Raw genomic sequence first — 56,813 nt, forward strand, 5'->3', positions numbered from 1 at the left:
GTGGAGGTTCTGCGCAGTGGGCAACCCGGCATGGATGCCGGGTTAGCCGCCCCCGGCCATGGATGGCCGATGGCGGCGGGCCCACGGAGCAGGACCGGAGCGAGGGCATGCCGAGCCTAGGCGAGGCACCGAATGTAAGGGGCAAAGCGCTTTGGTTACTTTCGCGCTTTTCGAAAGTGACCCGCCGTAAGGGCGGAACCAATAGCGGCCGTTACCGCAGCAACGGATATGTACACCAAACACCAAAACCGCAATCACCCCACCTGATACCCAACCATTCAGAACAACCCCCCATCCCCCCCGGTTAACAAATCATAACGTGCCGTCGAATGTCAGCCCTTCAAAAACACCGATAGGATAAGCCAGCTTCCGAAGGGGCTTTGGATTGCGGGTTTCAGGACTATGCTCTGAAACAGCCGGTCCAGACACGCACCCTTGCGGCGCCCAGAAAGGTTGAACGACCTAACAATAATAATGGGGGAAGGTCTATGAGTGAGCCTGCCATGGGTGTGGGTATCTGCCGCCCGCCGGCATTACGCAAATTCGCGTTGCTGGCTACAGCGCTCTCGCTGTTGGGCTCTGCCATTCTGTCGACACCCTGGCCGCGCTCAACGGGCTGCTTGCCCAGTCGATTCGGGCGATCAAGGCCTGGGCATCGCTGGCGGTTGGTGTTGCGTTCATCTGGGAGTCCTGCGCCTGAGTCGATTTAGCAGGCGTCTATTCTTGCACAGGTAACCCTTTTTCAATCCAGGAGTTCGGGCCTGTTTCGGTACTGTTCCAGCGCTTCGGGATTGGCCAGTGCATCAGTGTTCTTCACCTTCTGCCCATGCACCACATTGCGCACTGCCAACTCGACGACTTTGCCGCTGATGGTCCGGGGGATGTCCGTCACTGCGACAATTTTCGCCGGCACATGACGCGGCGTGGTGTTGGCGCGAATCGTCTCGCGGATCTGCTGTTGCAGTGTCTCGTCCAGTTCGAGCCCGTCGCGCAAGCGTACGAACAGCACCACCCGCACGTCATCTTGCCACTGCTGACCGATGGCCACGCTGTCGAGTACCTGGGGGATTTTTTCCACCTGACGATAGATTTCCGCCGTGCCGATGCGTACGCCGCCGGGATTGAGCACGGCATCGGAGCGACCGTGGATCATCATCCCGCCATGGGGCAGTTGTTCGGCGTAATCACCTTGGGCCCAGACGCCGGGGAATAGGCTGAAATAGGATTCGCGCAGTTTTTCGCCATCGGGATCGTTCCACAGGCCAATGGGCATCGCCGGGAAATGTCGGGTGCAGACCAGCTCGCCTTTTTTACCGATCACTGGGTGGCCGGCGTCGTTCCACACTTCGACGGCCATGCCCAGGCTCTTGCCCATGATTTCGCCACGCCTGACCTGCGACATCGGGTTGCCGTTGACGAAGCACGAGACGATGTCGGTACCGCCGGACATCGAGGCCAGGCACACGTCAGCCTTGAAGTCGCGATAGACGTAGTCGTAACTCTGCGGCGACAGTGCCGAGCCGGTGCAGAGCAACGTCTTGAGGCTGCCCAGGTCATGACTTTCACGCGGCTTGATACCACTGCTTTCCAGGGTCGCGAGGTATTTGGGGCTGGTGCCGAAGACGCTGATGCGTTCGTCGTCGATCAGGTCGATCAGGCGTTGCGGCTCGGGCTGGAACGGTGAGCCGTCGTACAGCACCACGGAGCTGCCTGTCGCCAGCGCGGACACCAGCCAGTTCCACATCATCCAGCCGCAGGTGGTGTAGTAGAACAGCCGTTCACCGGGGCCGAGATCGCCATGCAGGCCGTGTTCCTTGACATGTTGCAGCAACACGCCGCCGGTGCTGTGGATGATGCATTTGGGCACGCCGGTGGTGCCGCTGGAATAGAGGATGTACAGCGGATGGGCGAAGGGCACAGGGACGAAATCCGGCTCGCCTCCGGGCGTGTAGAAGTCGTCCCACAGCGTCACGTTGGCCTGGGTGCGGAATTCTTCTATGTGCGCCTGTGGCCGGGCGTAAGGCACGATGATCAACTGCTGCAATGACGGCAGGCGTTCGAGGATTTCGTTGACCTTGGCGGTCTGGTCGATCTCTTTGCCGGCATAGCGGTAGCCGGCACAGGTCACCAGCACTTTCGGTTCGATCTGGCCGAAACGGTCAACCACCCCTTGGGTGCCGAAGTCCGGTGAGGAGCAGGACCAGATTGCGCCAAGGCTGGTGGTGGCGAGCATGGCCACCAGGGTTTGCCAGGTGTTGGGCATGCAGGCGGCGACCCGGTCACCCACACCGACGCCAGCAGCGATCAAGCCATTCTGAAAACCGGCGACCTGTTCGGCCAGTTCGGCCCAGGTCAAATGTTCACGCTGACCGTTTTCGCCGACGGCTATCACGGCGATCGCATCATCGCGACGCTGTAGCAGATGTTCGGCAAAGTTCAGCGTTGCGCCGGGGAACCACTGGGCGCTGGGCATCTGCGGGCCTTCGAGCAGCACGGCGTCGGGTTGCTCGTGGAAGCGGATGTCGAAGAAATCGACAATGGCCTGCCAGAATTCCGGGCGTTGATCGATGGACCACTGGTGCAGGGCCGGGTAGTCGTCGATCTTGAGGTGGTGTCGCTGATTGATGAAGCGCCGAAAGGCCTCCATGCGGGTCTTGCCAAGGCGTTTGGCGTCGGGTTGCCAGAGGATGTCGGACATGGTTTGCCTCTTTTTGTTGGCGAGTGCTGCGCACTCGATCGCGAGCTGGCTCGCTCCCACAGACACCACAGAGCCTGTGGGAGCGAGCCTGCTCGCGATGAACGATAACGCGGTCTAGCAGATGATCACTGCGCCAACCACCCACCATCAACATTCCACGCCGCGCCCCGCACCTGGCTGCCAGCATCGCTGCACAAAAACAGCACCAGTTCACCCAGTTGCGGCGGTGTCACGAACTCCAGCGATGGCTGCTTCTCAGCGAGCAGATCATGTTGCGCCTGCTGCGGGTCAACCCCACGGGCGGCACGATCATCAATCTGCTTCTGCACCAGCGGCGTCAATACCCAGCCTGGGCAAATCGCGTTGCAGGTGACCTGGGTGGTCGCGGTTTCCAGCGCGACCACTTTGGTCAAGCCGATCACCCCGTGCTTGGCGGCGACATAGGCTGACTTGCCCACCGAACCGACCAGTCCATGCACCGAGGCAATGTTGATCACCCGGCCCCAACCCTTGGCGCGCATTCCCGGCAGGCTCAAACGGGTGCTGTGGAACACCGACGACAGGTTGATCGCAATTATCGAATCCCAGCGCTCCACCGGGAACTCGTCCACCGGCGCCACATGCTGGATGCCGGCGTTGTTGACCAGAATATCGACGCCGCCAAATTCATGCTCGGCGTAGTCAATCATGTCGGCAATCTGCGCAGGGTCGCTGACATCGGCCGGATGGTGGCCGACCTTGCCGCCAAATTGTTCTACTTCGGCAATCACCTTGGACGCATCGCCGAAGCCGTTGAGGACTAGGTTGGCCCCGGCCCTGGCCAGGCTGAGGGCGATCCCCAGACCGATGCCGCTGGTGGAACCGGTGACCAGTGCGGTCTTGCCCGAAAGAGTCGTCATGAATACCTCACACAATGCCAGTGGCGTAGAAGGTGCCGATCACCACGAAAACCGCCAGGGTCTTGATCAGCGTAATACAGAAAATGTCTTTGTAAGCCTCGCGGTGGGTCAGGCCGGTGACCGCCAGCAGGGTAATCACCGCGCCGTTGTGCGGCAGGGTGTCCATGCCACCGCTGGCCATCGCGGCGACCCGGTGCAGCACTTCCAGCGGAATGTTCGCCGCATGGGCGGCGCTGATGAACTGCTCGGACATCGCCGCCAGCGCGATGCTCATGCCGCCCGAGGCGGAGCCGGTGATGCCGGCCAGCAGGGTCACGGTAATCGCTTCGTTGACCAGTGGGTTGGGAATGCTCTTGAGCCAGTCGGCCAGTACCAGGAAACCTGGCAGGGACGCGATCACCGCGCCGAAACCGTATTCCGAGGCCGTGTTCATTGCCGCCAGCAAGGCACCGCTGACCGCACTTTTACTGCCTTCGGCAAGCTTGCGGCTGATCGCCTTGTAGCCGAACACCAGCACCATGAGGATGCCGACCAGCAAGGCTGCCTGTACGGCCCAGATCGCCGTAAGCTTGGCGATTTCCGTGGTCACCGGCGCAGCCATGCCCGGCAGCGCCAGACTGTGGGTCTTGCCGTACACCTGCGGAATCCACTGGGTGAACAAAAGGTTCATGATGCCCACCGCCAGCAGTGGCGACAGCGCCAGCCACGGGTTGGGCAGCTTGAGGTCGGCGGCGGTTTCCGGCTCATTGCGCAGGTCCGAACCATAGCCTTCACCGGAGCGCTGGGCCTTGCTGCGCTGGCGCTGGAGAAACAGCATGCCGGCGCAGAACACGAAGATCGTGCCGATCACACCCAGCCACGGCGCCGCCCAGGCGGTGGTGTTGAAGAAGGTGCTGGGGATGATGTTCTGGATTTGTGGCGTGCCGGGCAGGGCGTCCATGGTGAACGAGAAGGCGCCCAGGGCAATGGTCGCCGGGATCAGCCGCTTGGGGATGTTGCTCTGGCGGAACATTTCAGCGGCAAACGGATAGACCGCGAACACCACCACAAACAACGATACGCCGCCGTAGGTCAGCAGGGCGCAGACCAGCACGATCACCAGCATTGCCTGGCGGGTGCCGAGCAGGCGAATCGCCGCCGCGACGATGGAGCGCGAGAAACCGGACAGTTCGATCAGCTTGCCGAACACCGCGCCGAGCAGGAACACCGGGAAATACAGTTTGATGAAGCCGACCATTTTTTCCATGAACACCCCGGTGAAAGCAGGGGCGACGGCAGACGGGTCAGTCAGCAGGACAGCGCCGAGGGCGGCAATCGGGGCAAAAAGGATAACGCTGTAGCCACGGTAGGCAGCCAGCATCAGCAGCGCGAGAGCTGCCAAGGCAATGATCACACTCATGGTGTGTCTCCTGGGTTGTTATTTTTGTTGGGTGAAACCTGGTAGGAGGGGCGTATAGCGAGTTTTGTGCCATTTTATTAAGTTGTTGAAATATAAGGATATATTTGGCTTTTGTGGGCTGGATTCGAATGCTTTGTCTCTAATCGGAGACTTCTCGCGATAGTGCTGGCCTCATCGCGAGCAGGCTCGCACACAGTAGACCGTGTTCTCCCGAACTACTCCGTCTCCCTGTGGGAGCGAGCCTGCTCGCGATGGCCTGTCTAACAATGGAGATGCATGTCTCTTTATGGAGACTAGGCAATCCCCAGCGCCACCATCTTCTTGTACAACGTCGACCGCCCAAGACCCAATCGTGCTGCTGCTTCAATCACCTTGCCCTCGCATTGCGCGAGGGTCGTTTCGATCAGCTGCCGGTCAAATCGCTCCCGCGCCGCACTGAACGTCTCATGGGCAATCGGTTCAATGGCCAGGGGCGCCACGCGTTCCACCGGCGTGAACGTACCAATAGCCGCGCGGATATCCGCTGTAGTCAGGTGCAAGTCATCACTGAGCAACGCGGCCCGCTCCAGCACATTGCGCAGCTCCCGGATGTTCCCCGGCCAGGCGTGTTGGCCCAACAGTTCCAGGGCTTCATGGTGCAGTTCATGCTGGCTGCGCAGTTCCTCAAGAATCGCTTCACTGAGCGCCGGCACGTCATCCAGGCGGTCGCGCAGGGGCGGAACCTGGATCGGCAGCACATTGAGCCGGTAATACAAGTCGGCGCGAAATTCGCCACGCTTGATGGCTGCTTCCAGGTCCGTAGAGGTCGCGGCGATCACCCGCACATCACTCTGGATCACTTCGTTGGAGCCCACCGGCTCGAATTCCTTTTCCTGCAACACCCGTAGCAGTTTGCTTTGCAGGGGCAGCGGCATGTCGCCGATTTCGTCGAGGAACAGCGTGCCGCCCTGGGCGATCTGCAATTTTCCAGCGCGGCCCTTGCGGTCGGCTCCGGTAAACGCGCCGGGGGCGGTGCCGAAGAATTCGGCCTCTAGCAGCGATTCGGGAATCGCCGCGCTGTTGATGCTGACAAACGCCTTGTGCGCGCGGGGCGAGGCATTGTGGATCGCCTGGGCCAGCAATTCCTTGCCGGTGCCGGTTTCGCCGAGCAGCAATACCGGCGATTCGGTGCTCGCACTGCGCCGGGCACGGCGTTTGACTTCCAGGCTGGCGGCGCTGGTGCCGATGAAGTGGGCGAAGTTGTATTTGGTCTGCCGCGCGCGCAGCAGCGAGCGGGTGGAGGCCAGTTCTTCCTGCATGCTCATGTAGCGCTTGAGCATCGGCGACAGGCTGCGCAATTCGTCGAACAGGGCGAAACCGATGGCGCCGATCACCATGCCGGCATCGTCGTGAATCGGCAGGCGCATGACCACCAGCGGCTCTTTGGGGGTGTCTTGCATATCCAGCAAAATCGGCCGGCCGGTGCGCACCACCTCACGCAGCAGGCTGCCGGGGATCACGCTTTCGCAGGGCTTGCCGATCGCGCCTTGCGCCGATTGGAGGCCAAAGCGCCGGGCATAGCGTTCATTCATCCAGACGATGTTGGCATCGCGGTCGACAATCACCGTGCCTTCACTCGATTGCTCGATGATTTCGAACAACGAACGGATCGCCAGCAAGCGAACGCGCTGGTAGTCCTTGAGGCTTTCGGTGGTGTTCATGGGGGCTGATCCTGATTATGTTTTGCCTGTGCCGGCCTCTTCGCGAGCAGGCTCGCTCCCACAGGGGATTTGTGTACGACACAGATCAACTGTGGGAGCGAGCCTGCTCGCGAAGGCCGCGATGCGGTCTGACGGCCAGATTATGCCTGCCCCAACATCGCCGCCGCCAACAGCTCCTTGGTGTACGGATGCTGCGGTGAGTCAAACACCTCATGGCTGGCGCCGCGTTCCACCACTTTGCCGTCCTTGATCACGATCATGTCGTGGGCCAGGGCGCGCACCACTGCCAGGTCATGGCTGATGAACAGATAGGTCAGTCCGTATTTTTCCTGAAGCTGGCGGAGCAGGGCGACCACTTGTTTCTGCACCGTGCGGTCCAGCGCCGAGGTCGGTTCGTCGAGCAGGATCAACGCCGGCTTCAGCACCAGCGCACGGGCGATGGCGATGCGCTGACGCTGGCCACCGGAGAACTCATGGGGATAGCGATGGCGACTTCGGGGGTCAAGGCCGACTTCGCTCAGTGCCCGGATCACTTCGGCGTTGCATTCTTCAGTGCTCAACTGGCTGTGCACTTCCAGGCCTTCGCTGATGATCTGCGCGACCGACATTCGCGGGCTGAGGCTGCCGAAGGGGTCCTGGAACACCACCTGCATCTTCTTGCGCCACGGTCGTAGCTGTTTTTGCGTCAGGCCGTCCAGCGCCTGGCCTTGAAAGCGAATACCGCCTTCGGAGTCGAGCAAGCGCAGGATTGCCTGACCAAGGGTAGACTTGCCGGAACCGGATTCGCCGACGATGCCCAGGGTCTTGCCGCGTTGAATGTTCAGGCTGATGCCATCGACGGCCCGCAGCCAGGTCTTGCGCTGAAACAGGCCGCCACCGACGGGAAACCGCACCTGCAGGTTGTCCACCTCCAGTACGTTTTCGCGCTCGTCCCGGGGCAAGGCTTCGCCCTCGGGTTCGGCGTGCAGCAATACGCAGCTGTAAGGGTGCTTCGGTTCGGTGAACAGGACTTCGCAAGGCGCCTGCTCGACAATTTCCCCGGCCTTCATCACGCACACGCGCTGGGCGATACTGCGCACCAGATTGAGGTCATGGCTGATCAGCAGCAGCGACATGCCCAGCCGCTGTTGCAGGGACTTGAGCAGCAGCAGGATCTTGCGCTGCACCGTCACATCCAGCGCGGTGGTCGGTTCGTCGGCAATCAGCAGTTCCGGTTCGCACGCCAGGGCCATGGCGATCATTACCCGCTGGCGCTGCCCGCCGGACAATTGATGGGGATAGGCCTTGAGGCGTTCCTCGGGTTTCTGGATGCCTACCAGGTGCAGCAATTCGAGAATTCGCACTTGCGCCGCTTTGCCCGCCAGGCCTTTGTGCACCAGCAAGGTTTCACCGATCTGTTTTTCGATGCTGTGCAGCGGGTTGAGGGAGGTCATCGGCTCCTGGAAGATCATCGCGATGCGATTGCCGCGCAGTTGTCGCAACTTGCCGGCATCGGCGCCCACCAGTTCCTGGCCGCGATAGCGGATGCTGCCCGTCGTCTCGGTATCGGTATGCGGCAGCAGTTGCAGGATCGAGTGGGCCGTCACCGACTTGCCCGAGCCCGATTCGCCCACCAACGCCAGGCATTCGCCAGGGCGGATGTCCAGGCACAGATTGCGCACCACGGTCTGGCCGCTGAAGGCCACGCTGAGGTCACGGATTTCGATCAGGTTGGTCATCTCTACATTCCGAATCAAGAGCGCGGATCAAAAGCGTCGCGCAGCGCTTCGCCAATGAACACCAGTAAAGAAAGAATCAGCGCCAGGGTAAAGAACGCCGTCAGCCCCAACCACGGCGCTTGCAGGTTCTGCTTGCCCTGGCCGATCAGTTCGCCCAGGGAAGCGCTGCCCGCAGGCATGCCGAAGCCGAGGAAGTCCAGCGCCGTCAGGGTGGAAATCGCCCCGGTGAGAATGAACGGCAAGTAGCTCAAGGTCGCGTTCATGGCGTTGGGCAGAATGTGCCGCACGATGACCTTGCGGTCGGTCAGGCCCAGCGCGCGCGCGGCCTTGACGTATTCCAGGTTGCGCCCGCGCAGGAACTCGGCCCGCACCACGTCCACCAGAGCCAGCCATGAAAACAGCGCCATGATCCCCAGCAGCCACCAGAAATTCGGCTCGACGAAGCCCGACAGGATGATCAGCAGGTACAGCACCGGCAACCCGGACCACACCTCCAGCAGACGCTGGCCGAGCAAATCCACCCAGCCGCCGTAATAGCCTTGCAGGGCTCCGGCCGCGATGCCGATCAGGGCGCTGACAAAGGTCAGCATCAAGGCAAACAGGATCGATACCCGGGCACCGAAGATCACTCGGGCCAGGACGTCCCGTGCCTGGTCGTCGGTGCCCAGCCAGTTGACGCTGGTGGGCGGGCTGGGGGCGGGTGTGTTCAGGTCGTAGTTGGGTGTGTCGTCACTGAACGGAATCGGCGGAAACAGCAACCAGCCGCCATCCTTCTTGATCAGTTGCTGCACGTAGTCGCTGCGGTAGTCGGCCTGGAACGGCAGTTGCCCGCCGAACGCCTGTTCGGTGTGGCGTTTGAAGACCGGGAAGTACCACTGGCCCTGATAGCTGACCATCAGCGGTTTGTCGTTGGCGATCAGTTCTCCGCCAAGGGTCATTGCGAACAGGCCGACAAACAGCCAGAGCGACCACCAGCCCCGACGGTTTTTCTTGAAACGCTCGAAGCGGCGACGGGCCAGCGGTGAAAGCTTGAGCATCAGGCGTTCCTCGCGGCGAAGTCGATACGCGGGTCGACCAGGGTGTAGCAGAGGTCGCCGACCAGTTTTATCAGAAGGCCAAACAGGGTGAAGATGAACAGCGAGCCGAACACCACCGGATAGTCCCGGGATACCGCCGCTTCGTAGCTCATGCGGCCCAGGCCGTCGAGGGAGAAGATCACCTCGATCAGCAGCGAGCCGGCAAAAAATACGCTGATGAATGCCTGGGGAATGCCCGACACCACCAGCAGCATGGCGTTGCGGAACACGTGCCCATACAGCACCCGTCGTTCACTCAAGCCCTTGGCCCGGGCAGTGACCACGTACTGGCGGGTGATTTCATTGAGGAACGAGTTCTTGGTCAGGATGGTCAGCGTGGCGAAGCCACCGATCACCAGGGAGGTCACCGGCAACACCAGATGCCAGAAGTAGTCGGCAACCTTGCCAAGGGTCGACAGCGATTCGAAGTTGTCCGAGACCAACCCGCGAACCGGAAACCAGTTCAGCGAAGTGCCACCGGCAAAGACCACGATCAGGAACATCGCAAACAGGAACGCCGGCATGGCATAGCCGATGATGATCGCGGTACTGCTCCAGATGTCGAAATGGCTGCCATGGTGCACGGCCTTGCGGATGCCCAGGGGAATCGACACCAGGTAGGTGATCAGCGTCGCCCAGAGCCCGAGGGAAATGGTCACGGGCATTTTTTCGAGGATCAGGTCGGTGACGGTGGCGCCGCGGAAGAAACTCTTGCCGAAGTCCAGGCGCGCGTAGCTGGTGAGCATCAGCCAGAGGCGTTCGTGTGCCGGTTTGTCGAAGCCGTATTGTTTTTCAATGTCCTTGATCAGCTGCGGATCAAGCCCGCGACTGGCCCGGGACTTGCCGCTCATGGCTTCGCCGGAACCACCGCCAACCGCGGCGCCGCCAATGCCTTGCAGGTGCGCGATGGCCTGTTCGACCGGCCCGCCTGGCGCCACCTGGACGATGACAAAGTTGACCAGGAGAATGATCACCAGCGTCGGAATGATCAGCAGCAGGCGCCGCAATATGTAAGCCCACATCAGTGCGGCCCTCCGGGTTTGCCACGGCTGATACGCTCGGCCGTCATCTGTTGGTTGGTCAATGGCGTGGTGCTCATCTCCCACCAGCTCTCGATGGCTTCGTCATTGCTCGCTTGTACGTTCGGGATGCCAAAGCGGTTCCACCACACCGTCGAGGTGCCCGGCGGGTAATAGTTGGGAATCCAGTAGTAATTCCATTGCAGCACCCGGTCCAGGGCATGGGCGTAGTGCAGCATGTCAGCTTGGGTATTGGCGCGGATCAGCCCGGTGATCAGGGTGTCCACGGCCGGGTTCTTCAACACCATGTAGTTGTTGGAGCCAGGATCGGTGGCCGCCGCTGAACCAAAATAGTTAAGCAGTTCGTTTCCCGGAGAAGTGGTAACCGGGTAGCCGGTGACGATCATGTCGTAGTCGCGGCTCATCAGGCGATTGACGTATTGGGACGAGTCGATGCGGCGGATGTTCAGGTCGATGCCAATCTGTTTCAAGGTGCGTTTATAGGGCAGCAGCAGGCGGTCCATGCCGTTCTGACTGACCAGGAAGGTGAAACTCAGCGGCTCGCCGTCGGCATTGACCAGTTGGTCGCCATCGGGTTTCCAGCCGGCCTGTTCGAGCAAGTCCAGGGCTTGCAGCTGCTTGTCGCGAATCACGCCGCTGCCATCGGTCTTCGGCGCTTCGAACACCTGGGTGAAGACTTCGTCGGGAACCTGCCCGCGCAGCGGTTCGAGAATCGCCAGCTCACCGGCATCCGGCAGTTGCCGGGCCGCGAGATCGGTATTGGAAAAAAAGCTCTGCTGGCGGATGTACATGTCACGCATCATCTGCCGGTTGCTCCACTCGAAGTCCCACAACATCACCAGCGCCTGGCGCACGCGACGGTCCTGGAACATGGGCTTTTGCAGATTGAACACAAAACCCTGGGCCGGCTGCGGTGCCTCTGTGGCGAGGTGAGCCTTTTGCAGGCGACCGTCGCTCAGGGCCGGGCTGTCGTAGCCGATGGAATAGCCGGTGGCGGAAAATTCGCGGTTGTAGTCAAAGGCGCCGCCGCGCAGGACCTGGCGCGCCACGTCGGTATCGCCGAAGTACTCGATGCTGAAATGATCGAAGTTGTACAGGCCACGGCTGACCGGCAGATCCTTGCCCCACCAATCGGGATTGCGCTCGAAGGTGATGCTGCGTCCGGAATCGATCTTGCTGACTTTATAGGGACCGCTGCCCAGCGGCGCTTCATAGCCGCCGCCACCGGCGAAATCGCGGCTCTTCCACCAGTGTTCGGGAAACACCGGCAAGGTCGCGATATCCAGGGGCAGGGTGCGATTTTCGTTGTTCTTGAAATCAAAGCGTACGGTCAGTGGCGATTCCACTTCGACGCTTTTGACGTCGGCGAACTGGGTACGGTAACGCAGGCTGCCCTGGGTCATCAGCAGGTCGAAGGTGTAACGCACGTCTTCGGCGGTAATCGGTTTGCCATCGGCAAAACGCGCCTTGGGGTTGAGGTAAAAGCGCAGGGACAGGCCGTCCTCGGAGCGCTCCATCTTCTCTGCCACCAGACCGTACACGGTGTAAGGCTCGTCCAGCGAGCGTTGGGCCAGTGGTGAATAGAGCAAACCGTCGATCTGTGTGACGCCGATGCCTTTGTCGATGTAAGGCAAAACATGGTCGAACTGACCGATTTCGATCGCCGAGCGCCGCATCGTGCCGCCTTTGGGGGCCTGCGGGTTGGTGTAGGCGAAATGACTGAAGCCGGCAGGGTATTTCGCCGGTTCGCCGTACACGGTCATTGCCGGTTGCGGTGCCGCATTCACACCCGCGGCACCCATCAGCAGGGCCACGGCAGTGAACAACAAGGTAGGGAAAGCCAGTCGCATTGTCAGCCTTGGAGCCGGGTGGTCGTTAACGACAATTTGTACGCTAGCGGCGCGTCCCTCGCCAGCCGTATTACGCATCGCAAACACAACGGCCCACCAAAAGGCGGGCCGTTGCGTGAATAGCTCAAGCGTCGATCAGTCCTGACGGCTGGTCACTTCCAGCAGGTGGAAACCGAACTGGGTCTTGACCGGGCCCTGGACCACGTTGAGCGGTGCGCTGAAGACCACGGTGTCAAATTCCTTGACCATCTGGCCCGGACCAAACGAACCCAGGTCACCGCCCTGGCGGCTGGAAGGGCAGGTGGAGTTTGCCTTGGCAACTTCGGCGAAATCGGCGCCAGCCTCGATTTGGGCCTTGAGTTCGTTGCACTTGGCTTCGGAGGCAACAAGGATGTGACGGGCAGTGGCTTTAGCCATGGGAAAATACTCCTTTCAATACTCGATAAAGTGCTGAGCCTACCGGATTCAGTGAGCTATTTCTCCTCAAAGTTCCGTTCCACGCGGGATCCACGGCAGGTAGTACCTCAAAGGCCGGCGTCTCTCAAACGCTCGGCATGCTGAACATACAGCTCAATCGGATCGACGCCTGTGCGCAACTGACCGGTCGGTTGGCCAATGGTATCCAGATGATCCAGCGCATAGTCGGAACGGATAACCGTGCCCAGATGGGAGCTGAAGCGACCGACCAACCCGTCGTTCTGCTCGCTTTCCGTGACGAAATAACCGGAAAGGGCTCGGCAGAAGGCGTTGAGCGGATCGAACGCATTGAGCCTGGCCTCGAGAACATTCAACGGCAGCACGCCGCTCCACGAGTAGTAACGAACACCGTTGACCCGTTCACGCCCCTTGCCACCCCAGGTGGTGGGCAGCCCTTGCGGGTATTTGTCGTTGAATGCGCCTACGCCTTCGGTGGTCAGTGCATTGAGCGCCACAATGGCGTTCTTCGGTTGGTACTGATTGTCGCTTAATGTCGCGAGGAAGTCGGCGAACAGGGTCACCACCGTCTCGGCCACCTGTTCCGGCAGGCAGCCTGGTATCAATGCCTTGCGCAGGAAATCGGCGAGTTCCGAGCCATGGTTCGGCCCGCTGACGGAGGTCACCGACGCCACACTGTGCGGCGCAATCGCTGCGGCATAACGTGCGGTCAGTGCGCCCTGGCTATGGCCTATGAGGTTGACTTTGCGTGCACCGGTTCCTTCCAGTACCCGCTCGATCTGCGAGAGCAATTGGCCACCGCGTGCTTCGTTGTCGTGGGTGGCCGACAGGTGGGGAACGAACACCCTTGCTCCGGCGTTCCTCAGCGCCTGCCTGATGTCGTGAAAGAGCTCGAACTTGCCGATTCTATCGAAGCCGAAAAGGCCATGGACCAGCAGTATTGGGTAACAAGTGCTTGCATTCCTTTGCATGTTCATACCTTTGCACAGTAATTCGTTGGGACTGCATGGCACTTCACTCTAAAACACTCGAGGTTGGCGCGGTGTATGAAAAGTCCGCCGATGCTTGCGGATAACGGAATAGAACAGGTGCGAATACTCAAGAGTGGCTGAGGCCTTAATCGGAACAGATTGAGGACTTTTCACGGCAATCAGCTTGCTGCTGAACAAAGACCTACTTCGTGTGTATCGATTTTCCGCGCGAGCCGGAGTAAGTGGCCGACATCACGGCTGTTTGCCGTGAGATTAAATAGGCGTCATCCAAAGCCGGCCACCCGTTCGGTGTTTATTCCAAGGACTGGAGCGAATGAATGACTGTTTATGAACCCGATACCTTGAATCTCGCGCAGCAACCATTACCACCTCCCATACTTGAGCAGGCGCAAAACAGCGTTCTGAGTCCCTCTGACAAAAAAGCCGTCATCAGGGTCCAGCCTTATCCAGACATGACCTGCGGCGACAAATTGCTGTTGAATTGGGCGGGTCTGGATGCCGATGGCCTCGCCTGCAATCATCAGGTGGCGCGTTTTGTCAGTGAGGATCGGGTCGGCGAGGAGATAATCTTTGCCGTGGGTAGCGCACACATCGCGGCGCTTGACGGTGGTTCACTCGAAATCAGTTACTCACTCACGAGCACCCGCTTTGCCGAGCCCGTGCATTCCCATCGATTGCAGCTGAGTGTCGGTGATGTGCAATCCGACCTGTTGCCTGCGACGGTGAACGATGCGGTGGGTAGAACGCTTGATCCGGATCGGGTGAAAGAAGGGGCGATCGTTACGATCAAACCCTATGCGCGAATGGCGGCGGGCGACTGGGTGTTGCTGACCTGGGCGGGCGTTTCGGTCGAAGGAAGTTTCAGTGATGCACTCAAGGTCGAGTCCTTTTCTGTGGGGGGCGAACTGTCGTTTTGGGTCAGCCCGGAGTGCATTGCGCCCAATCTGGGTTCCTCCATTTCCGTCGATTATTGCGTCAAGCAAGCAGGACATGGTCCTCGTTACTCTGAACTAACGACACTGATGATTGGCAGCATGGAGCGGGGACCATTGCCAGCACCCACTGTGTTGGAAGCCGACGAAGGTTGGGTGGATCTGCATGATGCGCAGGATGGCGTGACCGTCGTCATCGAAAACGCCAGGGCTGAAAAAGGGGATCTGGTTTGCCTGGAATGCGACGGGGAGAAATTCAATCACCATGACGACCGCGAAGTAACCGGAGACACCGCCGGCGAGCCATTGGTATTCATCGTTCCCTATCGCTTCTGGAGGGAACATCGAGATTCTGCGATCCGTGTTTCCTATTCAGTCGAGCGCCGTGACGGCACACTCCAGCAATCCGGGGTGACGCCGGTTCAGGTGCAGTCCCTGATGGGGCATTGATTGCCATTTGCCCTCCAGTCTCCGCATGAAGGCCGGAGGGCGGACGGATGCTGCTGATTATTGGGCGTTGTTTGACGCGCGCAACCGATCTGCCGCTTCAAGCAGCAGCTGTTCTGTCCCGGCCCAGCCGAGGCAACCATCGGTCACTGACACACCGTATTGCAATGACGAGCTCAACGGCTGGCAGCCTTCGAACAAATGGCTCTCGATCATCATGCCGATCAGCGAACGATCACCTTGCAGGCGTTGTTCAAGTACATCCTTGAACACGGCTGGCTGGCGCAACGGGTCTTTGCCGCTATTGGCGTGACTGCAATCGACCATGATTCGAGCCGGAATTTTGAGCCTGGTCAGGTCGCTGTTTACCTGGGCGACGCTGGCGCTGTCGTAGTTCGGCCCGCGATGGCCGCCGCGCAATACCAGGTGGGTGTCCGCATTGCCCGGGGTTTGAATGATCGCCGGATGTCCTTGGCTATCGACACCGAAATGGCGATGGGGATGGGCGGCGGAACGCATGGCGTCGCTGGCGACACCGACACCGCCGTCAGTTCCGTTCTTGAAACCGACCGGCATCCCCAGGCCGCTGGCCATTTCCCGATGGATCTGCGACTCCGTGGTCCGGGCGCCAATCGCTACCCAGCTCAACAGATCGTCGAAGTAGCCGGCTGCCATTGGTTGCAACAGTTCAGTGGCAACAGGAAGACCCAGACGGAGCATTTCGCACATCAGCTCGCGGGACAGTGTCAGGCCGGCGGCCATATCATCGCTGCCATCCAGGTGCGGGTCGTAGGCCAGGCCTTTCCAGCCAACCGTGGTACGGGGTTTTTCGACGTAGGCGCGCATCACCAGCAGCATTTCGTCGCTGACTTCGGCGGCGAGGCGGGCAAGGTTGCCAGCGTATTCGAGGGCTGATTTCGGATCGTGTATCGAGCATGGGCCGACGATGATCAGCAGACGGGAATCTTCACCGTTGAGGATCGCGCGAACCGCCTGGCGGTGGGCGGTGACTTGCCGGGACAGGGCGTTGCTGAGGGGCAATTGCTGTTTGAGTTGCAATGAGCTGGGCAGACGCAGGGTCAGCGCTTCATTGGCAGGGCTCAAAGTGGACAGCGGCAGTGCAGAGACGGACGAGTTCATATTCAAGGCTTCCTGGGCTGGTGGCGGGTTCGTGCCCGCGCGCTCGGCCCTACTGGGGTGTTCGACAATTGGCCAAATTGGCTGCGTGTGTGTGCTTGCCACCTGTGGGTGACCGATCGGAGGCGGCAGGCTGTCCCGAGCGGAGGGTGGTAAATCGCCAGGCGGTAAAACTGTCGTAACGGTAATAAGTGGCGTAGTTCATGTTCTGAATCCTCTGAATGTCTGGTGTGTCGCTAAAAGTGTTGGGGCTGAAAAAACAAAACCCCCGGTCGGGAGGCCGACCGGGGGTTGAGAATTCTCTGGTGGCGACCCGTTTAAAGTGGGCGCCGTGTGGGTATCAGGCGCGCCAGTGGCTAAACCAATACCCAAAATAAAAGCTGACCGGAGCACAACCGTCGTTCACCCGGGCAGCCGCAACCGAGCGCAGGGCACTGGCGGTACGAAGCTGTAAGAGGGTGTTGAACATGGTCTGTCTCCGATGGATGGGTCGAGCTTACTAGAGGCCGGTACGCAGATTCAATCAGAAAATGCTATCGGCCAACGACCACGCGTTCTATCGCTTGAGCGCCCTGAAGGTTGTGACACACTCTGCCCCTCAACAAAAAACACATCGTCACAAGGACGCATCATGACGGCACTGACTATCGCCGCCGCTCAATCGATCTCCATCGCCGGAGATCTCGCCGGCAATATCGCCAGACATCAACGTTTCATGCAGGTGGCTGCGGAGCAGGGCGTGCAATTGCTGGTGTTCCCTGAATTGTCGCTGACCGGCTATGAACGGGGGCTTGCGGCGCAATTGGCTATTGCGCCGGACGCGGCCGTACTGCAGCCGCTGCGTGATTTTGCCAAGGAAGTCGGGGTGACGGCCGTCGTCGGCATGCCGATTCGGCTGACGGACACATCGCCCGTGCTGATTGGCGCGCTGACTTTGGGTGCCGATGGTTCTCTCGCGGTCTACAGCAAACAGCATCTGCATCCGGGGGAGGAAGAGGCGTTTGCGCTGGGAGCGGGGGGCGAGCCGCTGACAATCGGCGCCGACACGATTGCGTTGGCCGTGTGCGCGGATTTCAACCATGCCGATCATGCGGCTATGGCCGCACTGACAGGCGCAGGCATATATGCCGCTGGTGTGCTGATCACAGCAAAAGGCTACGACCCGGATACCGCGTTATTGCAGGGTTTTGCCGCTGGCCATTCAATGGTGGTGTTGATGGCCAACCATGGCGGTGCAACGGGTGGCTGGGAGTCGGCAGGACGTAGCGCGGTGTGGGCGCCGGACGGTTCGCTGATTGCGGCCGCCTCCGGTACTGGCAACATGATGGTGGTTGCCAGGCGTAATCCCGCGGGCTGGACCGGGGATGTGTTGGCGGTGGAGCTGGAATGATGGAGCGCCAATGGCGTCCGGCAACACCTGATGACCTGGGATTCGCCCGCGAACTGACCTGTAAGGGCATGTTGCGTTACTACATTCAGCATGACCTGTTGTGGCAGGACGAAGCCTTTGACGTGGCCTGGGCCGGGCGAGACAACCGCTTGATTGCATGGGGCGACAAAGTCCTGGGTTATGTCAGCCTGAGCCGTGATGCCAGAGCCTTGTATATCCGCGAATTGCATATCGTCGAAGCGTTTCGTGGGCAGGGCACTGGGTCCTGGGCGATCGATCAGGCACTGGCTCTGGCGCGCCAGGAGCGGCGCCCGGCGTTGCGCCTGACGGTTTTCGAAAACAACCCGGCGCGAGCGTTGTACGAGCGCAAGGGATTGAGGGTGGTGGGCAAGGACGAATGTTTCTTGAGGATGCAACTGGATATCCCTGACCGGCATTGCTGCAACACGCTTGCGACAAGCCTTTCAAGATGAATTGAAACTTTTAATCTGACGCTTTCCGCTAGGTCTGCCAGATGCTTTTTGCTAAGGTGTCTGATAACCAATAAGACCATATCGCGAGGTGTCTGCTTGATTAGGGTGCTAGTAGTCGATGACCATGATCTCGTTCGTACAGGCATTACACGAATGCTGGCTGACATCGATGGCCTGCAAGTAGTCGGCCAGGCCGAGTCGGGTGAGGAATCCCTGCTCAAGGCGCGTGAGCTGAAACCCGATGTGGTGTTGATGGACGTCAAGATGCCGGGTATCGGCGGTCTTGAAGCCACTCGCAAGTTATTGCGCAGTCATCCGGATATCAAAGTCGTCGCGGTGACCGTGTGTGAAGAGGACCCGTTTCCTACGCGGCTGTTGCAAGCCGGTGCGGCAGGGTRCCTGACCAAGGGGGCAGGTTTGCCGGAAATGGTCCAGGCCATCCGTCTGGTGTTCGCCGGGCAACGCTACATCAGCCCGCAAATTGCCCAGCAGTTGGCAATCAAGTCCTTCCAGCCCACCAACGATTCGCCTTTCGATGCTTTGTCGGAGCGGGAAATCCAGATCGCGCTGATGATCGTCGGCTGCCAGAAAGTACAGATCATTTCCGACAAGTTGTGCCTGTCCCCGAAAACCGTGAATACCTACCGTTACCGCATCTTCGAGAAGCTTTCGATCAGCAGTGATGTCGAGTTGACGCTGTTGGCGGTTCGTCATGGCATGGTCGACGCCAGCCTCTGAAAATGACCGACACCTTTGATCCGAGCGCCTTTCTGTCGACCGTTAGCGGGCGCCCCGGCGTGTACCGCATGTTCGACAGCGAAGCGCGGTTGCTCTACGTCGGCAAGGCGAAAAACCTAAAGAATCGCCTGTCGAGTTACTTTCGCAAGACCGGGCTTGCCCCCAAGACCGCCGCACTGGTAGCGCGTATCGCCCAGGTCGAAACGACGATCACCGCCAACGAAACCGAAGCCTTGTTGCTTGAGCAGACGCTGATCAAGGAATGGCGCCCGCCCTATAACATCCTGCTGCGCGACGATAAATCCTACCCCTACGTCTATCTCTCCGACGGAGAGTTTCCGCGCCTGAGCATTCATCGCGGCGCGAAAAAGGCCAAGGGCAAATATTTCGGGCCTTACCCGAGCGCCGGTGCGATCCGCGAAAGCTTGAGTCTGCTGCAAAAGACGTTTTTCGTTCGGCAATGCGAAGACAGTTATTACAAGAACCGCACACGTCCATGCCTGCAATACCAGATCAAGCGCTGCAAGGCGCCCTGTGTCGGGCTGGTGGAGCCTCAGGTGTACGCCGAAGATGTGCGCCATTCGGTGATGTTTCTTGAAGGGCGCAGCAATGCGCTGACTGACGAGTTGTCCGCCGGGATGGAAGAAGCGGCGATCAATCTCGAATTTGAACGAGCAGCCGAGTTGCGGGACCAGATTGCGTTACTGCGCCGGGTCCAGGATCAACAGAGCATGGAAGGCGGGACCGGGGACGTCGATGTGATTGCCGCCTTCGTCAACCCGGGCGGCGCCTGTGTTCACTTGATCAGTGTGCGGGGCGGGCGGGTACTGGGAAGCAAGAACTTCTTCCCTCAAGTCGGTATTGAAGAAGACGTTTCTGAAGTCATGGCCGCGTTTCTCGGCCAGTACTTCATCAGCAGTCCTGAGCGCGACTTGCCAAGTGAACTGATCGTCAATGTGGTCCACGATGACTTTCCCACACTGATCGCCGCCATCGACGAGTTGCGCGGTCGTGAACTGACCATCAGCCATCGCGTGCGGGGTACGCGGGCGCGCTGGCAGCAATTGGCGGTGACCAATGCCGAGCAGGCACTGAGTGCGCGCCTGGCGAATCGTCAGCACATTACGGCACGCTTCGATGCGCTGGCCGAGGTGCTGAAGCTGGATGAGCCTCCTCAACGACTTGAGTGCTACGACATCAGTCATTCCAGTGGCGAGGCGACGGTGGCGTCCTGCGTGGTCTTCGGCCCCGAAGGCCCGATCAAGGCCGATTACCGCCGGTACAACATCGAGGGCGTTACGGCCGGTGATGACTACGCGGCGATGCACCAGGCGTTGACCCGACGCTTCAGCAAACTGAAGGACGGGGAGGGCAAACTGCCGGATATCCTGCTGGTGGACGGCGGTAAAGGTCAGTTGTCCATGGCCCGCAATGTGCTCGATGAATTGGCCGTGCCTGACCTGATTCTGCTTGGCGTGGCAAAAGGCGCGACGCGCAAGGCCGGTTTCGAAACCCTGTACCTGAACGACGCTGCACATGAGTTCACGTTGCGCGGCGACTCTCCCGCGCTGCACCTGATCCAGCAGATTCGCGACGAAGCCCACCGGTTTGCCATTACCGGGCACCGCGCCCGGCGTGGAAAAACCCGTCGGACGTCTACACTGGAAGGCGTCGCTGGCGTCGGACCCACACGTCGGCGGGATTTGCTGAAACATTTTGGTGGATTGCAGGAGCTGTCTCGTGCAAGCATCGAAGAAATTGCCAAAGCCCCCGGGATCAGTAAAAAGCTCGCAGAGTTGATTTATGCAAATCTGCACAGCGAGTAGAATGCCCCCTCACCTCGTAGCCAGTTGTGCCGATGAATATCCCTAATCTGATTACCGTTCTACGCGTTCTGCTCATACCAATCTTCATTTTGCTGTTCTACCTGCCTTACCAATGGAGTTACCTGGCCTCCGCCTCGGTCTTCGCATTCGCTGCCGCCACCGACTGGCTGGACGGGTACCTGGCCCGCCGTCTGGAACAAAGCACACCGTTCGGGGCTTTTCTCGATCCGGTTGCCGACAAGCTGATGGTTGCGGTTGCATTGGTGCTGTTGGTACAGGAACACGGAAACCTGTGGCTCACGCTGCCAGCTGCCGTGATCATCGGTCGCGAGATCGTCGTCTCGGCACTGCGCGAATGGATGGCCGAACTGGGCGCCCGCGCCCACGTTGCCGTGTCGAACCTGGGCAAATGGAAAACCGCCGCGCAAATGCTGGCGTTGGTGATCCTGCTGGCCAATCCCAAGGATTTCAGTTTCTGGGTCTTGCTGGGCTACACCTTGCTGATGGTGTCGGCTGGCCTGACTTTGTGGTCGATGGTCCAGTACCTGCGGGCTGCCTGGCCACATCTGAAGACCGACGTTGAAAAGAAATAAAACTTTTTTGAATCAAAGGGTTGACGGGGCTTCTGGATTCTATAGAATGCGCCACACCAAGACGCGGGAATAGCTCAGTTGGTAGAGCACGACCTTGCCAAGGTCGGGGTCGCGAGTTCGAGTCTCGTTTCCCGCTCCAAGTTTGTACGCATTTGATGTCGTGCTACTAGACACCAAATGTTTTGAGGCCGAGTAGCAAAATGGTTATGCAGCGGATTGCAAATCCGCCTACGCCGGTTCGATTCCGACCTCGGCCTCCACTAATAAACAAGCTCCGTAGATCAATGATTTACGGAGCTTTTTTATTTGCAGTAGCCTGCAAGATTTAGTCTTGAAAAGGGTATTTGCGAACTTGCTTCACCGGGGCGGGATGTATATATTTCCACCTCTGCTGCACAAGCGTCAGAACTGCCAGATCGTTATTTGGCAAAACCTGGACGCTTCACCGCGCTACCGCCCGAATGGCGAAACTGGTAGACGCATGGGACTTAAAATCCCCCGCTCGTAAGGGCGTGCCGGTTCGATTCCGGCTTCGGGCACCATGAATATCAAGGGCTTGCGTGAGATACCTCATGCAGGCCCTTATTTCTTTGCACCGCAAAAACTAACCGCTGCTCCGCAACTCGCTACCGCTGATCACTTCGTAGGCGTAACTTTCATCCCCTTACGCATCCGAATGTAATGCTCCGTCATACCCACAGTGGTATGCCCTAGCTGATCACGCGCAGCCCGTATATTGCCCGTCGACTCTTCCTTATCCGTCGCCGCCTTTGCCCGCAAATCGCGCATTTGAAAGTCAGCTTTCGGAACGCCAGCAGCCTCCCGTGCATCATCAAACCGTTTCCTGAGCATACTTGTCGTCATCGGCTGCCCATTTTCCATAACCACCAGGCGTGTAGACCTAATCCTATAGCCGGCCTTGCGAGCCATAATCCGCTCAATCACAATCTTTAACTCACCGACAATCTCAATCCGCCGCTTCACACTGGTTTTTCCCTGCTGAATCGTAAGTTGCCCATTACGAATATCTCGCTCATCCATTTTTAACGTATCGGCGATGCGTTGAGCGGTGAGATAGAACAGATCCAAGGCATCACGAAGTGGTTGCTCGGCGTGTGCATACACCTTTTGTAGCAAGTCATCCTCGACGTAAACATCCCGCCCAGACTCTTTGTTGCCTTTGATCCCCAAGCAGGGGTTGGCCAGGGCCGTGTAACCGCTCTGACGGGCGAACTTCCAGGGCGCGGCGCCCTTGTTCGAAGCCTTGCGCGCCGGTGCCGTCGATCTGGCTCCGGCTGGTGATACGCCGGTGCTTGCGGCTGCCACCGGCGGCACACCTTTGCGCATCGTCGCTGTGCGGCGCAGTCAATCGAGGGGGATTGCGATCCTGGTGCCCGCGGATTCGGCCATACATAGCGTCGCGGATCTGAAAGGCCGAAACGTTGTGGTGTCTTCGGCCAGAGGCAGCATTTCCCAGTACCTGTTGATTCGTGCGCTGGCCAATGCCGGGGTCGACGAGAAAGACGTCAACATCGGGTTCGTCCTGCCGACCGACGCCCTCGCAGCCTTCAACGCTGGCAAGATCGAAGCTTGGGCTACGTTCGGTATCTATCAGGCGTTTGCCGAGCAGCAGGGGGCGCGGGTGCTGATCAGCGGCGAGGGTATCAACACTGGGCTGACCTTCATTACCGCCTCGGATGAAGTCCTCACCGATCCGCTCAAGCGCAAGGCGCTCAGTGACGTGCTGCAGCGCTTCGCCAAGGCGTTCGAGTGGGTCCGGCAGAACCCTGACGAGTACGCTCGGGTCTTCGCCCGGGTCAACGACATTCCGCTGGACGTCTCGCAGCGCCTTCGCAGTTGGGGCGACGAATCTCTGCTGCCAGTTGAACCAAGAGATGTCCAGGCCTTGCAGCAAGTCGATGATCTGTTCGTGGAAAAGAACATCTTTCCCCATCGTGTCGACGTCGAGAAGCTCACGGACACCGCAGTGTTTTCCGCGGCACCGTTGACGGTGACGCAGTCAGGGTCGGTGCGCTAGTCCGGGTCGCGGCATGAGTTCAATTTGAAGCATTACAGGAGTCTATCAATGGGCAATGTCCAGAGCGCCACCAGTGCCCTAGAGGTGTTTCGACGCCCGTTACCCGGCGGCGAACTGCTTGACATCGGTCGGGTTTTCCGCGAGCCCCTGGCGTTGTCGCGTCTGCATAGCACGCCCAAGCGCGTGTTGAGTCGTCGTGAGGTGGTCTTGTTGGGGGTGTTTGCGCTGGTGCTGCATGGTGCGGTCATTGTCTGGGTCTACCAGGCACCGCCACCGCAACTGCCCGTGGTGCCGCCGGAGATTCCGCCGATGACCATCGAGTTTTCGCAACCGGCACCGCCCGTGGTGGTACCCCCGCCGCCCGAGCCGATCCCGCAGCCGGTGGTCGAACCTCCACCGCCGGTGGAGGATGAACTGGCCGTGAAACCACCACCACCCAAACCGGTCCCCAAACCAAAACCGGTGGTCAAACCTGTACCTAAACCTGTGGCAAAACCTGTGGAACAGCCACCGGCGCCGCCTGCACCACTACAACCGGTCGCCGCGCCAGCTCCTGCTGCACCGCCTGCACCGAAACCGGTGACGCCGGCCTCGGCCAGCGCCGCTTACTTGAAGAATCCGGCACCGGAATATCCATCGCTGGCGATGCGTCGCGGCTGGGAGGGCACGGTGTTGCTGCGGGTGCATGTGTTGGCCAGCGGCAAACCGGGTGAAATCCAGATCCAGAAAAGCAGTTGCCGCGATCAACTCAATGACGCGGCGCTGGCAGCGGTAAAGCGCTGGAGTTTCGTGCCGGCCAAACAGGGCGATATCGCCCAGGACGGCTGGGTCAGCGTGCCGATCGATTTCAAAATCAAGTGACTCAACCCTGTTGAAATACACCGCGGGCTACCTGACACAAGGCGCATCGCTACAACCGATCCAATGCCTTGCTGGAGAGCCTGACCATGAACCTGATCGCATCCCCTTTCGAATCCATCGAACACGCCGTTATCTGGCTGTTGATCCTCTTTTCCGTCGCGACCTGGGGCCTGGCCTTACTCAAGGGTTTGCAGTTCACCCGCCTGAAGACGCAAGACCGCAAGTTCCATAAACAGTTCTGGGCAGCTTCCAGCCTGGATTCGGCCGCTGAACTCGCCCATGACCAGCCCGGCGCGGCGGCCCGCGTGGCGCTGGCCGGTTATGCAGCGATTCAGGTCAGCGACCACCAGAACACCGATCTCAGTCAGTCGATCAACCATCAGGATCGTCTCGAACGCGCCTTGCGTCAGCAGATCGTGCGTGAGCGGCGTTCGCTGGAAAGCGGCCTGGCGATCCTCGCCAGCATTGGCAGCACATCGCCCTTTATCGGACTGTTCGGGACGGTGTGGGGAATCATGTCGGCGCTCAAAGGCATCAGTGCGGCGGGCTCGGCGAGCCTGGAAACCGTGGCCGGGCCGATCGGTGCGGCCCTTGTCGCCACGGGTGTCGGTATCGCCGTCGCGGTACCGGCGGTGCTGGTTTACAACTACTTTCTACGCCGCCTGAAACTGACTGCCGCCGACCTCGACGATTTTGCCCACGACTTCTACAGCCTGGCGCAGAAGCATTCGTTCCGTGTGCTGTTGCACCCGGTATTGAGTAAGTTCGGCGCCACTGTCGCCGGTCAGAAAGTCAAGGAGGTATCCTGACATGGCATTCTCCACACAAGACAGCGATGAAGTGCTCAGCGAGATCAACGTCACACCCTTGGTGGACGTCATGTTGGTGCTGCTGGTGGTGTTCATCGTCACCGCGCCGTTGTTGACCAACTCCATTCCGATCAACTTGCCGAAGACCGAAGCGGTGGCACCGGTGGAGCAGAAAGATCCGCTGGTGGTGAGCATCGACGATAAGGGCAAGGTGTTCATGAACAAGGACGAAATCCAGCCTGACCTGCTGGAAGCTAATCTCAAGTCTGCCAAGACCAAAGATTCGGAGGTGCGCGTGCAACTGCAGGCCGACAATGGGGTGAATTATGGCGAAGTAGCCCGCGCGATGGCCGCTATCGAGCGGGCGGGGATTACCAAGTTGTCAGTGATTACGGCGAGGTAGGAGGAAGCCGACCCAATACAGATTCAGAATTGAGTTCAGTACATCGCTGTTCAACTGATCGTGATGGCTGCGGCAAACCCGATTTCAGCAACGGGAAGACGACTGGCAGAGCTAAGGGCGGGGGGGAGGGATGTTTCTGGATCGAACTCTGAAGCTCCGCCGAAATGGGGAGTGACCCCATGGTGCACTAGCTCGCTTCGCTCGATTCCGATCGAGCATTTGCTTCGGATGGCCCGCTGGTCGCTTGCACGCGGACGCAGCGTTGACCAGATGGGGGAGGGAACTGCGAGGGGAAGATAAATCCATGAGGCAGAGGGGCAGCATCGACCGAATCCCCATAGCCATGGCAGCCTGACCATAACGACAAAATCGTTAGATTATGAAGGCCGGCACTTATGTCACTGAGCCCTCTCGATCAGGAGCAGCGCCCGCAGGTTGGATTACATGAGCTACTTCGCATGCCAGCCTAACTGCCTGGAAATCTGCTGCGTGGCTTCCATCAGCCGATTAACGTAGTCCTGCTTGAGTTCTTCGCGAAAGCGAAAGCAGGGGAATGACACGCTCAGGCCACCGATCACATGGCCAAAACGGTCGCGGATCGGTGCGGCCAGGCAGCGCATATTGTCTTCGAATTCTTCATGGTCTTCGGCATAGCCCTGGGCGCGAACTACTTCCAGTTCCTCCAGATACGCCTCGATGCTGGTCAGGGTGTTGGCGGTGCGGCGCTCGAAACTTTCTTCCTGCAAATGGGCGATCAGCTCGGGCTGCTCCAGCCACGCCATCAATACCTTGCCGATACCGGTGCAGTACAGCGGCGCACGTCGGCCGATGCGCGAGTACATGCGCAGGTTGTATTTGGAGTCGATCTTATGCACGTAGACGATGCTGCCTTCGTCGAGAATTCCCAGGTGCACGGTCTCGCCGGTCAATTCGTTGATGCGCCGCATGCCCGGTTCCGCCTCGCGGACGATGTCCAGATGGGGCAGGGCTTGCGCGCCCAGTTCAAACAGCCGAACGCTGAGCCGATAGCGATCCTCGGCATCCTGAACCACATAGCCGCGGGCCTTGAGTGACTGCAAAAACCGGTAAACCGTGCTTTTGGACATGTCCAGTTTCTGCGCGATTTCCGATACGCCGCTTTCCTCGGGATGCTCGGCCAGCGCCTCGAGGACGGCCATGGTCCGGCCGACGGCGGAGACCAGTTCGTTGTTCTGGATGGTGTTGTTGTCCATGAAGGCTCCAACGGGAACGGAAAAACCCAAGGATATACGCTGGCGAATCAAAACGCTGTTTCATTTTTCTTGACGGTATAGGAAATCTGACTAAACTCGGCCACAAGCTTGAAAATGAAACGCCGTTTTAAAAATAACAAAGGCGCGCAGTGATGAAGGTAATTCCAGGGCAATGCCCACAAACCGTTTCACCCCGCCCCCTCAAAGTGGCGCTGGTGGGCGAGTGCATGATCGAGATGCGCGGCGAGCCAGTCTCAGGTTTCAGCCAGACCTTCGGCGGCGACACGCTCAACGCTGCGGTTTATCTTTCCCGATTGAATCCAACCGCCCGGATTGTCGCGGACTACGTCACCGCCATCGGCGCCGATAGCTTCAGTGAATCGATGCGTCAGTTGTGGCGCGACGAAGGCGTCGGTGACCAGCATGTGCGCGTGATCGAGGATGCGCTGCCGGGGTTGTACTTCATCCAGACCGACGCCCAAGGCGAAAGACGCTTTCTGTACTGGCGTGGCGAAGCCGCAGCGCGACACATGTTTGACGGTCTTGAAGCCGGCACCGTGTTGCATGCCCTGGCGGATTACGACTACGTCTATTTGAGTGGCATCAGCCTGGCGATTCTCACGGCCAATGGCCGCGAGCGCCTGATGCACGCCTTGCGCCTGGCTCGTGAATCCGGCACCCGCATTGTCTTCGACAACAACTACCGTCCCTATCTGTGGCCCGATACCAAGGCTGCACGCCAGGCCTATGGCGACATGCTGCGCCTGACTGACCTGGCCCTGATTACCTGGGAGGACGACGCTGCACTGTTCGGTTATGCCGATGTCGAGGCGTTGTTTCGCGCCTACGCAGAATTTGGCGTCGGTGAAGTCGCTCTCAAGCGTGGCGTGGCCTCGTGCTTGATCCAGTGCGCCTCAGGTCGTTTCGAAGTGTCCGCCGAGCAGGTGCGGCAGATCGTCGACACCACTGCGGCGGGCGACTCTTTCAGCGCGGCCTATCTTTCGTGTCGCCTGCAAGGCGGTGATCCACAACTGGCTGCGCGTTGGGGCCATCGACTGGCGGCCCAAGTCGTCCAGCATCGCGGTGCGCTGATCCCCAGCGCCGCCATGCCCAGCCTGAACATGCCTTCATTTTCTTCTGCCGCAGAGGCCTGATCTTGTGAAAATCATTGAAGCTCGCGTCATTGTTACCTGCCCGGGTCGCAACCTGATCACCCTGAAAATTGTCACTGATTCCGGCATCTACGGTATCGGCGATGCGACCTTGAACGGCCGGGAACTGGCGGTTGTCGCCTACCTTGAAGAACATGTGCTGCCGGCACTGATCGGTCGCGATGCCCAGCGCATCGAGGACATCTGGCAGTACCTGTATCGCGGGGCCTACTGGCGCCGTGGCCCGGTGACCATGACCGCGATTGCCGCCGTGGATATCGCCCTGTGGGACATCAAGGCCAAGGCTGCGAAGATGCCGTTGTACCAGTTGCTCGGTGGCAAAAGCCGCGAGCGGGTGATGGTCTACGGGCATGCCACGGGCAAGGACATCGACGGTTGTCTGGACGAAGTCGCTCGTCATGTCGAGCTGGGTTACAAGGCGGTGCGCGTGCAATGCGGGATTCCCGGTATCGCCACCACCTATGGCGTGGCCAAACGCAGCGGTGAGCGTTATGAACCAGCCGACAGCGACCTGCCCGCCGAACATGTGTGGGACACCGCCAAATACCTGAACCATGTGCCCAAGCTGTTTGCCGCAGTTCGCGAGCGTTTCGGCGATGACTTGCACATCCTTCACGACGTGCATCATCGCCTTACGCCCATTGAAGCGGGGCGCCTGGGCAAGGCGGTTGAGCCATTCAACCTGTTCTGGCTCGAAGACTGCACCCCGGCCGAGAATCAGGAAGCCTTCCGGCTGATCCGCCAACACACCACCACGCCGCTGGCGGTGGGTGAAGTGTTCAACTCCATTCATGACTGCCGCGAGCTGATCCAGGAACAGTTGATCGACTACATCCGCGCCACCCTGGTGCATGCGGGTGGCATCACTCATGTGCGACGCATTGCCGACTTTGCTGCGCTCTATCAGGTGCGCACCGGCTTTCATGGCGCCACCGACCTGTCGCCGGTGTGCATGGGCGCAGCACTGCATTTCGATACCTGGGTGCCCAACTTCGGCATCCAGGAATACATGCCTCACGACGAACGTATCGACGAAGTTTTTCCCCACGCCTATCGCTTTGAAGATGGCCACTTCACCCCCGGCGAAATCCCGGGGCATGGCGTCGACATCGACGAGAACCTGGCGGCGAAATACCCCTACAAACGCGCCAGCCTGCCGGTCAATCGCCTGGAAGACGGCACGCTCTGGCACTGGTAAACGCTGTTTCGACTGATCAATGACTACAAGAGCACAGGGCGCCACCCGCCCTGGCAGGAGTTACCCGATGAAAGCTTTTCAAGTAAGAGCACCTTTTGAATTCGGCCTGGCGCAAGTCGAGATGCCCCAAGTGGCGCGTGGTGAAGTCAAGGTAGACGTCGCCTACGCCGGTATCTGTGGCTCGGACATACACATCATTCACGGGCAAAACGCCTTTGTGCGTTTTCCGCGGGTGACCGGCCATGAGTTCTCAGGAGTGGTGCGCGAAGTGGGCGAGGGGGTCGAGAACCTCAAGGTCGGCGACCGCGTGTGCATCGACCCGGTAATCAGCTGTGGCACCTGCTACCCGTGCCGGATCAACCGGCCGAACGTCTGCACCCGACTGCAAGTGATAGGCGTACACCGCGATGGCGGTTTCAGTGAGCAAGTCTGTGTGCCGGCCGACAATGCCCACCGCTTGCCTGACTCGATGTCCCTGAGCCACGCGGCGCTGGTGGAACCCTATTCCATCGCCCTCAACGTGCTCGATCGCATGCAGCCCCATCCGGGCGACAGCTTGTTGATCTACGGCGCGGGCGTGATTGGCCTGACCCTGGTGCAAATGGCCCGGGCGCTGGGGCTGACCGATATCACCGTGACCGACGTCATCGATACACGCCTGGAGACTGCCAAGGCCCTGGGCGCCAGCCGCACCCTCAATGGTAAGGATGTGGACGTCGAGACGACCCTGCGCGAATTGACCCGTGGCGAAGGCGTGCCGCTGATCGTCGACGCGGCCTGCATTCCGGCGCTGATGCCGCAAATGGTGCGCCTGGCCTCGCCCGCGGGGCGTATTGGCCTGCTGGGTTTCAACGCGGTGCCGAGCGACCTGGTACAGCTGGAAATGATCAAGAAAGAACTGACGCTGGTGGGATCGCGCCTGAACAATCGCAAGTTCCCACGGGTGATCGAACTGATCGCCAGCGGCAAATTGCAAGTCCAGGAAATGATTAGTCATCGCGTCAGCTTCGACGAAATGCCGGCGGCAATCGGGCTGATCGAAAGCCATCCCGAACAAACCCGCAAGGTCCTCGTGGAACTGAGCGGCGCCCATCAATAGTCATCTGTAGATACTCGTGCCCATCCGGGCACCCTCACCGAATAAACACAAGAAGCGGGAGGTTCCAATGTTTGGTCAAGGTCGCACGTTAATCATCATCATGCTGTTCCTGGCAGGCGTCATTAACTACCTGGATCGCTCGGCATTGTCCGTTGCTGCTCCGTTCATCCAGAAAGACTACGGTCTGACGACGGGTGAGATGGGCATGATCTTCAGTAGTTTTTTCGTCGGTTATGCGGTGTTCAACTTTGTCGGCGGCTGGGCAGCCGACCGCTACGGCGCGAAAACCACGCTATTGCTGGCAATGGTGCTGTGGTCGCTGTTCAGCGGTCTCACGGTGCTGACGATAGGTTTCGCCTCGCTGGTGTTCATCCGCATCCTGTTCGGCATGGGTGAAGGGCCGTTGAGCGTCACCACGAGCAAGATGGTCAACAACTGGTACACCCCGAAACAACGGGCGCGGGCGCTGGGTACGTCGATGTCCGGCACACCGTTGGGCGGCGCGATTTCCGGGCCGGTGGTGGGTTTTATCGCCATCAGTTACGGGTGGAAGGTGTCGTTCATCATCATTATGGCGTTGGGCCTGATCTGGGCATTGGTGTGGTTCAAGTTCGTCAAGGACAAGCCTCGAGGCAAGGCCGCCGAGGAGATTCTGCAGGCCGAGGGCAAGAGCGAAATTGCGGCGCTGCCAGTTCATCCGCTGCGTTACTACCTCAAGCAACCGACGGTGCTGTTCACCGCGCTGGCATTTTTTTCCTATAACTACACGCTGTTCTTCTTCCTGACCTGGTTCCCCAGCTACCTGACCATGGCCCACGGCCTGAACGTCAAGGACATGAGCATCGCCACGGTCATTCCCTGGCTTCTGGGTTTCCTCGGTTTGGCCTTGGGCGGTTTCATTTCCGACTTCGTGTTCAAGAAAACCGGGCGGATGATGTTCTCCCGCAAGGTGGTACTGGTGACATGCCTGTTGGCCTGCGCCGCCTGTATCGCCTTTGCCGGGATCGTCAAAACCCTGTATCCGGCGGTCATCCTCGTCGCCTTGGCAGTGTTCTTCCTGTACCTCACCGGTGCCATCTACTGGGCGATCATCCAGGACACCGTGCCTGCGGCGCGGGTGGGTGGTGTCAGTGGCTTCATGCACTTTCTGGCTAACACCTCGGGCATCATTGGCCCGACCTTGACCGGCTTCCTGGTGCAATCCACCGGTTCGTTCACCAGTGCGTTCCTGCTGGCGGGACTATTGACCGTGATCGGCGCCGTGTGTGTGGCACGCTATGTCAAACCCCTTTCGGCGGCGGATTCCGGTAACTCGGAGGCACAAAGCCCGCAACCAATTTCGGCCCTGAGCCAGCAATAACCAGTCATAAACAGAAGGAGCGTGTCGATGCCTGTTGTGAAACGTGTGCCCTCTACCAGCCCTGCCCCTGAAATCGGCATCGTGCATCTTGGCCTGGGGGCGTTTCATCGCGCCCACCAGGCGGTCTACCTGCAACGCCATCTCATTCGCCATGGCGAAAGTGACTGGGGATTGTGCAGCGCCAACCTGCGCTCGAATCGCACATTGGTTGATCAATTGCGCGAGCAGGACGGCCGCTACCATGTGGCCGAGTATCGCGACCGCGAGCAGGTGACGCTGCGTGAGATCGGTGTATTGCGCCAGGCCTTGTATGTGGGCGAGGGCGGCCATGAGCTGGAATTGCTGTTGCAGCGCATGGCCGCGCCGCAAACGCGGATCGTCACGCTCACCGTCACCGAGAAAGGCTACTGTCTGAGCCCTGCCACCGGGCAATTGCGCATTGACGACCCGGCGATTGCCCATGACATCGCTCATCCGAAAGCACCGCGCACAGCGCCCGGCATTGTCCTCGAAGCCTTACGCCGCCGCCGCGCCGCAGGCATTCCGGCGTTCACCGTGTTGTGCTGCGACAATATGCCAGACAACGGCCAGCGTACTCGCCAGGCAGTGAGCGCATTGGCGGCGATGCAGGACGAAGGGTTGACGCAGTGGGTCAACGACCACGTGGCGTTCCCTGGCTGCATGGTTGACCGGATCGTCCCCGCCATGGATGGCGAATCCTTCACTCGGCTGGAACAGCAACTTGACTGCTACGACCGTGCGGCCGTGGTCTGTGAAAGTTTCAGCCAGTGGGTGATCGAGGATCACTTTCCTCTCGGGCGCCCGGACTGGGAGGTGGAAGGCGTACAGATGGTGGACGACGTACGCCCGTTTGAAACGATGAAACTGCGCATGCTCAATGGCAGCCATTCGTTGCTGGCCTACGTGGGTTTGTTGGTCGGCCACGAATCTGTGTTCGATGCCATCAACGATGCGGATCTGGCGCACTTCATCGAGCGCTACATGGCCCAGGAAGCGGCGCCCACCCTGGACATGCCGACGGGCATCGATCTTGCGGTCTATGCCCACGATCTGAAGGCGCGATTTGCCAATGACAGCCTACAACATCGCCTGCGCCAGATCGCCATGGACGGCTCGCAGAAACTGCCACAACGCTGGTTGCTCGGCGCACAGCAGTTGCTCGACGAGGGACGCGGCCTCGCCTGCACCGCGTTGGGTATCGCAGCATGGATTCACTATTGCACGCAGCCGCTGCCCGGCGGTTCGGCGCACGTTATTGACGACCCCTTGAGCGCGACCTTTGCCGATCTCGCAGGAAGATTCGAAGGCGCGTCGTTGGTGAATGCCTTTCTCGATCTGGACGAAGTTTTTCCAGCCGTGTTGTCCGATCGCGCAGCCTTTCGCGATGCCGTGCAAGGCGCCTATGGCGCTCTGGTCCGCGACGGCATGGGCAGCCTTTTGCACACCTTTGCTGCACACAACTAACAAGAAAGGAGAAAAACATGGAACAGACATGGCGTTGGTTTGGGCCCAAAGACCCGATCTCCCTGACGGACGTCCGCCAAACCGGTGCGACCGGTATCGTCACCGCGTTGCACGAAATCCCCAATGGCGAAGTCTGGCCGGTGGACACCATCGCGGCGCGCAAACAGATGATCGAAGCCGCAGGCTTGAGCTGGTCGGTGGTGGAAAGCATTCCGGTGCATGAAGACATCAAGCGCGGCTGTGGTCGGCGTGACGAGTACATCGCCAACTACCAGCAAAGCGTGCGCAACCTTGCGAGCTGCGGCATCGATATCGTGTGCTACAACTTCATGCCGGTGCTGGACTGGACCCGCACCGACCTGGCCTGGGAGTTGGCGGATGGCGGTTGGGCGCTGCGTTTCGATCAAACCGCGTTTGCCGCGTTCGACCTGTTCATCCTCCAGCGCCCGGATGCGCAAGCCGAATACAGCGCCGAGGATATCCAGCAGGCCAAGGCCTACTTCGAGCAACTGACGCCAGCCCAGACCGAAACATTGGTCAACACCTTGATCGCCGGTTTACCCGGCGCCGAGGAACACTACAGCCTGGAAGACTTCCGGGCCTTGCTACGTACCTACGCCGAAATCGACGAAGCCAGGTTGCGTGAACACCTGGGGTATTTTTTGCGCGCGGTGATTCCGGTTGCAGAGGAAGTGGGCGTACGTATGGCGATCCACCCGGACGATCCACCCCGTGCCCTGCTTGGCTTGCCGCGTATCCTGTCCACCGCCGAAGACGCCCAATGGTTGCTGGACGCCGCCCCAAGCCCGGCCAATGGCCTGACGTTCTGCACCGGTTCCTATGGCGTACGTGAAGACAACGACCTGGTGGCTATGGCCAAGCACTTTGCGCCGTACATCTATTTTACCCACCTGCGCTCAACCCGCCGAGAGGCCGACCCGCGTAGCTTCCATGAAGCCCATCATCTGGACGGCGACGTCGACATGGTTGGGGTCATCAGTGCCCTGGTGGCAGAAGAGCGCAGACGTGAACGCGAAGGCGGCCCGCGCTTGCCGCTGCGTCCGGACCATGGGCATCAACTGCTCGACGATCAGCACCGTAAAAGCAACCCCGGCTATTCGCTGATCGGCCGCCTAAAGGGCCTGGCAGAAATCCGCGGTGTGGAATTGGCCGTGCGTCAACAGCTGGACTGATGGCTAAAAAAACTGAGCAAGTAGCAAGCGGGCAAGCCCGTTTGCTACTTGCTCTGCCGAGCGGCAGTGATTTCTTCTGGTTCCAGAGCTTGCAGCCAACGATTCTCCGAACGGCTCAAATGCTGGCGCATTGAGGTTTGCGCGCCAAGAACGTCTTTGTTGGCTACGGCGCGAAGTATCGCCTCATGCTCGATTACCGCAGCTTCCCATGTCAGAGAGTTCTCTGAATGTTTGCTGAGGCGAGCCGAAATAGGGTTATGTCGCTCATCAAAGAGTGCGGTGATGATCCGGACCAGGGCGCAGTTGCCACTCATTTTAGCCAGGCGATGATGAAATTTGCGGTCGTCCTCCAGGGGGGGCAGGCCGTTTGCGATGCTGGCACGCATTGCGTCAATACATTCCTGCAGATAGCGATAGTCGCTTTTTTTGCCATGCACACAGGCCAGAACCACGGACTCACCTTCGATCAAGGCGCGGGCCTGCATAAGTTCCGAGGGGCTCTCGCCCAGGGTTACGGCCTTATTTTTTCCGTCCATGGTCAGGGCTCGGACGTACACGCCTGAGCCCATCCTGATTTCAACACCGCCTTCTATTTCCAGGGCAATGAGCGCCTCGCGAAGCGAAGGTCTGGAAACACCAAGAAGTTGTGTCAAATCGCGCTCTGGGGGAAGCCTGGAGCCCGGTTTGAAATCCCCCTGAAAGATGTAATCCCGAAGTTGGTCGGCGATTTTTTGGTACGGCTTTCGCTCAGCGGAGTTTGTCGGTGAAGCCATCGGTACGGCGTCCATCAGATAGTTTGCAAAGGCTACCATAGTGACTGGCTGTTCGTTTTACATCACTGCGCCAATCTGCCAGGGCAGAAACTCGTTATCGCCCAAGCCGTTTTCTTCGCTGCAGGTGTGTCGTCCGGAAGCGGTGTCCAGCATCAACTGGAACAACCGCTCGCCGGCCTCGGCCACCGACTCCAGGCCATCGACAATACCTCCGGCATTGAAATCCATATCCAGTTCCATGCGATGGAATAGACCGGTGTTGGTGGCGATCTTTAATGATGGAGTGGGCTTGCAACCGTAGGTCGAGCCACGGCCAGTGGTGAAGCAGATGAGATTCGCGCCTCCCGCAACCTGACCGGTTGCGGACACGGGGTCGTAGCCAGGCGTGTCCATGAACACGAGTCCGTGGGCATCGATAGTTTCAGCGTAGGGGTAAACGCCCATTAACCCGGTAGTTCCGGCTTTCGCCACGGCGCCAAGGGATTTTTCCAGAATGGTGGTAATGCCCCCGGCCTTGTTGCCAGGCGAGGGATTGTTGTTCATGTCACCATCGTTGTGGCGCACGTAGGCTTCCCACCAATGGATCCGCTCCATCAATTTTGCCGAAATATCGGCAGATGCGGCGCGGGCAGTCAGCAGGTGTTCGGCGCCATAGATTTCCGGTGTTTCCGAAAGAATTGCGGTGCCGCCATGCCGCACCAGCAGGTCTACCGCAGCCCCGAGTGCTGGATTAGCGGTAATGCCTGAGTAACCATCCGAGCCGCCGCATTGCAAACCGACGCTTAGATGGCTGGCCGCAACGGTAGTACGCCGGAAGTTGTTGATGATGGGCAGCATATCTTCAATATGGGCTATGCCACGTCGCACGGCTTCGCGAGTACCGCCCGCTTCCTGAATGATCAGGCTGGCCTTGAGCAGGGCTGAGCGATCCCCGAGTTCATTCATAAGGGGGGTCAGTTGGTTTACCTCACAGCCCAAGCCGATCAACAGAACACCGGCAAAGTTGGCGTGATCTGCGTACCCGCGCAAGGTACGTTTGAGGATATCGATGCCTTCACCTTTCGCACCCATGCCACAGCCGCTGCCATGAGTAATTGCAACAACGCCATCGACGTTGGGGAAGTCTTTCAGGCGCTCGGAAGAGAACGCGTTGGCGATGTGTTTGCAGACGGTTGCCGAGCAGTTGACGCTGGAAATAACACCGATGTAGTTGCGTGTACCGACGCGTCCATCATTGCGGACAAATCCTTTGAAAGTAGCCGGTTCACTGCTGAATAAAGTGGGTGCATAGATGTTCTGCACGCTGTGTTCGGAGTTGGTTGCAGGCATATCCAGATTGTGTACGTGGACGTAATCGCCGGGTTCGATGCCTTGGGTCGCCAAGCCGATGGTCTGACCATACTTGAGCACCTGTTGGCCAGCCAACACCGTGCGCAGGGCGATCTTGTGGCCGGACGGAATCTGCTGCCGGGCGATCAGCGCGATACCGTCGGCGCTGAGGTGTTGTCCTTCGGCGATATCTCCTCGGGCCACGGCGACATCGTCACCGGCTGTCAAAACAAGCAAAGATTGCGTATCGCTCATCACGCCTCTCCTAACACTCGATGATTGCTTTGACGACGCCTTGTTTTGGGTTGAGCAATGTGGTGAACGAACTGGCAACATCGCGCAGCGTCAGTCGATGGGTATTGAGGGCGGCATCCGGAATCAATCCGTTGCGCAAGCATTCTTCTACATAGCGGAAGTCTTCCTTGGTGGCGTTGCGGCTACCCATCAAAGTGGCTTCACGCTTGTGAAATTCAGGGTCGGAGAACGTGATGGAATCCCGAACCACCGAAATCATCACATAGGTGCCGCCGTGCGCGATGAACTCGAACCCGCGCTCCATTGCTCGGGCATTGCCGGTGGCATCGAACACTACATCGAAAAAATCACCCTCTGTGAGCTCAGCCAGGATCTCCTTGTCTCCTTCGCCGATTTTCACAGCAGCGTGAATCTTCAGGTGTTCCTTACAGAACGACAGACGATCGTCACGGGTATCCAGAACGGTGACTTTCGCATCGCGCAGGCTGGCGAAGATCGCCGCCGCCATGCCAATCGGGCCGCTGCCGACCACCAGCACGTGTTTATCCGCCTGGATATTTGAACGACGTACGGCGTGTGCACCGATTGACAGAAATTCGATCATCGCTGCCTGATCAAGCGAAACACCCACAGCCTTGTGTACGAATTCGTGGGGAATGCTCAGATATTCGGTGAAGGCACCGTCGCAGTGAACCCCCAGCACTTGAATACGGGTGCAGCAGTTGGTCTTGCCCTGGCGGCAGGCGATGCAGGCCCCGCAGGAAAGATAGGGCATCACGTATACGACATCACCCATGTTGAGGTCGCTGGCGCTGTCAGTTTCTTCTACAACCCCGGAGAACTCATGGCCCATCACGCGCGGGTATTCGAGGTAGGGCTGATTGCCGGTGAAAATATGCAGATCGGTGCCGCAGACCCCGACGCGCTTGATGCGGATGAGGATCTCTCCTGACTTTCTGAGCGGTTTTTCACTCTCGATGGCGGTTAACGAGCCGGGTTCGTTACAGATGACAGTCAGCATGTTGATGCTCCTTGGCTGGCGCGCAGGCGATGGATGTCGATAAGCGGGAGAGGGCACCGAGCGCCCGGCTGGCGGGGAATCTACACATTCAGGTGATCTCTTTTTGTTGTAGGCGGACAGTTGTCCGCTCGGATGATCAAGGCTCAAAAACTACACACCGAGAAAAATATTGGCAAGACCAATTTATAAAAATACTGATTGGACAGACCAGTTTGAAATTGGCGGAATCATTTCTGACTTCCGTTCCACGTACGATGCGGCGAGGAGGGAAGAAAATTGTTGACGCCGACGCCGACGCCGACGCCGAATTGACCAGTTGCCGATGTAAGACTGACCTACCTAAAATAGGCACCAATCTAGAACAGACAATGGTTTGCGAGGAATCAGACTGGGTCAGTAACATCCCGGCAACTAGGTCAATTCGGCGTCGGCGCCAACAGCCTTCGTATTTTTGACCAGAAGGGAGAGTAGTCGACGGTCATTTGTAGGAAGCGGTTGTGCAGTTCCAACAGCTCAGCCGGCGAAAGGATCCGGCTTCGTTCTGCCTCATAGTCCGCCGCGATCAGGGGGGATATGTCGACCAGCTCAGTGAAGGACTTGGAATAGGGACGGCGTGTTTGCTGTATGAAATACCCGCTTAAAAGGCTAAAACTGGTGCCCACTTAAATTTAAGTGCACACCATGTCCTGGCCTTTAGGGGTTGGGTCGGTGACTTGGCCGGACGCATACATAAATGAATTCATGGATGTCATTGTGATCGGCGCAGGCCAGGCAGGATTAGCGTGAGGTTGGAACTTACAGCCGCAAAACCTTGGGTTCCTGATTTTGGATGCTGAGCGGACTCCGGGAGGGAATTGGCGCAATTACTTTGACAGTCTGAAGCTTTTTTCTCTAGCTGCTTAGCTGGCGCTACCATTCGTACGCTTTTGGCCAAAAGTGGGCCACAGGAGTATCAATGTTGGCCAATGCTTCCAGGTACAGACCCACCCTGACTGCCCCTGCGCAGTATCAATACCGTCACCTCATAAACAAGGACGGTTTTCCCCCCCGTCGTAGCGACGTCGACTTTAAACACAACCCACCCTCGTTCATGGTTTTCCGCGTGGATGAGTGATCGAACGACTTGAACTGAGAGCTTGAGAATGTCTCCAGGCACTACTGGAGCAACCATCCTAAAACCATCGATCTTCCCACCCGCCACGACATTTGTTTGAAGCAGAAAGGCATCACACATCAACCGCTGCGAAATACCGAAGGTCTGCACCCCGCTGGCACAGTGCACCCCAAGTGGACTCGAACGGGCAAGGTCAGGATCTATATGAATATCGAGAGGATCGTACTCGGCAGCAAAGGCGACAATTTGTTCCGGTGTGATAGGAACAGATTGCTTGGCTGTCCAAGTTCTACCTGGGGTGAGGTCTTCCCAATACAGCTCTTTCTCTACCACGGTATCTCCTGGATTCTTCAGCGTTAAACTCGCGACACTGACACTCAAAACTTAGCTGTGCGTTTCTCCACAAATGCTCGCATCCCTTCTTTCTGGCCAGGCATTGTGTTGATCGCATTCAGCGCGTCTGGACGGTTAAGCGTGATCAAGCCGGCCCCTTCGACATGATCAACCATTAGGGGCCGGTAGTTCACAGACAAATCCTTTGCGCAAAAAAAGATTTCCGAGGCGCAGCGGGACATTTATTACAGCCAGTCAACGCTCCTCTATGAGAGGAGTTCGATAGCAATCGCGGTCGACTCGCCGCCACCAATGCACACAGAAGCGATGCCACGCTTTAGCGTGTTCTGCCTCAAGGCATTTACCAACGTAACAACAACACGCGCACCTGACGCACCAATCGGGTGCCCCAAAGCGCATGCCCCACCGTTGACATTTAATTGCTCATGTCCGACGTTCAAGTCTCGGATAACAACCATGGGAACCACGGCAAAGGCCTCATTGATCTCAAAGAGATCAACATCCTGCATTGACCAGTTGGTTCGCTCTAGCAAGCGTTTAATCGCACCGACCGGAGCGGAGGCATAGAGGCCGGGAGCGTGCGCGTAGGATGCATGACCTGCTATCCGGGCCAACGGTGTAAGGCCTCTACGCTCGGCTTCAGACAAGCGCATCAGCACGAGGGCAGCCGAGCCATCCGAAATAGAACTGGAGTTCGCCGCAGTCACCGTCCCGCCTTCGCGAAACGCAGGTTTCAACGTAGGAATTTTGTCGATCCGGGCCTTGCCCGGCTGTTCATCGCTTTCAATCGAAACCGTCTCACGGCCAGACGAAGCCAGCACAGGGACAATCTCGTCCTGGAAACGCCCTTCGGTGATTGCCTTCTGAGCTCGGGTCAACGAGCTGATCGCAAACTCATCCTGCTGGTCTCGAGTGAATCCATAACTCTGAGCACAGTCTTCGGCGTATGTGCCCATGAGCCGGCCTTTCTCGTAGGCATCTTCCAACCCATCGAGAAACATATGATCAATGATTTTGCTGTGGCCCATTCGATAGCCTGAGCGAGCTCGCTCCAACAGGTAGGGAGCGTTTGACATGCTTTCCATACCTCCGGCAACCACCACCTCCGCGCTCCCGGCATGGAGAAGGTCGTGGCCGAACATCAGCGCTTTCATACTAGAGCCGCACATCTTGTTGACTGTTGAGCACACCACCTGCTCCGGAAGATTCGCCAACAGGGCAGCTTGGCGAGCCGGAGCCTGACCTTGCCCAGCTTGTAGCACGCATCCCATGATGACCTCGCCAATGTCACTGGGCTGCAGGCTGGCTCGTTCCACGGCGGCACGAATTGCAACCGCACCCAGCTGCGCAGCGGTGGCTTCCTTGAAATTCCCAAGAAAGCCTCCTAACGGAGTTCGGGCAGCACTGACAATGACGATAGGGTCGGTATGGCTCATAACTGAATCCTCTGTTTCATGTTGGGGGCTTGTGCCCGATCACAGACTTTTAGCTCGATCTATTTCGCGGCCATTCTCAAAGCACCATCCAAACGAATCACCTCACCATTGAGCATGGAGTTTTCGATGATGTGCGCTGCCAACGCTGCGTACTCGGAAGGCCGTCCCAGCCGTGGAGGGAACGGCACATTGGCTGCCAATGATGCCTGCACGTCCTGAGGCATACCCGCCATCATCGGGGTCTCAAATATTCCGGGTGCAATGCACATGACACGGATGCCTGAACGAGCCAGGTCGCGAGCCAATGGCAATGTCATGGCAGCAACTCCACCTTTGGACGCGGCGTAAGCGGCTTGGCCTGTCTGACCGTCAAAAGCTGCGACAGAGGCCGTATTTATGACTACGCCGCGCTCACCTTCTTCATCGGGCTCTCCTCCCGCCATAGCCTCAGCAGCAAGGCGAACCATGTTGAAGCTACCGATCAAATTGATTTCGATAGTTCGGCGAAAACTCTCAAGCCCATGTGCGCCATTACGGCCTAAAACCCGTTCGGCTGGTGCAACACCCGCGCAGTTAATCACCCCATGCAACGCGCCAAAGACGCCTACTGCAGAGGCAATTGCTGTACGGCAATCAATTTCACTGGTGATATCTGCTCGCACGAAAATCGCACGTTTTCCTAGTTCGTCAGCGCGAGCTACACCGGCGGCTTCGTTCACATCGACCAGCACCACATTTGCACCTCGGCCCACCAACTCGCGCGCCGAAGCCAGCCCGAGTCCAGAACCTGCGCCAGTAATTAGGAAGACTGAGTTTTCGATGCGCATGATGTTTCCTCACAATTTGGCAGTACCGCGTATGCGGTTACTTGACATATAAAAGACCCTAAGGCCGGGCCGAGCCGGCCGCCGGTTTACTTCAGGTGTAAGCCACGCTGGAGATTCATGAGCGGATACGGCAGCGGCTTACGCGTCTCAATGACTCCGACAGATTGTATTACTGCTAGGTTCTCAGAGAGCCAGACGAGAGAATCGAGAAGTGTCAGCGCAAAGGCGAATTGATCAGTTCAGAACCCTCCAAATGAGTGCGATACCTTTGTGCTGCCCCCTTAGAAAAGCGGAATGCTGTAGCTCACAAACACGCGGTTCTGATCTTGATCACGGGCGGCTTCGCTATTGGATTTACCATTACGCCAGCCGAAACCCACGTTTTTAAGTGCACCGGATTGAACGACGTAGTCCAGAAAGATATCCCTTTCCCATTCTTTCTGATTGTCGCCGGATCTCGTCTTGATATTGTCCCCGGAGAGGTACATGACTGAGGCTTTCAGGCCAGGGACACCCAAGGCGGCAAAGTCGTAGGCGTACTGACCGAATGACGTACGTTCCCCTGCACGGTTGAAGCTCTGCATCAGACGATCTGTATACAGGTACAAGCTGCTGCCTCCAGCACCTTTATCTACGAGGCTACCTTGATTGGGCTGGGTAAAGTTGCTTCCATCTGAAACGCTTTGGTAGCCCGCTGTGATCGCGTGACCACCGATGGAGTAAACCAGGGCGGCACTCCAAGTGCGGTTATCGATCACGCCATCACCGTTTTTGGTGTAGCCACTGATTCTGTAGCCCGATGTACCAGAGCTGTTTTCACCTGACGAGTCAGTTTTGAAGTAGCGCAAGTCGGTTTTCAGGGATTGGTTGTTCGAGAACGATAGCGTGTGAATCAGTCCGAAAAACTGCTGGTTATAGTAGTTCTCGAGATGGGCATAGTAGTACTGAGCCGTCAGATCCTTGGTGACTTTCCAGTCACCCCCGACGAAGTCGAACTGGTTGCTTTCACGCGTACCGCCCAGAACGGCCAGCCCTGTCTGATCCGTTGAGCCGCGACCTGTTGCATGTTCAATTCGTCCACCCGTCAGGGTCAGATCCTTGAACTCGCTCGAGGTGATCTGGCCGCCCTCGAACGTTTGTGGCAGCACCCGTCCATCGTTGGCGACCAAGATTGGAAGTTTCGGAATTAAGGTGCCGTAACGTAGTTCGGTCTTCGATATTTTGACTTTTCCGGTCAGCCCCAGTCGACTCCACTCGTCGACTGCATCATTGTCACTCGTTGAGGGAATCATACTGCTGCCAACGTGCCGACCTTTGCCGCTGTCCAGGGTTATGCCCAATAATCCAAGGGAATCAACACCAAAGCCAACAAGACCATCGGTATATCCCGACTTGTAGTCCAACATGAAACCCTGCGCCCACTCTTCGGTTTTCGAAGGGGCAGCGGTGCCATCACGGTTGTCGTTATTGAAGTAGAAGTTCCTCATTCCCAAGGTAGCTTTGCTATCACTTAGGAAGTCAGCAAACGCATGGCCACTTAGGGCAATGCTGCCAAACACTAAAGTTACCGAAATTTTTTTTATGCTCACTTATAACTCTCCTATTTTTTATTTTTGTAAGTAACAGAAGCAACAAGTAAATCTTCCAAGCCAACGCAACACACACGAATCCAATGCAGAGCTCACTCACGCGAATGCATCAACTGAATATGCGCAATGGGAATGCCCTCCATTTCATCTACTGGTGCAATCCAGTTTTCTGACTCCAGATGGACTGGGGGATTTTTATCAAGGCAAACTTCCCCTTGAGTCGCTTACAACATTTTTCAGATAACCCATCATTACGGTGTTGCCCTTGAGCAGCAGCTCACCCGTTGTTTGGCCATCTTTTGGTACTGGCTGCATAGTTTCGGAGTCAGCAACCATTAAGCCTTCGAAGGCTGCCGCACGAGCCCCTTATGCATGGCAACTTGCAGCTCTGTAGAGGGCGGAGACAGTGTCGCCTTCGCTCAAGCCACGGTTCACCAGGACGGAAGCGAGGCGGAAGCAGCCATCGCTCTTCAAGTACAATCGAGTGGAGTCATCCAAGCTCACTCAGCTGAGAACGCCAGAGATTTCTTTGCTCGAGTGGAATCCGCACAAGACTGGTTGATCAATGTCACCGCCACTGCACCTATCAAGCCGGCCAAGCCGATGGCCATGAAGTTGTGCTCAAGTGGCAGGTTCATTGACACAAGCCAGCCGATCAGCACTGGTGCAACGATCGCCCCGATGCGTCCCACACCTGATGCAAACCCGACACCCGTCGAGCGTATCGTGGAGGGGTAGAAGTCACCTGCATAGGCATAGGCCAGCAGCTGCGTACCCAGTGTGGATGCCCCAACAACGAAGACGACTGCGTACAACAGAGAGACGTCGCGCGTATAGCCCATTAGGGTCAGAGCAATGGCTCCGGCAATGTAGAAGCTGACCAGAACGTATTTGATGTTGAGCTTATCGGCCAGCCAACCACCACCTAGTCCTCCAGCGATCGCACCAAGGTTGAATACGATAACAAAATTGAGTGCTGAGCCCAGGCTGAAGCCAGCCATCGCCATGAGTTTGGTTAACCAGGAGTTGAGCGCGTAAACCATGAACAGACCGGTCATGAACGCTGTCCAAATCATCACCGTGCTGAAGCCACGACCCTCCTTGAATAGATTGCGTACTGGAGCGTCCAACTCAGCCAGAATCGCTAGGTTGCCGGTCATCTCAGTTTGGCTGGTGATATTCAATGTTGGCTCAATACGCAGCGCAACCTTGCGCAGCTCATCCTGACGACCTTCCTTCAGCATGTACCCGATGGAATCAGGCATGGTTTTCAGGATGAAGGGGATCAGCAGAACCGGTAGTGCGGCAACGTAGAACACCCACTGCCAACCATGGCTCTCAATTAACTGCTTGGACGTAATGGCAACTAAAATGCCGCCTACCGAGTAGCCAGCAAATACCAGAGTGACCAGGCGAGTACGGAGTTTCAAAGGGGCAAACTCACTCATTTGAGCGGTGCACACAGGCAATACGCCGCCAATACCCAAGCCGGCGATGAAGCGCATGATGCTGAAACTGACAGGGTCGTTAGTGAAACCCGCACCGGCTGTGAAAAGGCTGAACAGTGCGACGCACATAGCAACCATTTTCGGACGGCCGATACGGTCGGCAAGTGTTCCAAGGAAGATCGCTCCAAGCATCGTGCCGAATAGGGCGGAACCCGCCATGATTCCTGCGCTAGTGGGGGCAATCTGCATGTCTTGCATGATAGCGGGAAGCGCCGCACCGACGATGGCGAGGTCGTAACCATCAATCACAAGAATTAGCATGCACCAGAAAAGTACGAGCCGGTGAAACCGGTTGAATTTTGAATCGCTGGCGAGCGTGTACACGTTAACTGTCTGCATATTATGTATCCTTCGGTATTATTGTTGTTTGTGAAGTGCACATCGATTAGCGGGTTCGGTATTTGGTCTCTTTGTGAGAAGATCCTCAAAGTTGGCGGTCTGCAGCATATAAAGCTGGTAGTCTCTGCACGGCGCAACTCAGACGTATTCAGCTACTTTCTGCATGCGTAGAGCACTAGGACGTCCTATTCCCACTAACATCCAAAGAATGCTTCGAGCTCATCGAATACAAAAAATGAAAGTCATTAAGGTCGTCACATAGTGCATCTAGAACTTTCGCGTACTTTAAACTCTTAAGCGCTAACCCTGCTGCTTAGCAATCTCCTGGTTGCGCAGTATGAAACGTTGCAGCTTGCCGCTAGGTGTTTTCGGCAATTCATTGACGAACTCGATTTCCCGGGGGTAGGCATGAGCCGCGAGGCGCTGGCGGACATGTAGCCGCAATGTTTCGGCTAGTTCTGGGCTTGGAAGATATTGCTTGTTCAGCACCACGAAGGCCTTAATTAACTCTGTACGCTGCGGGTCAGGCTTGCCGATTACGGCTGACTCAATCACGGCAGGATGCTCCACCAGCGCGCTTTCAACGTCAAACGGCCCTACCCGATAGCCGGAGGTAGTGATCACGTCGTCATCACGGCCTACGAAGCTAATGCTGCCATCGTCGTTGAGTTCTGCCGTATCGCCGCTCAAGTAGTAACTCCCCACGAAGGCCTTGGTTGGCATGCCGAAGTAACCACTGAACCAATGCAGCGGCGAGCGCTCGCGATCGACTGCCAACGCACCAGGCTGGCCGGGCGGCAACTCCCGCTGCAGGTCATCAAGCACTACGATTCGGTGGCCAGGAATGGCGTAGCCAGCAGAGCCTTCACGCACAGTGTGGCTCAGGCCGTGATGGTTGCTAAGCACCATGCCTAGCTCGGTCTGCCCATAGTGGTCGTGGATGACTACACCTAAGTTCTCGAAAAACCAGCGGATGACTTGGGGATTGAGTGGCTCACCGGCGCTGCTAACCACGCGCAATCGACCTCGGATGCTATCGGTGAATTGCATACCCGAGGCGATAAGTAGCCTGAAGGCCGTCGGCGAGCCGGCGAGGTTAGTGATCGCATATTTGTTGATTACCGAACAGGTGCTTTCGACCGAAAACGGGCCATCGTAAAACAATGTCGAGTGACCCAAAGCCAGTGGCGCGGTGACCGCGTAATAAAGGCCATATGCCCAGCCGGGATCGGCGAGGTTCCAAAAGCGATCGTCCGCTCGCAGTTCTACTGCATCACGTACGTAACCCTTGAAAGCCAAAATGGCCCGCAATGGGACTTCCAGTGGTTTGGCTGGCCCTGTGGTACCGGAAGTACACATGAGCAGGAACGGGGCTTGGCCGTCCTGAAGCAATGGCTCGCAGTCGTTGCTCTGGCGCTGCAGGGTACTCCAGAAATCATAATCGCCGAGGCCAAGTTGATCGGCGCCAACAGTGACCACAGTCGGACAGTCGGTGACGTCGTCTAGTTTGGGCCGGTTGCGCACGTCTGTGACAACCCATCGTGCGCCTGAGCAGTCCAGTCGCTGCTCGATCGCCTTAGGCCCGAACGCGGTGAACAGCGGTTGGTAGACTGCCCCCACCCTCCAAGTTCCGAGGATAGTGATCAGGAGCTCGACAGTTCGCGGCAAAAGCCCAGCGACTCGGTCACCCGGCCGGACGCCCTGCTCACGGAGGAAATTGCCAAATCGGGCAGCCTGATCCTGTAGTTCGCGGAAGGTATACTGTGAGGAGGTGCCGTCCTGCGCTTCGCAGTATAAGGCTACATCCTGGCCAGCAGCATGCCGGTCACAGCACTCCACGCAGGCGTTAAGCCCGTCCAGACTGCCATGCAGTTCTTGCGCGGCGGTTTGCAGGTAATTGAACTGGCTTGCGGCGGTGTGATAATCGACCATCACGACATCCTATGATTGTTGTTAGTGTTGTTAGGTAGCGATAATAGCTCTGGTTTTTGTGGGTAACTATGTTCTGGCCGCTCAAAGTTTCTGACTGGTTTGGCCAAAACTTTAGATTCGGATCATGCCTATCCAACCTTTGTTACCTTCCCCGCGTCATCCCGCCAAGAGTGTTGAGCGTTATCAGGGATCAAGGTCCCAGCGACCTGCGGGGGGATGCCCACTAACGCGGGACTTAGGGCTCCTTACGGCCGGGAGCTTGGGCATCTTCATGCTTTGTCCTCCGGCTCTTGAGGTTTAGTAAAAGGGTGAGGTGTCAGCCAGTTGAGGCCAGACGTACGATCGCCTCTTGGCTCCCGGCTTGTTGCCGCAGGATGAACTTCTGGATTTTCCCCGTGGCGGTTTTCGGCAGCTCCATGAATATCACGCGGCTCGGGCACTTGTAGCGGGCCAGGCGCGCCTGGCAATACGCGATCAATTCAGCTTCGGTTGGTGGTTGGACCTGGCTTCTGAGCTCGATGAAGGCGCAGGGAACCTCACCCCATTTGTTGTCTGGCTGCGCCACCACGGCGGCATGCAACACCGATGCGTGACCATGAAGAATGTCTTCGATCTCTACGGATGAAATATTTTCACCGCCGGAGATGATCACGTCTTTTGTGCGGTCAGTAATCTGCACGTAACCATCAGGATGAACCACTGCGACGTCACCGGTATGAAACCAGCCGCCCTCGAATGCCTTTTGCGTGGCGGTCTGGTTTTTCAGGTAGCCCATCATCACGGTATTGCCTCGCAGCAGCAGTTCGCCGGTGGTCTGGCCATCATGGGGGACGGGTTGTAGCGTTTGTGGGTCCGCGACCATCAAGCCTTCAAACGCTGCAGCACGTGCACCTTGTCGAACACGCATTTTCGCTTTGTCTCGATCGGGGAGCTCATCCCATCCGTCCTGCCACACGCAGCTGATCGGCGTGCCCGCCACTTCAGTAATGCCATACACATGGTCAACCTGGAAACCCATCGAAACCACAGCGTCCAAGACTGAGGCCGGGGGAGGGGAGCCGGCCGTCAACACACGTACCGGGTGTGGGAGTTCGAGGGGGGTTGGGGAATTTGCAAGCATGGCGAGCACCGTCGGTGCAGCACAGAAATGATCGGCTTTATGTTCGGCAATGGCGCTGAGAACAGCGTCCGCTGTCACTTTGCGCAGGCAGATATGGGTGCCTGCTGCAGCGGTAATAGCCCATGTGAAGCACCAACCGTTGGCATGGAACATTGGCAGTGTCCATAAATACCGCGGTGCCTGGGCAAGCGGCCAATTGGTCAACTGCAACAAGCTCATTAGGTAGGTGCCCCGATGGCTGACCACTACGCCCTTGGGGTCGCCAGTGGTACCGGAGGTGTAGTTCAGTGCAATCGGCTGCCACTCCGTGCACGGCCATACTCCCTGGAAATTCGGGTCTCCTTCGGCAAGCAGGGTTTCATAGTCGCTAACATCAATCTCGCCAACTGCCGGGGCCAGGTGATCTCGGATTATCACGATTGCCGGGGGGCGTTCGAGTTTTTCCAGCGCGGCGCAGGTCACGGCCATAAACTCGCAATCGACCAACAGCAACTTGCATTCGCTGTGGCGCAAAATAAAAGCGATGCCTTCAGCGTCCAGACGATGGTTGATCGTATTCAAAATCGCTCCGGATAATGGAATTCCGAAATGCGCTTCGACCATTGCCGGCGTATTGGGTGAAAGGATGGAAACTGTATCTCCTGGGAGGACACTCCTGCCCACCAGCGCTGATGCGAGTCGATAACAGCGCTCACGCGTTTGCGCCCAGGTCCTCTGCAGCTCGCCATGAATGATAGCGACACGTTCAGGGTGAACAAGAGCGGCCCGGTTCAAAAAACCGAGGGGGGTCAGCGGGACATGGTTCGCTGGACTCTGATCGAGTCCGTTTGCGTAGGCACCGGTAATCATGGGCAGGTCTCCTTATTATTTTGATGAAAAACGGCAAAAGCGCTGACTGGCTCACGGGCCGTTACCAACGTGTTTTCAATGCACGCAGGATCGGCATAGCCAAGGCTCATACCGCACACCAGCATTTGCTCAGCTGGAATGCCCAGCACTTCTGAGATGACTTTGTGGTACTTAAGAAATGCAGCTTGTGGGCAGGTGTGCAAACCACGACCACGGGCGGCCACCATCACGTTTTGCAGGAACATGCCGTAATCGAGCAGGCTGCCCTGCTCGAGCACTTTATCCAGGGTAAATAACAGTCCTACCGGGGCATCGAAAAATCGGTAGTTGCGACCATGCTGTTGGTGCATGCGGAGCTTGTCACCCTTACTGATTCCAAGCAGACCGTAGAGATCCCAACCCACTTTGCGCCTGCGATCCACATAAGGTGTGACCCATTCGCGTGGGTAGTACTCATAAGGGTCTTGCGCACCGCTACTAAGCTGCGGATCGTTATCGATGGCGGCGATCGCCATCGACAGATGCTCCTTCACTTCGCCGGTAACGACGTGAACACGCCACGGCTGCATGTTGACGCCTGAGGCGCTGAAACGAGCGATGCCCAAAATCGCTTCGATTTCTTCACGCGACACTGCAGTCGGCAGGAAGGCTCTGACACTGCGGCGTGACGCAATTGCCCAGTCGACGGTGCGCTTAAGTTCTTGCGCTGACAACGGCGGTAGTGACAAGCGATTCAAGGTACACATCCTTCTACTGATCGAGTCAAACGGGCAAGGAGATCTCAACTGCAGCCTGTCGGTCAGCGTGACAACGCTGGCGCTTTGCTGACCTGTGTCGAATCCGCCCGTGACTGGTTTACAAACGAGACCGCCACCGCGCCCATCAGGCCCGCAAGTGCGATCACCATGAAGTTTTGTTCGAGTGGCAAGGTCAGCGAGACGAACCAGCCGATAAGCACCGGGGCGATAATTGCGCCGATGCGGCCGACCCCGGACGCGAAGCCCACGCCAGTGGAACGGATTGAGGTCGGGTAAAAATCCCCTGCATAGGCATAGGCATAGGCATAGGCAATCAATTGGGTGCCTAGGGTGGAGGCGCCAACAATGAAGACGACCAAAAACAGCAACTCAGTCGAATGTGTAAAGCCCATCGCAGTAAGCGCCAGCGCGCCCACCACGTAGAATGAAACCAGGACATATTTGATATTGAACTTGTCGCTGAGCCATCCGCCGCCGAGCGCACCGACAATCGCTCCTACGTTAAAAATGATGACAAAATTAAGCGCCAAGCCCAAGCTGTGGCCGGACATCGCCATCAGTTTGGTCAACCAGGAATTGAGCGCGTAGACCATAAACAGTCCTGTCATGAAGGCTGTCCAGATCATCACCGTGCTGAATCCGCGGCCATCGCTGAACAACCCTTTAACTGGGGTGTCGAGTGAGTAATTGTTCTCGGCAGGATGTCCCGCCAGCACTGTCTCGGCATCCAATGGATAAGTGGGATCGATCCTTTTGATGATTAGGCTCAGATCCTGCTGACGACCCTGCTTGAGCAAGAAAGCCATGGATTCCGGCATAGTCTTCAAAATGAACGGGATCAGCAGCACGGGTAGTCCTGCAACGTAGAACACCGACTGCCATCCGTGGCTTTCGATCAGTTGCTTGCCGGTGAGTGCGACCAGAATTCCGCCCACGGAATAGCCCGCAAACACTAACGTGACAAGCCGGGTACGAAGTTTCGCCGGTGAGAACTCGCCCATTTGTGCAGTCACGATCGGCAGAACGCCACCGATGCCCAGCCCTGCGATGAATCGGGCGACGCTGAAGCTGATCGGGTCGCTGGTGAGCGCGGCAGTCGCGGTGAACAGGCTGAACAGCGCAACACAGATAGCGATCATTCTTGGTCGGCCGATGCGGTCGGCTAACGTCCCCAGAAAGATCGCGCCAAGCATGGTTCCTAGCAGGGCCGAGCCGGCCATGATGCCTGCGCTGGTCGGGTCTATCTTCATGTCCAGCATAATGGCAGGCAATGCAGCGCCAACGACGGCTAGGTCGTAGCCGTCAATGACCAATATCAGCACGCACCAGAAAAGAATCAGTCTATGGAAGCTGTTGAATTTTGAGTTGCCTGCGAGCGTGTATACGTTGATCGGTTGCATATTGTGTCTCCTTCGATTTTATTTTTTTTGGTGAAGTGCACTTGCTTGCGTACATCAAGATTGCCGTCGAAAAGCCAGCTCGGCACCGCCGACCACTAAGCCTTTACTGATGAGAGAGCGGCTGCTGTTTCATGGCCATTCTAGGTAGGCGATTTAAAGCGGCCCATGCCTGGCGGTGCCAACTTGGGTGAGCTGTTTGGGCATGTTTGAGAGAGGTGCCAGCGAGTCAAACACCAGCGAAAAAGCATTGAAGTGGCGTACGCGGTTGTAGAGAAAACACGTAGCTAATAAATCCACATGACGCTTGTGGATGGGACTGGGGCATCGTTCCGATAAATGAAATTATTCGTCTGACCGGTTGCGTCGATAGGCGCCCGGGTTAACTCCCGTCCACTTTTTGAATGCGCGGTGAAAAGCGCTCGTTTCCTGAAAACCGGTTTCTGTGGCGACCTCAGTAACCGTCATGTCTCCGCGTGACAGGAGGTCAATGGCCATGTCACGACGTAAATCATCTTTGAGGTTTTGATAATGGGTGCCCTCGGCCTGCAGCCGGCGCTGTAGGGTTGAATTGGACATGCAGAGCAAAAGTGCCAGCTCGTCCCTTTCCGGCCACTTGTCCGGACTCAACCCTCGTAAGCGCCGCCTTATCTGCGCACTGATGCTGTCGTCGTTACGGTATTTTACTAAAAGGCTGGCGGGGGACTCTTTTAGGAACGCGCATAGACTGGCGGGAGTCTGCGCAATTTTCATATCCAGGAATTTTTTGTCGAAATTGACCTGCGTTGTCGGCGCGTCGTATTGAATGTCTTCACAAAAACGCATTCGGTAGTCGCTTTCATCGGCAGGCTTCGTGGCGCGAAAACTGAGCGCCAGCAATGGAATGCGTTGGTTGACTAGCCAGCACGCCAGGCCATGTACGAGGATAAACCACGTGCCGTAAGCGAACAGCCGCCGCAGGTTTCCGTGATCGTGGAGGATGATGAAGGCGTGATCTTCCTCGGTGTGTATTTCACCATGGATGTCATCGAGTACCAGCCTCAAGAACGAAAGCATTYGCTGCAGAGCTTGGCCCAAGGTGTAGCAATCAAGGAGCGCATGGCACATCAATTTGAAGCTGCCACGTCGCATCGGATGGCTGTCGATACCAAAGAATTCGTCATCCAACAGATCCGCCAACTCGATCCACAGCTGAGCGAATGAGCCGGCTGACACCCTTGCTTTTGGGGCATCGAGCAATTGCGGGTCGATGTCGGCTTTCCCTAAGGCCAGTGCCACGTCGATACCTCGTTGCTTGGCGCTATAGAGGGCTTCATGCACCAGTGCGATTGACGTGGTTCCCTTGTCCTGAGGTGTAACCATCATTTTCTCCACGTGGTGAGTGCTGTGCTCGGTATATGACTTTCGTGGTCAGTTCGCATTCGCTACAAGCCGCGAATTTGGTCCTTTCTAACCCGTCCCTTGGCCAAACCGATCACACAAGTTGGTGGCTTTGACCATTGTCCGGCTAGTCATGTGGCCTCAGTATTTCATCAACTTTAGTTCTTCCAACCTTAACAAGACCAGCTAGGACTATGAGTTAGTACGATTGTTCGTCCCCGTATATCGCATTGCGTACGACCAAATGGTGCAACCGTTGAGCGCACTCAATACCGCGCCTGGCTAAAGGCGGCATCTATGTTGCGCCACCACGATATCGCCATGTTTCTAGAGACTGCGGCGATGACCGTTCCAGCTTGAATACAGGAAGCCATAATGCAGATCGACAACAAGGTTTTTCTCGTCACCGGCGGTGCCTCCGGGCTCGGTGCGGCCACGGCTGAAATGCTGGTCGCGACCGGTGCCAAAGTGATGCTGGTGGACATGAACGCCGAGGCCGTTGCGGCCCAGGCTGAACGACTCGGCGCGCAAAGCGTGGTTGCAGACATCAGCAACGAAGTCGCGGCCGAAGCAGCCGTGCAGGCGACGGTCAAAGCCTTCGGTGGCCTCAATGGTCTGGTCAACTGCGCCGGCATCGTGCGCGGTGAGAAGATCCTCGGCAAGAATGGCCCTCATGTGCTGGCCAATTTCAGCCAGGTAATCAACGTCAACTTGATCGGCAGTTTCAACATGCTGCGCCTGGCAGCGGCGGCAATCGCTGAAACCGAAGCGGATGCCGACGGCGAGCGCGGCGTGATCATTAATACCGCCTCGGCGGCCGCGTACGACGGCCAGATTGGTCAGGTGGCCTATGCCGCGTCCAAAGGTGCGATCGTTAGCCTGACCTTGCCCGCCGCCCGGGAACTGGCGCGCTTCGGCATTCGGGTGATGACCATCGCGCCGGGCATTTTCGAAACCCCGATGATGGCCGGCATGACCCAGGAAGTCCGTGACTCTCTGGCGACCGGCGTGCCGTTCCCACCGCGTTTGGGCAAACCGGCCGAGTACGCCGGACTGGTCAAACATATTATTGAAAACAGCATGCTCAATGGCGAGGTAATCCGTCTCGACGGCGCCTTGCGCATGGCCGCCAAATAAGGAGGATTTGTCATGACAATGTCCAACGATCCGATTGTAATCGTCAGCGCCGTCCGTACCCCGATGGGTGGATTTCAGGGCGAACTGAAAAGCCTGACCGCGCCGCAACTCGGTGCTGCCGCGATCAAGGCGGCGGTCGAGCGCGCCGGCGTTGCCTCCGACGCCGTCGACGAAGTGCTGTTCGGCTGTGTACTGCCGGCCGGCCTGGGCCAGGCGCCGGCGCGCCAAGCCGCACTGGGCGCCGGGCTGGATAAATCGACCCGCTGCACGACCCTGAACAAAATGTGCGGTTCGGGCATGGAAGCAGCCATTCTGGCCCACGACATGCTGGTGGCCGGCAGCGCCGACGTGGTTATCGCCGGCGGTATGGAAAGCATGTCCAATGCTCCTTATTTACTGGATCGCGCACGCAGCGGATACCGCATGGGCCATGGCCGGGTGATCGATTCAATGTCCCTCGACGGCCTGGAAGACGCCTACAACAAGGGACGTCTGATGGGCACCTTTGCCGAAGACTGTGCTGAGACCAACGGTTTCAGCCGTGAAGCCCAAGATGCCTTTGCCATTGCTTCGACCACCCGTGCCCAGCAGGCGATCAAAGACGGCAGCTTCAGGGATGAAATCGTTCCGCTGACCGTGATGATTGGCAAGGAGCAAGTGCTGATCAGCAATGATGAGCAGCCACCGAAAGCCAAACTGGACAAGGTCACCTCGCTGAAGCCGGTGTTCCGCGAGGGCGGCACCGTGACGGCGGCGAATTCCAGCTCCATTTCCGATGGCGCCGCGGCACTGGTGTTGATGCGCCGTTCCGAAGCTGAAAAGCGCGGCCTGAAGCCGCTGGCGGTGATTCACGGCCATGCGGCGTTTGCCGATGCTCCAGAGCTGTTTCCGGTCGCACCAGTGGGCGCGATCAAGAAACTGATGAAGAAAACCGGCTGGTCGCTGGAGCAAGTCGATCTGCTCGAAATCAGCGAAGCCTTCGCTGTGGTCAGCCTTGTGACCATGACCCAACTGGAAATCCCCCACGAGAAGATCAACGTTCACGGCGGCGCTTGCGCCCTGGGTCACCCGATCGGTGCGTCCGGCGCGCGGATCCTCGTGACCTTGCTCTCGGCCCTGCGCCAGAAAGGCCTGAAACGCGGCGTTGCAGCGATCTGTATCGGTGGCGGTGAGGCCACGGCAATGGCCGTTGAATGCCTGTTGTAGGAGCACGACTTACCTGCGGTGGCGTCCTCGTGATCGCCATCGTCTGGTCGCCTTCCGGAACAAGCAGGTCAGGCGGTACCAGGGCCATTCTAAAGAATGGCATGATCAACAGCGCCACTGACATCTGAAAATAGACTGCCCAGATTCTCGTCACTTCAGGATTGAAGTGAGTTCCAGCTTGCGTCGCATTTATGCAATTGATGCATTACACCCATGCACCTAAATTAGGCTGCAAAAATAGGTTTTCCAGTCAAGAATACCTAACCAGAGCGCTGAAACTAATCGTTAACGTTTATTTTTTGTCATCTGCCAACCGCTGCACTCGCCGAAAAACACTTTGAAAGTAAGTCTGTTGTGCATAGTTGGCTTTCACAAGTCTGATTATAGTGATCTGTCTTTGCTTGATTGTAAGTGCTGGATTATTGAGTTCTCTATTATTATAGGTTTGGCTAGAAGGGAGATTTATAATGTCTACTATGAGAGATGTCGATTCGACATCGTTGAGTATCGATAGTCTACATTATGGCTATTTAAAGCTTTCTTATCAAGATAGAAGGCCAGCCACGTTAGGATTAGCGGCAGTCAACGCAGTTTTGCTGGCGGCAGGAGTGAGGGTAAGTCAGGTTGACATCTCCAAGGACGCCATTCCCATCCTGAAAGCTTCCATGTATAGGAAATTATCAGTAGAAGATCATGATGAGTTGATCTCATTGTTTCCTTTGCATAGGGGTGAATTGCTAGAAGAGATTGAGAGGGCGGGGCGAACACCAGAAATGCACCGTGGTGGTTTTATGTCGACTGCAGAATACGGTGGGACGCCATATCCCAAGGTAGTCGACATGAAAGCTATCAGCACAGACGACCTGCCCGATTTCCAAGCGAGACTGGGAAAGCTGCACTCCAATAGCTCTGAAGATGGAGCTGGAATCGACGAAGTCATGACGATTGTGTCAGGTGGAAGCTCGGTCTGGTTTTTTCGCCTTTTGGACAATAGCGTCGTCAAACTGACACTTGGAGCTGTGGATTCAGGAGGTAAGGCATGGCGCATCAGCTACCCTGGATTGGGGATTCACGGTACGTATTTAAATTCTGAGAATGGGATTCTCATAGCTTACGCACATGGTCCAAGGAGCTTTGTTGTTCGGTACTATGACGCCAGCATTGACGGTTCAGAGCTGCTAGGGACTAATCCATGGCTGGATTTCAGCGGGAACATTCCAAGCTTGCTTGATTGAAATGTCATTATTCTTACCTCAATATTTGTAGCTTTGGCTGGCGCTTCTACCGAGAATAAAGAAGGTATTGTGAATTTTTAGCATCCTATCTTCATATGAATTAAGAACCTCCATTACAGACGGGGAGTTACTATGCAATGTTTTCGAGGAGATCAGTTCCAATTTCCAAATGCGTATTCACTAATTGAGTCGTAAGCGTCTGCCCAACTCACCTTGCGTAAGTTAGGCCGGCACCCACTGATGCGGCAGCAGTTGGTCGATCTCACTTGCCCGCTGCGTCGGCAGGCGCATCAACACATCTTTGAGATACGCATAAGGATCATGCCCATTCATGCGGGCTGACTGGATCAAGCTCATGATCGCAGCTGCCCGCTTACCGCTGCGTAGCGACCCGGCGAACAACCAGTTCGAGCGTCCAAGTGCCCACGGCCTTATCTGATTTTCGACCGCATTATTATCTATGGGCACAGCCCCGTCCTCGAGATATCGAGTCAGTGCCGTCCAGCGTTTGAGGCTGTAATCCAGAGCTTTGGCGATGGCCGACCCTTCGGGCACAAGATCGCGCTGGGCCAACATCCAGGTATGCAGTGCGTCGATCAGGGGGGCCGCTTTTTCCTGGCGTATTCGCCAGCGATTTTCGTCGGTCATTTCCCGCGCTTGCCGTTCAATTTCGTACAACCCGCCAATTGAGTGCAGCGCCTGCTCAGCCAGTTGGCTTTTATTCGTCGCGTGCAAATCGAAAAACTTGCGGCGGGCGTGGGCCAGGCAGCCGATTTCCGTGATGCCTTGCTGGAAGCTGGCTTTGTAGCCGCCATTATGAGTTGCAAAACATAACGCTGGTTATGTTGCGGCCTGAGTTATGTGATCCCGACCGAGCGAATAGGCAGTTTCTCTGTTGTCGATAGGCGATTGACGCAACATAAATTGCAGCGCCTTGGTAGACCTTCATCCCCTGGAGTGTCTGCCATGTTCGAGAATATCTATTCTTCAAACGCTGCCTGTAAACGCCATCGTGCGGGATCGCTGGCCGCTGAACGCGAGCGATATCTACAGCACTGTGC

At 57.7% G+C, this 56,813-nt stretch carries 45 protein-coding genes, 3 tRNA genes and 6 pseudogenes; 23 read left to right on the plus strand and 31 right to left on the minus strand.

The annotated features are described in order from the left end of the window. Positions 1-555: 555 nt before the first annotated feature. The 11 genes from AC1DVE_RS25555 to AC1DVE_RS25605 all read right to left on the minus strand — a co-directional run bounded on the left by AC1DVE_RS25555 (position 556) and on the right by AC1DVE_RS25605 (position 13,786). Positions 556-681, minus strand: coding sequence for a hypothetical protein (locus tag AC1DVE_RS25555; RefSeq protein WP_477784314.1), 126 nt, complete (start codon positions 679-681; stop codon positions 556-558). Positions 682-742: 61 nt separating this feature from the next. Continuing rightward, the gene (locus AC1DVE_RS25560; RefSeq protein WP_223459502.1) at positions 743-2,698 is read right to left on the minus strand and encodes an acetoacetate--CoA ligase; all 1,956 of its coding nucleotides are present in this window, start codon (positions 2,696-2,698) and stop codon (positions 743-745) included. Positions 2,699-2,823: 125 nt separating this feature from the next. Next, positions 2,824-3,597, minus strand: coding sequence for a 3-hydroxybutyrate dehydrogenase (gene hbdH, locus AC1DVE_RS25565; protein ID WP_223459504.1), 774 nt, complete (start codon positions 3,595-3,597; stop codon positions 2,824-2,826). Positions 3,598-3,604: 7 nt separating this feature from the next. Then, positions 3,605-4,996, minus strand: a complete 1,392-nt coding sequence (locus AC1DVE_RS25570) for a GntP family permease (protein WP_223459506.1) — start codon at positions 4,994-4,996, stop codon at positions 3,605-3,607. Positions 4,997-5,289: 293 nt separating this feature from the next. Beyond that, on the minus strand, positions 5,290-6,696 hold the full coding sequence (locus AC1DVE_RS25575) for a sigma-54 interaction domain-containing protein (RefSeq protein ID WP_223533790.1): 1,407 nt from the start codon (positions 6,694-6,696) through the stop codon (positions 5,290-5,292). Between the two features lie 140 nt (positions 6,697-6,836). Continuing rightward, entirely contained in the window at positions 6,837-8,414 is a 1,578-nt protein-coding gene (locus AC1DVE_RS25580) for an ABC transporter ATP-binding protein (protein WP_223453509.1), read from the minus strand. A gap of 14 nt (positions 8,415-8,428) precedes the next feature. Then, on the minus strand, positions 8,429-9,451 hold the full coding sequence (locus AC1DVE_RS25585) for an ABC transporter permease (protein ID WP_223537451.1): 1,023 nt from the start codon (positions 9,449-9,451) through the stop codon (positions 8,429-8,431). Beyond that, positions 9,451-10,512 (minus strand): microcin C ABC transporter permease YejB, encoded by a 1,062-nt coding sequence (locus tag AC1DVE_RS25590; RefSeq protein WP_223461731.1) that lies wholly within the window; start codon positions 10,510-10,512, stop codon positions 9,451-9,453. Before AC1DVE_RS25590 ends, AC1DVE_RS25585 begins: the two co-directional genes overlap by 1 nt. Then, positions 10,512-12,380 (minus strand): extracellular solute-binding protein, encoded by a 1,869-nt coding sequence (locus AC1DVE_RS25595; protein ID WP_223461733.1) that lies wholly within the window; start codon positions 12,378-12,380, stop codon positions 10,512-10,514. The genes AC1DVE_RS25590 and AC1DVE_RS25595 overlap by 1 nt, the downstream gene beginning before the upstream one ends. A 135-nt stretch (positions 12,381-12,515) precedes the next feature. Beyond that, positions 12,516-12,797 (minus strand): peptidylprolyl isomerase, encoded by a 282-nt coding sequence (locus tag AC1DVE_RS25600; RefSeq protein WP_008051985.1) that lies wholly within the window; start codon positions 12,795-12,797, stop codon positions 12,516-12,518. Positions 12,798-12,904: 107 nt separating this feature from the next. Continuing rightward, entirely contained in the window at positions 12,905-13,786 is an 882-nt protein-coding gene (locus AC1DVE_RS25605; protein WP_223461734.1) for an esterase/lipase family protein, read from the minus strand. Between the two features lie 338 nt (positions 13,787-14,124). Here AC1DVE_RS25605 and AC1DVE_RS25610 point away from each other — a divergent pair, with 338 nt between their 5' ends. Further along, positions 14,125-15,189 carry a hypothetical protein gene (locus AC1DVE_RS25610; protein ID WP_223461736.1) on the plus strand — a complete coding sequence of 355 codons (1,065 nt, stop codon included), beginning with the start codon at positions 14,125-14,127 and terminating at the stop codon, positions 15,187-15,189. Between the two features lie 57 nt (positions 15,190-15,246). Here AC1DVE_RS25610 and AC1DVE_RS25615 read toward each other — a convergent pair whose 3' ends face one another. Beyond that, a complete protein-coding gene (locus AC1DVE_RS25615) occupies positions 15,247-16,326 on the minus strand; it encodes a 3-deoxy-7-phosphoheptulonate synthase (protein WP_223531847.1) in 1,080 nt (359 codons plus the stop codon). Between the two features lie 337 nt (positions 16,327-16,663). Beyond that, positions 16,664-16,792 carry a hypothetical protein gene (locus AC1DVE_RS25620; RefSeq protein WP_259674428.1) on the minus strand — a complete coding sequence of 43 codons (129 nt, stop codon included), beginning with the start codon at positions 16,790-16,792 and terminating at the stop codon, positions 16,664-16,666. 162 nt (positions 16,793-16,954) lie between these two features. On the opposite strand from AC1DVE_RS25620, the gene AC1DVE_RS25625 reads away from it, so the two are divergent. The 8 genes from AC1DVE_RS25625 (at position 16,955) to AC1DVE_RS25660 (ending at position 21,885) form a co-directional block, all read left to right on the plus strand. Continuing rightward, complete coding sequence (locus AC1DVE_RS25625) at positions 16,955-17,713, plus strand: carbon-nitrogen hydrolase family protein (protein ID WP_223537454.1); 759 nt, start codon at positions 16,955-16,957, stop codon at positions 17,711-17,713. Beyond that, a complete protein-coding gene (locus AC1DVE_RS25630; protein ID WP_223461743.1) occupies positions 17,713-18,186 on the plus strand; it encodes a GNAT family N-acetyltransferase in 474 nt (157 codons plus the stop codon). Before AC1DVE_RS25625 ends, AC1DVE_RS25630 begins: the two co-directional genes overlap by 1 nt. A 96-nt stretch (positions 18,187-18,282) precedes the next feature. After that, positions 18,283-18,924 carry a response regulator transcription factor GacA gene (gacA, locus tag AC1DVE_RS25635; RefSeq protein WP_477784288.1) on the plus strand — a complete coding sequence of 214 codons (642 nt, stop codon included), beginning with the start codon at positions 18,283-18,285 and terminating at the stop codon, positions 18,922-18,924. A 2-nt stretch (positions 18,925-18,926) separates the two neighbouring features. Then, the gene (gene uvrC, locus AC1DVE_RS25640; RefSeq protein ID WP_223531845.1) at positions 18,927-20,750 is read left to right on the plus strand and encodes an excinuclease ABC subunit UvrC; all 1,824 of its coding nucleotides are present in this window, start codon (positions 18,927-18,929) and stop codon (positions 20,748-20,750) included. 32 nt (positions 20,751-20,782) lie between these two features. Then, positions 20,783-21,343: a CDP-diacylglycerol--glycerol-3-phosphate 3-phosphatidyltransferase gene (pgsA, locus tag AC1DVE_RS25645; RefSeq protein WP_007992985.1), complete on the plus strand. Its 561-nt coding sequence runs from the start codon at positions 20,783-20,785 to the stop codon at positions 21,341-21,343. A 63-nt stretch (positions 21,344-21,406) separates the two neighbouring features. Next, positions 21,407-21,482, plus strand: a tRNA-Gly gene (locus tag AC1DVE_RS25650). Between the two features lie 47 nt (positions 21,483-21,529). Beyond that, a tRNA-Cys gene (locus AC1DVE_RS25655) sits at positions 21,530-21,603 on the plus strand. Positions 21,604-21,798: 195 nt separating this feature from the next. Further along, positions 21,799-21,885: transfer RNA gene (locus tag AC1DVE_RS25660), tRNA-Leu, on the plus strand. Between the two features lie 94 nt (positions 21,886-21,979). Here the strand turns inward: AC1DVE_RS25660 and AC1DVE_RS25665 are convergent. After that, positions 21,980-22,588, minus strand: a pseudogene (locus AC1DVE_RS25665) (tyrosine-type recombinase/integrase); the annotation flags it as partial. Between AC1DVE_RS25665 and AC1DVE_RS25670 the strand changes: the two are divergent. The 4 genes and pseudogenes from AC1DVE_RS25670 to AC1DVE_RS25685 form a co-directional block, all read left to right on the plus strand. Continuing rightward, positions 22,572-23,381, plus strand: a pseudogene (locus tag AC1DVE_RS25670) (ABC transporter substrate-binding protein); the annotation flags it as partial. The pseudogenes AC1DVE_RS25665 and AC1DVE_RS25670 overlap by 17 nt on opposite strands. 48 nt (positions 23,382-23,429) lie before the next feature. Next, complete coding sequence (locus AC1DVE_RS25675) at positions 23,430-24,242, plus strand: energy transducer TonB (RefSeq protein ID WP_477784289.1); 813 nt, start codon at positions 23,430-23,432, stop codon at positions 24,240-24,242. A gap of 86 nt (positions 24,243-24,328) precedes the next feature. Further along, entirely contained in the window at positions 24,329-25,051 is a 723-nt protein-coding gene (locus AC1DVE_RS25680; RefSeq protein WP_477784290.1) for a MotA/TolQ/ExbB proton channel family protein, read from the plus strand. A 1-nt stretch (position 25,052) separates the two neighbouring features. Then, positions 25,053-25,454, plus strand: coding sequence for an ExbD/TolR family protein (locus AC1DVE_RS25685; protein ID WP_477784291.1), 402 nt, complete (start codon positions 25,053-25,055; stop codon positions 25,452-25,454). A gap of 449 nt (positions 25,455-25,903) precedes the next feature. Here AC1DVE_RS25685 and kdgR read toward each other — a convergent pair whose 3' ends face one another. Next, positions 25,904-26,686: a DNA-binding transcriptional regulator KdgR gene (gene kdgR, locus AC1DVE_RS25690; protein WP_477784292.1), complete on the minus strand. Its 783-nt coding sequence runs from the start codon at positions 26,684-26,686 to the stop codon at positions 25,904-25,906. A 152-nt stretch (positions 26,687-26,838) separates the two neighbouring features. Here kdgR and AC1DVE_RS25695 point away from each other — a divergent pair, with 152 nt between their 5' ends. The 6 genes from AC1DVE_RS25695 (at position 26,839) to uxuA (ending at position 34,193) form a co-directional block, all read left to right on the plus strand. Beyond that, complete coding sequence (locus AC1DVE_RS25695; RefSeq protein WP_477784293.1) at positions 26,839-27,840, plus strand: sugar kinase; 1,002 nt, start codon at positions 26,839-26,841, stop codon at positions 27,838-27,840. Positions 27,841-27,844: 4 nt separating this feature from the next. Then, positions 27,845-29,056 carry a D-mannonate dehydratase ManD gene (gene manD / locus AC1DVE_RS25700; protein WP_477784294.1) on the plus strand — a complete coding sequence of 404 codons (1,212 nt, stop codon included), beginning with the start codon at positions 27,845-27,847 and terminating at the stop codon, positions 29,054-29,056. A 67-nt stretch (positions 29,057-29,123) separates the two neighbouring features. After that, the gene (locus AC1DVE_RS25705; protein WP_477784295.1) at positions 29,124-30,155 is read left to right on the plus strand and encodes a Zn-dependent oxidoreductase; all 1,032 of its coding nucleotides are present in this window, start codon (positions 29,124-29,126) and stop codon (positions 30,153-30,155) included. A 67-nt stretch (positions 30,156-30,222) separates the two neighbouring features. Then, positions 30,223-31,515: an MFS transporter gene (locus AC1DVE_RS25710; protein ID WP_477784296.1), complete on the plus strand. Its 1,293-nt coding sequence runs from the start codon at positions 30,223-30,225 to the stop codon at positions 31,513-31,515. Between the two features lie 27 nt (positions 31,516-31,542). Beyond that, the gene (locus tag AC1DVE_RS25715) at positions 31,543-33,000 is read left to right on the plus strand and encodes a mannitol dehydrogenase family protein (protein ID WP_477784297.1); all 1,458 of its coding nucleotides are present in this window, start codon (positions 31,543-31,545) and stop codon (positions 32,998-33,000) included. Positions 33,001-33,017: 17 nt separating this feature from the next. After that, the gene (uxuA, locus tag AC1DVE_RS25720) at positions 33,018-34,193 is read left to right on the plus strand and encodes a mannonate dehydratase (protein ID WP_477784298.1); all 1,176 of its coding nucleotides are present in this window, start codon (positions 33,018-33,020) and stop codon (positions 34,191-34,193) included. Positions 34,194-34,237: 44 nt separating this feature from the next. Here uxuA and AC1DVE_RS25725 read toward each other — a convergent pair whose 3' ends face one another. From AC1DVE_RS25725 to AC1DVE_RS25740, 4 genes and pseudogenes are all read right to left on the minus strand, one after another. After that, positions 34,238-34,966, minus strand: coding sequence for a FadR/GntR family transcriptional regulator (locus AC1DVE_RS25725; RefSeq protein ID WP_477784311.1), 729 nt, complete (start codon positions 34,964-34,966; stop codon positions 34,238-34,240). Between the two features lie 57 nt (positions 34,967-35,023). Then, entirely contained in the window at positions 35,024-36,550 is a 1,527-nt protein-coding gene (locus AC1DVE_RS25730; RefSeq protein ID WP_477784312.1) for a UxaA family hydrolase, read from the minus strand. 10 nt (positions 36,551-36,560) lie between these two features. Then, positions 36,561-37,571 carry a zinc-binding alcohol dehydrogenase family protein gene (locus tag AC1DVE_RS25735; RefSeq protein WP_477784299.1) on the minus strand — a complete coding sequence of 337 codons (1,011 nt, stop codon included), beginning with the start codon at positions 37,569-37,571 and terminating at the stop codon, positions 36,561-36,563. A 439-nt stretch (positions 37,572-38,010) separates the two neighbouring features. Beyond that, positions 38,011-38,161 (minus strand): annotated as a pseudogene (locus AC1DVE_RS25740) (site-specific integrase); the annotation flags it as partial. Positions 38,162-38,312: 151 nt separating this feature from the next. Between AC1DVE_RS25740 and AC1DVE_RS25745 the strand changes: the two are divergent. Next, positions 38,313-38,471: pseudogene (locus tag AC1DVE_RS25745) on the plus strand (NAD(P)-binding protein); the annotation flags it as partial. 52 nt (positions 38,472-38,523) lie between these two features. On the opposite strand, the gene AC1DVE_RS25750 reads toward AC1DVE_RS25745, so the two are convergent. From AC1DVE_RS25750 to AC1DVE_RS25800, 11 genes and pseudogenes are all read right to left on the minus strand, one after another. After that, on the minus strand, positions 38,524-39,018 hold the full coding sequence (locus AC1DVE_RS25750; protein ID WP_477784300.1) for a MaoC/PaaZ C-terminal domain-containing protein: 495 nt from the start codon (positions 39,016-39,018) through the stop codon (positions 38,524-38,526). Between the two features lie 266 nt (positions 39,019-39,284). Continuing rightward, the gene (locus AC1DVE_RS25755; protein ID WP_477784301.1) at positions 39,285-40,475 is read right to left on the minus strand and encodes an acetyl-CoA C-acyltransferase; all 1,191 of its coding nucleotides are present in this window, start codon (positions 40,473-40,475) and stop codon (positions 39,285-39,287) included. A 59-nt stretch (positions 40,476-40,534) separates the two neighbouring features. Further along, a complete protein-coding gene (locus tag AC1DVE_RS25760; protein WP_223441468.1) occupies positions 40,535-41,302 on the minus strand; it encodes a 3-hydroxyacyl-CoA dehydrogenase in 768 nt (255 codons plus the stop codon). Between the two features lie 281 nt (positions 41,303-41,583). Further along, positions 41,584-42,891, minus strand: a complete 1,308-nt coding sequence (locus AC1DVE_RS25765) for an OprD family porin (RefSeq protein WP_477784302.1) — start codon at positions 42,889-42,891, stop codon at positions 41,584-41,586. A gap of 231 nt (positions 42,892-43,122) precedes the next feature. Further along, positions 43,123-43,236, minus strand: a pseudogene (locus tag AC1DVE_RS25770) (hypothetical protein); the annotation flags it as partial. Positions 43,237-43,391: 155 nt separating this feature from the next. After that, positions 43,392-44,738 (minus strand): MFS transporter, encoded by a 1,347-nt coding sequence (locus tag AC1DVE_RS25775; protein WP_477784303.1) that lies wholly within the window; start codon positions 44,736-44,738, stop codon positions 43,392-43,394. 300 nt (positions 44,739-45,038) lie between these two features. Next, positions 45,039-46,670: an AMP-binding protein gene (locus AC1DVE_RS25780; RefSeq protein ID WP_477784304.1), complete on the minus strand. Its 1,632-nt coding sequence runs from the start codon at positions 46,668-46,670 to the stop codon at positions 45,039-45,041. A gap of 316 nt (positions 46,671-46,986) precedes the next feature. Further along, on the minus strand, positions 46,987-48,639 hold the full coding sequence (locus AC1DVE_RS25785) for an AMP-binding protein (RefSeq protein WP_477784305.1): 1,653 nt from the start codon (positions 48,637-48,639) through the stop codon (positions 46,987-46,989). Then, complete coding sequence (locus AC1DVE_RS25790) at positions 48,636-49,376, minus strand: nitroreductase (protein WP_477784306.1); 741 nt, start codon at positions 49,374-49,376, stop codon at positions 48,636-48,638. Before AC1DVE_RS25790 ends, AC1DVE_RS25785 begins: the two co-directional genes overlap by 4 nt. A gap of 62 nt (positions 49,377-49,438) precedes the next feature. Then, positions 49,439-50,797, minus strand: coding sequence for an MFS transporter (locus AC1DVE_RS25795; protein ID WP_477784307.1), 1,359 nt, complete (start codon positions 50,795-50,797; stop codon positions 49,439-49,441). Positions 50,798-51,139: 342 nt separating this feature from the next. Then, entirely contained in the window at positions 51,140-52,156 is a 1,017-nt protein-coding gene (locus AC1DVE_RS25800) for an AraC family transcriptional regulator (RefSeq protein WP_477784313.1), read from the minus strand. Positions 52,157-52,549: 393 nt separating this feature from the next. On the opposite strand from AC1DVE_RS25800, the gene AC1DVE_RS25805 reads away from it, so the two are divergent. The 3 genes from AC1DVE_RS25805 (at position 52,550) to AC1DVE_RS25815 (ending at position 55,752) form a co-directional block, all read left to right on the plus strand. Next, complete coding sequence (locus AC1DVE_RS25805) at positions 52,550-53,311, plus strand: SDR family NAD(P)-dependent oxidoreductase (RefSeq protein ID WP_477784308.1); 762 nt, start codon at positions 52,550-52,552, stop codon at positions 53,309-53,311. Positions 53,312-53,323: 12 nt separating this feature from the next. Beyond that, positions 53,324-54,517, plus strand: a complete 1,194-nt coding sequence (locus tag AC1DVE_RS25810) for an acetyl-CoA C-acyltransferase (RefSeq protein WP_477784309.1) — start codon at positions 53,324-53,326, stop codon at positions 54,515-54,517. 467 nt (positions 54,518-54,984) lie between these two features. Beyond that, positions 54,985-55,752 carry a hypothetical protein gene (locus AC1DVE_RS25815; protein ID WP_477784310.1) on the plus strand — a complete coding sequence of 256 codons (768 nt, stop codon included), beginning with the start codon at positions 54,985-54,987 and terminating at the stop codon, positions 55,750-55,752. A 222-nt stretch (positions 55,753-55,974) separates the two neighbouring features. On the opposite strand, the pseudogene tnpC reads toward AC1DVE_RS25815, so the two are convergent. Next, positions 55,975-56,562 (minus strand): annotated as a pseudogene (gene tnpC / locus AC1DVE_RS25820) (IS66 family transposase); the annotation flags it as partial. Between the last annotated feature and the right edge of the window lie 251 nt (positions 56,563-56,813).

This window comes from Pseudomonas sp. P4_B4, assembly GCF_056402255.1.

What these genes read in the sequence shown, in the direction of transcription:
- uxuA (WP_477784298.1), top strand. Translation starts at nt 33,018, where the DNA reads ATGGAACAGACATGGCGTTGGTTTGGGCCCAAAGACCCGATCTCCCTG.
- AC1DVE_RS25580 (WP_223453509.1), bottom strand. Translation starts at nt 8,414, where the DNA reads ATGACCAACCTGATCGAAATCCGTGACCTCAGCGTGGCCTTCAGCGGC.
- AC1DVE_RS25590 (WP_223461731.1), bottom strand. Translation starts at nt 10,512, where the DNA reads ATGTGGGCTTACATATTGCGGCGCCTGCTGCTGATCATTCCGACGCTG.
- AC1DVE_RS25755 (WP_477784301.1), bottom strand. Translation starts at nt 40,475, where the DNA reads ATGAGCCATACCGACCCTATCGTCATTGTCAGTGCTGCCCGAACTCCG.
- AC1DVE_RS25805 (WP_477784308.1), top strand. Translation starts at nt 52,550, where the DNA reads ATGCAGATCGACAACAAGGTTTTTCTCGTCACCGGCGGTGCCTCCGGG.
- AC1DVE_RS25600 (WP_008051985.1), bottom strand. Translation starts at nt 12,797, where the DNA reads ATGGCTAAAGCCACTGCCCGTCACATCCTTGTTGCCTCCGAAGCCAAG.
- AC1DVE_RS25605 (WP_223461734.1), bottom strand. Translation starts at nt 13,786, where the DNA reads ATGCAAAGGAATGCAAGCACTTGTTACCCAATACTGCTGGTCCATGGC.
- AC1DVE_RS25620 (WP_259674428.1), bottom strand. Translation starts at nt 16,792, where the DNA reads ATGTTCAACACCCTCTTACAGCTTCGTACCGCCAGTGCCCTGCGCTCG.
- AC1DVE_RS25730 (WP_477784312.1), bottom strand. Translation starts at nt 36,550, where the DNA reads ATGAGCGATACGCAATCTTTGCTTGTTTTGACAGCCGGTGACGATGTC.
- AC1DVE_RS25555 (WP_477784314.1), bottom strand. Translation starts at nt 681, where the DNA reads ATGAACGCAACACCAACCGCCAGCGATGCCCAGGCCTTGATCGCCCGA.
- AC1DVE_RS25575 (WP_223533790.1), bottom strand. Translation starts at nt 6,696, where the DNA reads ATGAACACCACCGAAAGCCTCAAGGACTACCAGCGCGTTCGCTTGCTG.
- AC1DVE_RS25695 (WP_477784293.1), top strand. Translation starts at nt 26,839, where the DNA reads ATGAAGGTAATTCCAGGGCAATGCCCACAAACCGTTTCACCCCGCCCC.
- uvrC (WP_223531845.1), top strand. Translation starts at nt 18,927, where the DNA reads ATGACCGACACCTTTGATCCGAGCGCCTTTCTGTCGACCGTTAGCGGG.
- AC1DVE_RS25780 (WP_477784304.1), bottom strand. Translation starts at nt 46,670, where the DNA reads ATGGTCGATTATCACACCGCCGCAAGCCAGTTCAATTACCTGCAAACC.
- AC1DVE_RS25585 (WP_223537451.1), bottom strand. Translation starts at nt 9,451, where the DNA reads ATGCTCAAGCTTTCACCGCTGGCCCGTCGCCGCTTCGAGCGTTTCAAG.
- AC1DVE_RS25625 (WP_223537454.1), top strand. Translation starts at nt 16,955, where the DNA reads ATGACGGCACTGACTATCGCCGCCGCTCAATCGATCTCCATCGCCGGA.
- AC1DVE_RS25705 (WP_477784295.1), top strand. Translation starts at nt 29,124, where the DNA reads ATGAAAGCTTTTCAAGTAAGAGCACCTTTTGAATTCGGCCTGGCGCAA.
- AC1DVE_RS25725 (WP_477784311.1), bottom strand. Translation starts at nt 34,966, where the DNA reads ATGGCTTCACCGACAAACTCCGCTGAGCGAAAGCCGTACCAAAAAATC.
- AC1DVE_RS25710 (WP_477784296.1), top strand. Translation starts at nt 30,223, where the DNA reads ATGTTTGGTCAAGGTCGCACGTTAATCATCATCATGCTGTTCCTGGCA.
- AC1DVE_RS25595 (WP_223461733.1), bottom strand. Translation starts at nt 12,380, where the DNA reads ATGCGACTGGCTTTCCCTACCTTGTTGTTCACTGCCGTGGCCCTGCTG.
- AC1DVE_RS25815 (WP_477784310.1), top strand. Translation starts at nt 54,985, where the DNA reads ATGTCTACTATGAGAGATGTCGATTCGACATCGTTGAGTATCGATAGT.
- AC1DVE_RS25760 (WP_223441468.1), bottom strand. Translation starts at nt 41,302, where the DNA reads ATGCGCATCGAAAACTCAGTCTTCCTAATTACTGGCGCAGGTTCTGGA.
- AC1DVE_RS25785 (WP_477784305.1), bottom strand. Translation starts at nt 48,639, where the DNA reads ATGATTACCGGTGCCTACGCAAACGGACTCGATCAGAGTCCAGCGAAC.
- AC1DVE_RS25715 (WP_477784297.1), top strand. Translation starts at nt 31,543, where the DNA reads ATGCCTGTTGTGAAACGTGTGCCCTCTACCAGCCCTGCCCCTGAAATC.
- AC1DVE_RS25795 (WP_477784307.1), bottom strand. Translation starts at nt 50,797, where the DNA reads ATGCAACCGATCAACGTATACACGCTCGCAGGCAACTCAAAATTCAAC.
- AC1DVE_RS25810 (WP_477784309.1), top strand. Translation starts at nt 53,324, where the DNA reads ATGACAATGTCCAACGATCCGATTGTAATCGTCAGCGCCGTCCGTACC.
- AC1DVE_RS25685 (WP_477784291.1), top strand. Translation starts at nt 25,053, where the DNA reads ATGGCATTCTCCACACAAGACAGCGATGAAGTGCTCAGCGAGATCAAC.
- AC1DVE_RS25735 (WP_477784299.1), bottom strand. Translation starts at nt 37,571, where the DNA reads ATGCTGACTGTCATCTGTAACGAACCCGGCTCGTTAACCGCCATCGAG.
- kdgR (WP_477784292.1), bottom strand. Translation starts at nt 26,686, where the DNA reads ATGGACAACAACACCATCCAGAACAACGAACTGGTCTCCGCCGTCGGC.
- AC1DVE_RS25570 (WP_223459506.1), bottom strand. Translation starts at nt 4,996, where the DNA reads ATGAGTGTGATCATTGCCTTGGCAGCTCTCGCGCTGCTGATGCTGGCT.
- AC1DVE_RS25630 (WP_223461743.1), top strand. Translation starts at nt 17,713, where the DNA reads ATGGAGCGCCAATGGCGTCCGGCAACACCTGATGACCTGGGATTCGCC.
- AC1DVE_RS25560 (WP_223459502.1), bottom strand. Translation starts at nt 2,698, where the DNA reads ATGTCCGACATCCTCTGGCAACCCGACGCCAAACGCCTTGGCAAGACC.
- AC1DVE_RS25680 (WP_477784290.1), top strand. Translation starts at nt 24,329, where the DNA reads ATGAACCTGATCGCATCCCCTTTCGAATCCATCGAACACGCCGTTATC.
- hbdH (WP_223459504.1), bottom strand. Translation starts at nt 3,597, where the DNA reads ATGACGACTCTTTCGGGCAAGACCGCACTGGTCACCGGTTCCACCAGC.
- AC1DVE_RS25775 (WP_477784303.1), bottom strand. Translation starts at nt 44,738, where the DNA reads ATGCAGACAGTTAACGTGTACACGCTCGCCAGCGATTCAAAATTCAAC.
- AC1DVE_RS25675 (WP_477784289.1), top strand. Translation starts at nt 23,430, where the DNA reads ATGGGCAATGTCCAGAGCGCCACCAGTGCCCTAGAGGTGTTTCGACGC.
- AC1DVE_RS25615 (WP_223531847.1), bottom strand. Translation starts at nt 16,326, where the DNA reads ATGAACTCGTCCGTCTCTGCACTGCCGCTGTCCACTTTGAGCCCTGCC.
- AC1DVE_RS25610 (WP_223461736.1), top strand. Translation starts at nt 14,125, where the DNA reads ATGACTGTTTATGAACCCGATACCTTGAATCTCGCGCAGCAACCATTA.
- pgsA (WP_007992985.1), top strand. Translation starts at nt 20,783, where the DNA reads ATGAATATCCCTAATCTGATTACCGTTCTACGCGTTCTGCTCATACCA.